The sequence below is a fragment of the Pseudenterobacter timonensis genome (assembly GCF_900021175.1).
Classification (GTDB): domain Bacteria; phylum Pseudomonadota; class Gammaproteobacteria; order Enterobacterales; family Enterobacteriaceae; genus Enterobacter; species Enterobacter timonensis.
Map to the genome: position 1 here is coordinate 1 of NZ_FCOP01000010.1, position 57,671 is coordinate 57,671.

Here is a 57,671-nt window from a genome sequence, read left to right on the forward strand (position 1 = left end):
AAGACGATGACGTTGATAGGCCGGGTGTGTAAGCGCAGCGATGCGTTGAGCTAACCGGTACTAATGAACCGTGAGGCTTAACCTTACAACGCCGAAGATGTTTTGGCGTGAGAGACCGATTTTCAGCCTGATACAGATAACAGAATTTGCCTGGCGGCTTTAGCACGGTGGTCCCACCTGACCCCATGCCGAACTCAGAAGTGAAACGCCGCAGCGCCGATGGTAGTGTGGGGCCTCCCCATGCGAGAGTAGGGAACTGCCAGGCATCAATTAAAAGAACCCCGTACCGTAAGGTGCGGGGTTTTTGCTTTGTGTACACAGGCCCGTTAAGCGCACCGGGCACGCCAGTTCCCATCCCCCGCCTTGAAACTTTCTCACCTTTCACATGCAGACTCGACATTCTTCCTGTTTCTGGGTAATCTCAGCTGTCTGGATGTCTAAACGTTTATACGTATGTTGTGAGGAAATTAGGTTATGCCGATTCGGGTGCAGGACGAGCTACCAGCCGTCAACTTCTTGCGTGATGAAAATGTCTTTGTGATGACCGCCTCGCGCGCAACAGGCCAGGAGATCCGTCCGCTGAAGGTGCTTATCCTTAACCTGATGCCCAAAAAGATCGAAACGGAAAATCAGTTTCTGCGTTTGCTCTCTAACTCGCCGCTGCAGGTAGATATTCAACTGCTGCGTATCGATGCCAGGGAGTCACGTAATACGCCGGCAGAACACCTGAATAACTTTTACTGTAACTTCGATGATATACGCCATGAGAATTTCGATGGTTTGATTGTCACAGGAGCGCCGCTTGGCCTGGTGGAATTTAATGATGTTGCCTACTGGCCGCAGATTAAGCAGGTTCTGGAGTGGGCAAAAGATCACGTGACCTCCACGCTCTTTGTTTGCTGGGCAGTTCAGGCGGCGCTCAATATCCTCTACGGCATCCCCAAGCAAACCCGTACCGAAAAACTTTCTGGTGTTTATGAGCACCATATACTGCATCCACATGCATTATTGACACGCGGTTTTGACGATACCTTCCTCGCCCCGCATTCACGCTATGCCGATTTTCCGGCACCGCTGATCCGTGATTATACCGATCTGGAGATTCTGGCAGAGACGGAAGAGGGAGATGCCTATCTCTTTGCCAGCAAAGACAAACGTATCGCCTTTGTCACTGGCCACCCGGAGTATGATGCCCATACCCTGGCGGGCGAGTATTTTCGCGATGTCGAAGCCGGACTTAACCCTGAAGTTCCCTGGAACTATTTCCCTAAGAACGACCCACGGAACAAACCTCGTGCCACCTGGCGCAGCCATGGCAATCTGCTGTTTACCAACTGGCTCAACTATTACGTCTACCAGATCACTCCATACGATCTGCGACACATGAATCCTACTCTGGATTAATCTTCTGCTAAAAACGATCCTTAAGCGTTTCAGCATTCCACTACAGGCACCTTCGGGTGCCTTTTTTGTTTCCGAAAAATAATCCAACTGCTCGAAAATTTTTATTATGAATACTTTCAATGAGTTAAATGACATATTTAATTAAAATGGAAATTGTTTTTGATTTTGATAAAAATAGAGATAGTCTTAAATCTGCTGAACGAAAACCGTACAACGATCTTTCGTTCAACCGGGGGAGCATGTGTGATCTTTAACGAGGAGCAGCGTAATGACTCAACAGGTAACAACGGCTGAAGAGCTGGCCTTCAATGAGCCGTACGGCGAGCAGGAGCAGCAGATTCTGACGGCGGAGGCGGTAGAATTTCTTAGCGAACTGGTATCCCGTTTTACACCTGCGCGCAATAAATTACTGGCGGCGCGTATCCAGCAGCAGCAGGAGATTGATAACGGCAAACTGCCAGATTTTATTTCGGAAACAGCTTCCATTCGTGAAGGTGAATGGAAGATCCGCGGTATTCCGCAGGATTTACAGGATCGTCGCGTAGAAATTACCGGGCCTGTTGAGCGCAAGATGGTGATTAACGCCATGAATGCGAATGTGAAAGTCTTTATGGCCGACTTCGAAGATTCCCTTGCTCCCGACTGGCGCAAAGTGATCGACGGACAAATCAACCTGCGTGATGCGGTAAACGGCACGATTAGCTTTACCAACGAAGCGGGGAAAATCTATCAGCTTAAACCCAACCCCGCAGTTCTGATCTGCCGCGTCCGCGGTCTGCATCTGCCGGAAAAACATGTCACCTGGCGCAACGAAGCGATCCCGGGCAGCCTGTTTGATTTTGCACTCTACTTTTTCCACAACCACAAAGCGCTACTCGAAAAGGGGAGCGGCCCCTATTTTTACCTGCCAAAAACGCAGTCGTGGCAGGAAGCGGCCTGGTGGAGCGAGGTGTTCAGCTATGCGGAGGACCGCTTCGCACTGCCGCGCGGCACCATCAAGGCTACGCTGCTCATCGAGACGCTGCCAGCCGTCTTTCAGATGGATGAAATCCTGCACGCCCTGCGTGATCATATTGTTGGCCTCAACTGTGGACGCTGGGACTACATCTTCAGCTATATCAAAACGTTAAAAAACTATCCCGATCGCGTGCTGCCGGACCGCCAGGTCGTGACTATGGATAAACCGTTTTTAAGCGCCTATTCACGTCTGCTAATTAAAACCTGCCACAAACGCGGCGCCTTCGCGATGGGCGGTATGGCGGCCTTTATTCCGAGCAAAGATGCAGAACGCAACAACCAGGTGCTGAATAAGGTGAAAGCCGATAAGGAGCTGGAGGCGCGCAACGGTCACGATGGCACCTGGATTGCCCACCCGGGGCTGGCCGATACCGCCATGGCCGTTTTCAATAATGTGCTGGGCGATAACCCCAACCAGCTTTTTGTAACCCGCGAAGAAGATGCGCCCGTCACGGCGGCCGAGCTGCTTGAGCCCTGCGAGGGCGAACGCACCGAAGAGGGAATGCGCGCCAATATTCGCGTCGCTGTGCAGTACATCGAAGCGTGGATCTCCGGCAACGGCTGTGTGCCGATCTATGGCCTGATGGAAGATGCCGCTACCGCCGAGATCTCGCGTACCTCTATCTGGCAGTGGATCCATCACCAGAAAACGCTCACTAACGGCCAGACGGTGACGCCTGCGCTGTTCCGCCAGATGCTGGCAGAGGAGATGCGGGTGATCCAGGACGAGCTGGGAGAGCATCGCTTCAGCAGTGGCCGCTTTGACGATGCCGCGCGCCTGATGGAGCAGATCACCACCTCCGACGATCTTATCGATTTCCTTACGCTGCCGGGCTACCGCCTGCTTGCCTGATTTCACCTCATAACAATATGGAGCATCTGCAATGAAAACCCGTACCCAACAAATCGAAGAATTAAAAAAAGAGTGGACGCAGCCGCGCTGGGAAGGCATCCGCCGCCCTTACAGCGCCGAGGAAGTGGTGAAACTGCGTGGTTCGGTCAACCCGGAATGCACGCTGGCGCAGCTTGGTGCCGCGAAAATGTGGCGTCTGCTGCAGGGCGAAGCGAAAAAGGGATATATCAACAGCCTCGGCGCGCTGACCGGCGGACAGGCGTTGCAGCAGGCAAAGGCGGGCATCGAGGCGGTTTATCTCTCCGGCTGGCAGGTTGCCGCCGACGCGAACCTGGCGTCCAGCATGTATCCGGATCAGTCGCTCTATCCCGCTAACTCGGTGCCTGCGGTGGTGGATCGGATCAACAATACTTTCCGCCGCGCGGATCAGATCCAGTGGGCCTCCGGCATTGAGCCAGGCGATCCGCGTTTTGTGGATTACTTTCTGCCGATCGTTGCCGATGCAGAAGCGGGTTTTGGCGGCGTGCTGAACGCCTTTGAACTGATGAAGTCGATGATCGAAGCGGGTGCCGCCGCGGTACACTTTGAAGATCAGCTGGCATCGGTGAAAAAATGTGGCCATATGGGCGGCAAAGTGCTGGTGCCAACTCAGGAAGCGGTGCAGAAGCTGGTGGCCGCGCGCCTGGCCGCCGACGTGATGGGCGTGCCGACGCTGCTGATTGCCCGTACTGACGCGGATGCCGCCGATCTGATCACTTCCGACTGCGATCCGTATGATAGCGAGTTTATTACCGGGGAGCGCACCAGCGAAGGGTTCTACCGCACCCATGCGGGCATTGAGCAGGCGATTAGCCGCGGCCTGGCCTATGCGCCTTATGCTGACCTGGTGTGGTGTGAAACCTCCACCCCGGATCTGGCGCTGGCAAAGCGCTTTGCCGATGCCATTCATGCGAAATTCCCGGGCAAGCTGCTGGCCTATAACTGCTCGCCCTCCTTTAACTGGCAGAAAAATCTGGATGATAAGACCATCGCCAGTTTCCAGCAGCAGCTCTCGGAGATGGGCTACAAATACCAGTTCATCACCCTGGCGGGCATCCACAGCATGTGGTTCAACATGTTTGACCTGGCGCACGCTTACGCCCAGGGCGAAGGGATGAAGCACTACGTGGAGAAAGTTCAGCAGCCGGAATTTGCGGCGGGCAAAGAGGGTTATACCTTTGTTTCGCACCAGCAGGAGGTGGGTACCGGCTACTTCGACAAGGTCACGACCATCATTCAGGGCGGCGCCTCCTCGGTTACCGCGCTGACGGGCTCGACGGAAGAGGCCCAGTTCTGATCACGGAAACGCCCGGTGGCGCTGCGCTTACCGGGCCTACGGCTCATCACAGGCCGGATGAGCAAACGCGCCATCCGGCATGAATATGTGCAGGGTGGAGAGAAGCGATGACGCGTGGCCTGGAATTACTGATTGCCCAGACGATTTTGCAGGGATTTGATGCCCAGTATGGCCGTTTTCTGGAGGTGACGTCAGGTGCCCAGCAGCGGTTTGAACAGGCGGACTGGCATGCCGTTCAGCAGGCCATGAAGCAGCGTATTCACCTTTACGATCACCACGTGGGCCTGGTGGTGGAACAGCTGGGCTGTATCACCGAAGGCAAAAGCACTGATGCGGCGTTTTTACTGCGGGTAAAGGCACACTACACCCGCCTGCTGCCCGATTACCCGCGCTTCGAGATTGCGGAGAGCTTTTTCAACTCCGTCTACTGCCGGTTATTTGACCACCGCTCGTTATCTCCCGAGCGGCTATTTATCTTTAGCTCCCAGCCGGAACGGCACTTCCGTTCCCTCTCCCGTCCGCTGGCGAAAAATTTCTTTCCCGACAGCGGCTGGGAAGCGCTGCTCTCTACCGTATTAGCCGATCTCCCCCTGCGTCTCCCCTGGCAGGATCGCGCGCGCGACGTGGATTATATTCTGGCGCATCTCAGGGAGGCTGTTGGTGCCGAAACCCTTCGCCAGAGCCATCTTCAGGTGGCAAATGAGCTCTTCTACCGCAACAAGGCGGCCTGGCTGGTGGGCAAATTAATCACCCCCGCCGCGACGCTGCCATTTCTGCTGCCCGTCCATCGCACCGAGGAGGGAGAACTCTTCGTCGATACCTGCCTGACGACGCACGCCGAAGCGAGCATCGTTTTTGGCTTCGCCCGCTCCTATTTTATGGTCTATGCCCCGCTGCCTGCGGCCACGGTGGAGTGGCTGCGCGAAATTTTGCCCGGGAAAACCACCGCCGAGCTCTACATGGCGATAGGCTGTCAAAAGCACGCGAAAACGGAAAGCTATCGCGAATATCTGCACTATATTGCCAGCGCGGATGAGCAGTTCATCGAAGCGCCGGGTATTCGCGGTATGGTGATGCTGGTCTTTACCCTGCCGGGCTTTGATCGCGTATTTAAGGTCATCAAGGACAACTTCGCCCCGCAAAAAGAGATGACTGCCGCGCACGTTCGCGCCTGTTACCAGCTGGTAAAGGAGCACGATCGCGTGGGACGTATGGCGGATACCCAGGAGTTCGAAAATTTTGTGCTCGATAAATGCCAGATCTCGCCCGCCCTGATGGCGCTGCTTATGCAGGAAGCGCCTGAGAAGATCACCGATCTCGGCGACAGGATCTCCATTAGCCACCTCTACATTGAACGGCGCATGGTGCCGCTCAATATCTGGCTGGAGCAGGTGGAAGGGCAGGCGCTACGCGACGCCGTGGAGGAGTATGGTAACGCCATCCGTCAGCTTGCCGCCGCCAATATCTTCCCCGGCGACATGCTCTTTAAGAACTTCGGCGTCACCCGCCACGGGCGCGTGGTGTTCTATGACTATGATGAAATTTGCTACATGACCGAGGTGAATTTCCGCGATATTCCACCGCCGCGCTATCCGGAGGATGAACTTTCTGGCGAGCCATGGTACAGCGTCTCGCCAGGCGACGTCTTCCCGGAGGAGTTTCGCCACTGGCTCTGCGCCGACCCCCGAATCGGGCCACTATTTGAAGAGATGCACGCCGACCTGTTTCGCGCCGACTACTGGCGCGGGCTGCAAACGCGCATTATGAACGGACATGTGGAGGATGTGTACGCGTACCGCCGTAAGCAGCGGTTTTGCATCAGGTTTTCAGAGGGCATCATGTAGGCCGGGTAAGGCGAAGCCGCCACCCGGCAATGAACGTTTAACGAATCCCGCCATAGGCCAGGGTTACCTCTTTTGCCGCCTTAATTACCAGCGCGCCCAGCTCCGTCACGCGATCGTCGGTCATGCGGGAGATGGGGCCAGAAATGGAGATGGCGGCAAATGGCTCGAGATGCTCGTCAAAAATGCAGGCCGCCAGGCAGCGCAGCCCCAGGGCATGTTCCTCATCGTCAAACGAATAGCCGCGCTTGCGGGTCTGGGCTAAATCTTCTTTCAGATGCAGCGGCGAAACCAGCGTCGCATGGGTGTAGGCGTGTAGCCCCTTACGGTGGAGAAGGCTGGTCACCTGTTCTTCGCTAAGCTGCGAAAGAAACGCTTTTCCCGCGCCGGAGGCGTGCATCGGTAGCTTGCCACCAATGGGAGCCGACATACGCATCAGCTGGGTACACTGTACCTGGTCGATGATAATCGCCTGGTGATCGCTCTGATCGAGCACCGCCAGGTTTACCGTCTCGCCGGAATCTTCCATCAGCTTGCGCAAAATCGGATGCACGATGGCCAGCAGGTTGCGGGTTTGCAGGAAGCTGCTGCCGACGATAAAAGCATGTGCGCCAATCGCCCAGTGTCCCAGCTCGCCGACCTGACGAACAAAACCCAGCTGTTGCATGGTGGTGAGCAGGCGATGGGTGGTGGAATTAGGCAGTCCGGCCTGCTGCGCCAGCTCGGTCAGCGCCACGCTGCTGTGGGATTCCGCAATCCACTCCAGCAGCTTCAGCCCGCGGGTGAGGGACTGGACTTGCCCGGTAGCCTGCTGTGCGGTGGCAGGGGCGGGTTTTCTGCCGCGTTTGGCAGGAACGGGGGCAACCATAGCAGACTCCTTTTTCTGTATCGTGGAAATTATTTTCGTTTTATTTGATTATAATGCAAACACAACCTGACTGATCGGAGGAGTGCAAAGAAACGGCAAGCTGAACATGTCTCATGTTACTGCCGTGTCGCTTTTCCGTCCTGCGAGATTGTGCCAGTATGGACTGCTGGCCTGTTGGCCTGGATGAGCGTTGTCGGGAGCAAGTGTGAGCAGCAAAATAGAACAACTGCGTGCGCAGTTAAATGAACGCATTCTGGTGCTGGATGGCGGCATGGGGACGATGATCCAGAGCTACCGTCTGAGTGAAGCTGATTTCCGCGGCGAGCGTTTCGCCGACTGGCCGTGCGATCTGAAGGGCAACAACGACCTGCTGGTGTTGAGTAAGCCCGAGGTTATCGCCGCCATTCACTACGCCTATTTTGAGGCGGGCGCGGATATCATCGAAACCAACACCTTCAACTCGACAACGATCGCCATGGCGGATTACCAGATGGAATCCCTGTCAGCGGAGATCAACTACGAGGCGGCGAAGCTGGCGCGTGCCTGCGCCGACGAATGGACCGCCCGCACGCCGGAAAAACCGCGCTATGTAGCGGGGGTGCTGGGTCCGACCAACCGTACCGCCTCTATTTCGCCCGACGTGAACGACCCGGCATTTCGTAATATTACTTTCGATCAACTGGTCACCGCCTATCGCGAATCGACCAAAGCGCTGGTGGAGGGGGGCGCCGACCTGATTTTGATCGAGACGGTTTTCGATACCCTCAACGCCAAAGCCGCGATTTTCGCGGTGAAAGAGGAGTTCGAGGCGCTGGGCGTCGAGCTGCCGATCATGATCTCCGGCACCATTACCGACGCGTCTGGCCGCACTCTCTCCGGGCAGACCACGGAAGCCTTTTATAACTCCCTGCGTCACGCCGACGCGCTGACTTTCGGCCTGAACTGCGCCCTGGGGCCGGATGAATTGCGCCAGTATGTGCAGGAGCTCTCCCGCATCGCGGCGTGTTACGTCACCGCTCACCCGAACGCCGGTCTGCCGAATGCGTTTGGTGAATACGATCTGGATGCCGACACCATGGCGGCGCAAATCCGCGAGTGGGCCGAGGCGGGCTTTCTCAATATTGTCGGCGGCTGCTGCGGCACCACGCCGGAACATATCGTTGCCATGAGCAATGCCGTGGCGGGTCTGCCGCCGCGCAAGCTGCCTGAGCTTCCGGTAGCCTGCCGCCTCTCCGGCCTGGAGCCGCTCAACATCGGCGACGACAGCCTGTTCGTGAACGTGGGGGAACGTACCAACGTTACCGGTTCAGCAAAGTTCAAGCGGCTGATTAAAGAAGAGAAGTACAGCGAAGCGCTCGACGTTGCCCGCCAGCAGGTGGAGAACGGCGCGCAGATTATCGATATCAACATGGATGAGGGGATGCTCGACGCCGAAGCGGCGATGGTGCGCTTCCTCAACCTGATTGCCGGCGAGCCGGATATCGCCCGCGTGCCGATCATGATCGACTCCTCTAAGTGGGAGGTGATCGAAAAAGGGCTGAAATGTATTCAGGGCAAAGGCATCGTCAACTCCATCTCCATGAAAGAGGGAGTGGAAACCTTTATTCACCACGCGAAGCTGGTGCGCCGCTATGGCGCCGCCATGGTGGTGATGGCCTTCGACGAAGTGGGCCAGGCCGATACCCGCGAACGAAAAATTGAGATCTGCCGCCGCGCGTACAAGATTTTGACCGAAGAGGTGGGTTTCCCGCCGGAAGATATCATCTTCGACCCTAATATCTTTGCCGTGGCGACCGGCATCGAAGAGCACAATAACTACGCGCAGGATTTTATCGGCGCGTGTGAGGACATTAAACGCGAGCTGCCGCATGCCCTTATTTCCGGCGGCGTCTCAAACGTCTCCTTCTCATTTCGCGGCAACGATCCGGTACGTGAGGCCATCCACGCCGTGTTCCTCTACTACGCCATCCGTAACGGGATGGACATGGGGATCGTCAACGCCGGTCAGCTGGCGATTTATGACGATCTGCCCGCCGAGCTGCGCGATGCGGTAGAGGATGTCATTCTTAACCGCCGCGACGATGCCACCGAACGCCTGCTGGATCTGGCGGAAAAATATCGCGGCAGCAAGGCTGACGACAGCGCCAGCGTCCAGCAGGCCGAATGGCGCTCATGGGATGTGAAAAAACGCCTCGAATATTCGCTGGTCAAAGGTATCACCGAATTTATCGAGCAGGACACCGAGGAGGCGCGTCAGCAGGCAGCCCGTCCGATTGAAGTGATCGAAGGGCCGCTGATGGATGGTATGAACGTGGTCGGCGATCTTTTTGGCGAGGGCAAGATGTTCCTGCCGCAGGTGGTGAAATCCGCCCGCGTCATGAAGCAGGCGGTGGCTTATCTGGAACCCTTCATCGAAGCCAGCAAAGAGAAAGGCTCCAGCAACGGTAAAATGGTTATCGCCACCGTGAAGGGCGACGTCCACGACATCGGCAAAAACATCGTCGGCGTGGTGTTGCAGTGTAATAACTACGAGATTATTGACCTCGGCGTGATGGTCCCGGCGGATAAAATCCTCAAGACCGCGCGCGAAGTGAATGCGGACCTGATTGGTCTCTCCGGGCTTATCACGCCGTCGCTGGACGAAATGGTTAACGTGGCGAAAGAGATGGAGCGCCAGGGCTTTACCATTCCGCTGCTGATTGGCGGGGCGACGACCTCCAAAGCGCATACGGCGGTGAAAATCGAACAGAACTACAGCGGGCCAACGGTCTATGTCCAAAACGCCTCGCGCACCGTGGGCGTGGTTTCCGCGCTGCTTTCCGCTACCCAGCGCGATGAGTTTGTCGCCCGCACTCGCAAAGAGTATGAGACCGTCCGCGTGCAGCACGCGCGCAAAAAACCGCGCACGCCGCCGGTGACGCTCGCCGCCGCGCGCGATAACGACCTGGCCTTTGACTGGGCAAGCTATACCCCGCCGGTGGCGCACCGTCTGGGCGTGCAGGATGTCTCCGCCAGCATTGAGACGCTGCGTAATTATATCGACTGGACGCCGTTCTTTATGACCTGGTCGCTGGCCGGTAAATATCCGCGCATTCTGGAAGATGAGGTGGTAGGCGAAGAGGCGAAGCGCCTCTTTAAGGACGCCAACGACATGCTCGACCAGCTCAGCGCCAGTAAAACGCTTAATCCACGCGGCGTGGTGGGGCTCTTCCCGGCCAATCGCGTGGGTGACGATATTGAAATCTACCGGGATGAAACCCGCACGCATGTGCTGGCGGTTAGCCACCATTTACGCCAGCAGACGGAGAAAGTGGGCTTCGCCAACTACTGCCTGGCCGATTTTGTGGCGCCGAAGCTTTCCGGCAAGGCGGACTATATTGGCGCGTTTGCGGTGACCGGCGGGCTGGAAGAAGATGCGCTGGCGGACGCTTATGAAGCGCAGCATGATGATTACAACAAAATCATGGTCAAAGCGATCGCCGACCGTCTGGCGGAGGCTTTCGCCGAATACCTGCACGAGCGGGTGCGCAAGGTGCACTGGGGCTATGCGGCCAACGAGAATCTCAGTAATGAGGATCTGATCCGCGAAAACTACCAGGGCATTCGTCCGGCGCCCGGCTATCCGGCCTGCCCGGAACATACTGAGAAGGGGACGATCTGGAAACTGCTCGATGTGGAAAAACATACCGGCATGAAGCTGACCGACTCCTTCGCCATGTGGCCAGGCGCGTCCGTCTCCGGCTGGTATTTCAGCCATCCTGACAGCAAATATTTTGCCGTAGCGCAGATCCAGCGCGACCAGGTGGAGGATTACGCCTTCCGCAAAGGCATGAGCGTGGCGGAGGTGGAGCGCTGGTTAGCCCCTAATCTCGGCTACGACGCAGACTGACGGCTAAACAGTACTAACGTCACTTTTCCTTACAACTCACAGGGCACCGTTAAGGTGCCCTGTCTCTTTCTTACGTTTATCCCCTTATACTGGAAGAAGGTTCTTGCCATATTGCCCGGTGCGCGCCGCTATCCGGCAAGACAACGCGCAACGAACCCCAGGAAAATGAATAACGATAAGGAGGAATAGTTTCTGTGCTGACTTTGTTACACCTGCTCTCCGCCGTCGCCCTGCTGGTATGGGGCACCCATATTGTGCGTACCGGTGTGATGCGCGTTTTTGGCGCGCGTCTGCGTACCGTTCTCAGCCGCAGCGTTGAGAAAAAGCCGCTCGCCTTTTGCGCGGGTATCGGTGTAACGGCGCTGGTGCAAAGCAGCAATGCCACCACGCTGCTCGTCACCTCCTTTGTGGCGCAGGATCTGGTGGCGCTCGCCCCCGCGCTGGTGATCGTACTGGGCGCTGACGTAGGCACCGCACTAATGGCGCGCGTGCTGACCTTCGACCTCTCCTGGCTCTCGCCATTGCTGATTTTTATCGGCGTCATCTTTTTCCTCAGCCGAAAGCAAAGCCGGGCGGGGCAGCTTGGCCGCGTGGGGATCGGGCTGGGGCTTATCCTGCTGGCGCTGGAGCTGATTGTGCAGGCCGTAACGCCCATCACCCAGGCGAACGGCGTACAGGTGATCTTCGCCTCCCTGACGGGGGATATCATGCTGGACGCGCTGATTGGCGCGGTATTTGCCATCGTCAGTTATTCCAGCCTCGCCGCCGTGCTGCTTACCGCCACGCTGACCGCCGCGGGCATTATCGCTTTTCCGGTGGCCCTCTGTCTGGTGATTGGCGCCAACCTGGGCTCAGGCCTGCTGGCGATGCTGAATAACAGCGCCGCGCCCGCCGCCGCGCGTCGCGTGGCGCTTGGCAGCCTGCTGTTTAAGCTGGTGGGTAGCCTGATCATTCTGCCGTTCGTCCATCCGCTGGCGAACCTGATGGATGAAATGCCGCTGCCGAAGGCGGAGCTGGTCATCTACTTCCACGTCTTTTACAACCTGGCGCGCTGTCTGGCGATGGTGCCCTTTGCCGGGCCGATGGCCCGCTTCTGCGAGCGTATTATCCGTGACGAGCCGGAGGTCGACGCGCGCCTCAAGCCCCGCCATCTGGATACCTCTGCGCTTGATACGCCAGCGCTGGCGCTGGCCAATGCCGCCCGCGAAACGCTGCGAATGGGCGATGCGATGGAAACCATGCTGGAAGGCCTGCAGAAGGTGATGCATGGCGAGCCGCGCGAGGAGAAAGCGCTGCGCAAGCTGGCGGATGACATTAACGTGCTCTACACCGCCATCAAACTCTATCTGGCACGTATTCCGCAGGATGAATTAGCGGAGGAGGAGTCCCGGCGCTGGGCGGAGATCATCGAGATGTCGCTCAACCTTGAGCAGGCCTCCGATATCGTCGAGCGCATGGGCAGCGAAATTGCCGATAAGTCACTCGCCGCGCGCCGCGCCTTCTCAGTTGAAGGGCTAAAAGAGCTGGAAGCGTTGCATGAACAGCTGGGGAACAACCTGAAGCTGGCGATGTCGGTCTTTTTCTCCGGCGACGTGCCCAGCGCCCGCCGCCTGCGCCGCAGCAAGCATCGTTTCCGTATTCTTAACCGTCGCTACGCGCACGCGCACGTGGAGCGGCTGCACCAGCAGAACGTACAAAGCATCGAGACCAGCTCCCTGCATCTGGCCCTGCTGGGGGATATGAAGCGCCTCAACTCCCTGTTCTGCGCAGTGGCGTATAGCGTGCTGGAACAGCCGGACGAGGATGACGAAAGGGATGAATATTAATCCTGAAAGCGCCTCGCATATTCTTTCTGTCTGACGTGACGTAATCCCTCTCGTTCCATACTGTAATTGCGCGGGTGAAATCACCCGCGCGGCGAACCTTTTTTACTGTGTGTGTATAAAATTTTATACAAGGATGTGTTATGCTTTCAGTCAGACCACCTTTGCGGCCTATCGTCTGGGTAGGAAGCGCTTTTGATGATTTGCTTAGCTTTCCGGAAGCGATCCGCAAGGATGCTGGTTTCCAGCTGCATCGCCTGCAGGCTGGGCTGGAAGCAGCCGACTGGAAGCCGATGGCGGAGATAGGCAAGGGCGTGGCGGAAGTCCGGCTTCAGAATGGCTCCGGCGCCTTCAGAATCATCTATCTGGCCCGTTTTGAAGAGGCGGTGTATGTGCTGCACTGCTTTGTGAAAAAAACGCAGCAAACGTCAAAGCATGATAAGCGTATTGCGCAAGCGCGTTTCCGCATCGTACAGGATGAACAGAGGAGCCGAAAATGAGTAAGGTAACTAACAAGAAGATTGGCCACGTTACGGCCGCGGATGCGAATATCTTTCTTGAGCTCGGATTTGGTGAAGAAGAGGCGAAACGTCTGCAGCAGGATGCAGAAAAAGAAGTTGAGCAGCTGCTGGCTATTAAGCGCCAGCTGATGCGGGAAATTTCGAGCTGGATTACTGAGCATAACCTGCGCCAGGCAGATGCGGCGATAAAACTCAACGTCTCCCGTCCAAGGGTATCTGACGTCGTGAATCTTAAAACCAGCAAATTTACGCTCGATACGCTGGTGATGATGTTGAGCAAGTTGGGAAAACCAGTCTCCGTGACGGTGGGCTGATCTTTTTGCCAGCCCAAACCTAAGGTATATTTCGCCTTTACAGGAGAAACTATGCTGCCCACTCAATCCACCCGACTGAACAAATACATTAGCGAGAGCGGTATCTGCTCGCGCCGTGAAGCTGACCGTTACATCGAACAAGGTAACGTGTTTATTAACGGTAAACGCGCCACGATTGGCGATCAGGTTGCTCCCGGCGACGTGGTAAAAGTGAATGGGCGGCTGATCGAGCCACGCGAGGCGGACGATCTGGTGTTAATTGCCCTCAACAAGCCGGTGGGCATTGTCAGTACCACCGAAGAGGGCGAGCGCGACAATATTGTCGATTTCGTTAACCACAGCAGCCGTATCTTCCCGATTGGCCGTCTGGATAAAGATTCCCAGGGGCTGATTTTTCTCACCAACCATGGCGATTTGGTGAATAAAATTCTGCGCGCCGGCAATGACCACGAGAAAGAGTACCTCGTTACCGTGAATAAGCCGGTGACCGACGAATTTATCCGTGGTATGGGCGCGGGCGTGCCGATTCTCGGCACCGTCACCAAAAAGTGCAAAGTGCGGAAAGTGGCGCCGTTTGTGTTCCGCATTACGCTGGTACAGGGGCTCAACCGCCAGATCCGCCGCATGTGCGAGCACTTTGGCTATGAAGTGACGAAGCTGGAACGCACGCGCATTATGAACGTCAGCCTCTCCGGGATCCCGCTGGGCGAATGGCGTGATTTAACCGATGATGAACTGATCGCCCTTTTTAAGCTTATCGAAAATTCATCGTCCGAAGCGAAGCCGAAGGCGAAAGCCAAACCGAAAACCCCGGCGAAACGCCCGGTGGTAAAAGCGCCGCCAGCGGAAGAGAAGGGGCGCGGCAAGCCAGCCGGAAAGCGCTTCACCCAGCCGGGCCGCAAAAAGAAAGGGCGCTGATTAGCGCCTTCCACGAGTAGAGGTATTGGCTGACCAGGAAAAGGTCGCCTCTGCATCCGGTTTATAAGCCTGCTGCTTTTTCAGCTTGCGGGCTTGCTTCGCCTGAGCCTCACGCAGAGCCATCAGTTTGTCGATGTACTCTTTTTTAACCTGATTGGTTTCGGCGTTAGTCAGCGTGCGGCCGTGGGCGATTCTGGCGCGGTCGAGAAGCGTTTTGAGTTCGCGCTGCTCGGCTTCCGTCATATCTTTCTGGGTTAATCGTGGTGTTGCCATTGCTGAAGCCTCCTGACAGAGAGGCTTCAGTGTAAAGCAAGCGGCGCAAATTAACCCTGTTTCACCACATCTTTTTTCGTTTGTGCTTCGATCGGCTTACCTGACCAGTAACCCGCCAGCAGCGAGCCGGAAAGATTATGCCAGACCGAGAAGAGCGCCCCGGGCAGCGCGGCGAGCGGTCCAAAGTAGATCTTGCCCAGCGCCGCCGCCAGGCCGGAGTTCTGCATTCCCACCTCTATCGCCAGGGTGCGGCAGGTGGATTCATCAAAACCAAACAGCTTCCCGCCCCAGTAGCCGCCGAGCAGCCCGATGGTGTTGTGCAGCATCACCGCAATAATCACCACAAAACCAACAGAGGCGATATGGGCGGCGGAGCCGGCTACCACGGCGCTGATGATGGCCAGAATACAGATCATGGAAAAGGCGGGAAGCCAGGGTTCTACCGCCTTCACCACACGCGGGAAGAGATGGTGGATAACCAGCCCCAGTGCAATCGGGATCACGACGATTTGCAGGATAGAGAGGAGCATGCCCATTACATCCACCTGGATATGCGCGTCCACATAGAGGCGTGTCAGTAGCGGCGTGGCGATGACCCCTACCAGCGTTGAGACGGATGAGATGGTGACGGAGAGGGCTACGTCACCCTTCGCCAGATAGATCATCACGTTAGAGGCGGTACCGCTGGCGACGCTACCGACCAGCACCATGCCTGCGGAAAGCTCTGGCGGCATGTGGAACGCCATCGCCAGTAGCCAGGCGGCGAGCGGCATCACCAGATAGTGCAGGAAGATCCCCGCCGCCACCGGCGCCGGGCGCGACAGCACGCGCTTAAAATCGTCGAGTTTCAGATGCACCCCCATGCCAAACATAATGAGCATCAGCAGCGTGGTGACCCAGGGACCAATGCCGGTAAAGCGGGAGGGCGTGTAATAGGCGAGCAGAGAGAGCAGCAGCGCCCATAAAGGGAACAGCCGCGTGATCACGGATAACATAGTTAATTCCTTGCAGTAATGTCGTGTTGTGTAGTTATAAAAAAGCCGGGTTCGAGCCCGGCTGTAGGTATTGTTTATCGTGCTAAGGAATATTATTCAAATAAATTATGATGAAGTTTCTGCACGACTCGCTCGGCTTCGTCGGCAGGCACCAGGAAGCAGAGGTTATAGCTGGAGGCACCGGAGCAGATCATGCGGATATTAAACGGATCCAGCACGCCAAACACCTCTTTGCCTACGCCGCAGGCGCGGGAGAGTTTGTTGCCGATAATCGCGATCAGCGCCAGGTTCTCTTCCACTTCGACGCGGCACAGGGCGGAGAGATCCATCAGCAGCGACTGGGTCAGCAGGGTATCGCCGGTGGAGGTGGAGCCGGTGGCGTCCAGCGTCAGGGCAATATTCACCTCGGAGGTGGTCACCAGATCCACGGAAATATTGTGGCGCGCCAGAATGCTGAACACTTCGGCCAGGAAGCCGCGGGAATGCAGCATGTTCAGGCTGTGCAGGGTCAGCAGCGTCTGCTTGCGGCGCAGCGCCAGCGCGCGGAACAGCGGCGGGTTCTCGGTTTTTTTACAGACCAGGGTGCCGCCCGCCTGCGGATCTTTGCTGGAGCCGACAAAGACCGGAATGTCGCTGCGTACCGCAGGCAGTAATGTTGCCGGGTGCAGCACTTTCGCGCCGAAGGTCGCCATTTCCGCCGCCTCTTCGAAGGCAATCACGTCGATACGCTTCGCGGTAGGCACCACGCGCGGGTCGGTGGTGTAGATGCCCGGTACGTCGGTCCAGATATCCACGCGGGTGGCGTGCAGCGCTTCGCCCAGCAGCGCGGCGGTATAGTCGCTCCCGCCGCGGCCGAGCGTCGTGGTACGGCCTTTGGATTCACTACCGATAAAGCCCTGCGTGATCACCAGGCTTTCGGCCAGACGCGGCGCCAGCAGCTGGGTAGTCAGTTCGGCGATAGCGTCGACTTCAGGCTCGGCGCGGCCAAAGCGGTCGCTGGTGCGCAGCACCTTACGGGCGTCGAACCACTGGGCCTGCACGTTGCGCTCGCGCAGGATTTCCACGAACAGCAGGGTGGACATCAGTTCGCCGTGGCTCACCAGCTCATCAGTCAGCGCCGTAGAGGTGGCCAGCGACGCGGCTTCCGCCAGGGTGGTGATATTTTCCAGCAGACGTTCCACCTCTTCGCGGATCACCTGCGGGTTGCGCAAACGCTCAAGAATATCGAACTGAATTTTGCGCAGCGCATCGAGTTTTACGAAGCGTTCTGTCGCCTCCAGCCCTTCAGAAAGCGCCACCAGCAGATTCGTCACGCCAGCGGAGGCGGAGAGCACCACCAGGCGGGTAGAAGGATCGGCCAGCACTACATCGGCGCTGCGGTTCATGGCATCGTAGTCAGCCACGCTGGTGCCGCCAAATTTGGCGACCACAAAACTCGTCATAACAACCTCGTGTCAGGGGGAAAAATAAAGCGACCTTGGCACAAGAATGGAATGAATACAGGTGCAGCCGCAAATACGGCCCTATAAATAAAATGTAGGAGGAATCCTGTCAACGCCGGGATTATGCGGATTTTTCATGGGGGGTACCCCCTCAGTAACAGGACTTATAACAGCTATACTTTTTGTGCTTTCCACGCGGCTTTGATGCAGACCAGGGCAATGGCATAAAAACCATCACAATTTTTGTCCGCAGGCGCTACAATCGACCGAAGTCACAATTCTCAAATCACAAGAGTATTGCTAATGAAAAACATTAACCCAACGCAGACCTCTGCCTGGCAGGCATTACAGAAACATTTTGATGCAATGAAAGAGGTCACTATCGCAGAATTGTTTGCGAAAGATGGCGATCGTTTCAGTAAATTCTCCGCCACCTTCGACGATCTGATGCTGGTGGACTTCTCGAAAAACCGCATCACCGAAGAGACGCTGGCCAAGCTACAGGATCTGGCGAAAGAGACCGATCTGGCGGGCGCTATCAAATCCATGTTCTCCGGTGAGAAGATCAACCGCACCGAAGATCGCGCCGTGCTGCACGTCGCGCTGCGTAACCGTAGCAATACCCCGATTATGGTTGACGGCAAAGATGTGATGCCGGAAGTCAACGCGGTGCTGGAGAAGATGAAAACCTTCTCTGAAGCTATTATCTCCGGCAGCTGGAAAGGCTATACCGGAAAAGCGATTACCGACGTGGTGAACATCGGTATCGGCGGCTCTGACCTTGGCCCGTTCATGGTGACCGAGGCGCTGCGTCCGTATAAAAACCACCTCAATATGCACTTCGTCTCTAACGTCGACGGTACTCACATCGCTGAAGTGCTGAAAAAAGTGAATCCGGAAACCACTCTGTTCCTCGTGGCTTCCAAAACTTTCACCACCCAGGAGACCATGACCAACGCCCACAGCGCGCGCGACTGGTTCCTGAAAACCGCCGGTGATGAAAAGCATGTGGCGAAGCACTTCGCGGCGCTCTCCACCAACGCGAAAGCGGTGGGCGAGTTCGGCATTGATACCGCCAACATGTTTGAGTTCTGGGACTGGGTCGGTGGCCGTTACTCCCTGTGGTCGGCGATCGGTCTCTCCATTATCCTCTCCGTGGGCTACGACAACTTTGTGGAGCTGCTCTCCGGCGCGCACGCCATGGACAAGCACTTCGCGACGACACAGCCGGAGAAAAACCTGCCGGTGCTGCTGGCGCTGATCGGGATCTGGTACAACAACTTCTTCGGTGCCGAGACCGAAGCGATTCTGCCGTACGACCAGTACATGCACCGCTTTGCCGCCTATTTCCAGCAGGGCAACATGGAGTCTAACGGTAAGTACGTTGATCGTAACGGCAACCCGGTGGATTACCAGACTGGCCCGATCATCTGGGGCGAGCCGGGTACCAACGGCCAGCACGCCTTCTACCAGCTGATCCACCAGGGGACCAAGATGGTGCCGTGCGACTTTATCGCCCCGGCTATCACCCATAACCCGCTCTCCGATCACCATCCGAAGCTGCTCTCTAACTTCTTCGCGCAGACCGAGGCGCTGGCGTTCGGTAAATCCCGCGAGGTGGTTGAGCAGGAGTACCGCGACCAGGGTAAAGATCCGGCTCAGCTTGAGCACGTGGTGCCCTTCAAGGTGTTCGAAGGCAACCGCCCGACCAACTCCATCCTGCTGCGCGAAATCACCCCGTTCAGCCTGGGCGCGCTGATTGCGCTCTATGAGCACAAAATCTTTACCCAGGGCGTGATCCTCAACATCTTCACCTTTGACCAGTGGGGCGTAGAGCTGGGTAAACAGCTGGCTAACCGTATCCTGCCGGAGCTAAATGATGATAAAGAGATCAGCAGCCACGACAGTTCAACGAACGGGCTAATTAACCGTTATAAAGCCTGGCGCGCCTGATAAGGCGCTTCGCCGTCATCCGGCAAAACCGGAATAAAGTAATAAAACAAGCCGATATTTATATCGGCTTTTTTATAAGATAATTCTGTTTGTCAGTGCTGATGCGCAAATAACGAGATTGAGCTTAATCCTAAAATAACGAATACCCTTAAAATAACCCGGCGTTATTTTAGGAAAATACGGAGGGTCAAATCTTATCGTTAAATTATTAAATCATTGATTTTAAATAATTATTATATTTAACCGGCAATCAATTGCTCATCAAAAGTCCAATTATCCTAAAACCGCCCCGCTATTTATCCCTGCCGTAATCCACATGCTTTAGTTGTGTATACTCGATTTCGCCCGAAACCCTTTTGGGCACATCTCCATTCATTCATTGAAGGGAAATTGTTATGAAGAAAGCTCTGTATGGCATTTTTGCCATAACTGCGCTTGCGGCAACGTCAGCCTTTGCGGCTCCGGTTCAGGTCGGGGAAGCAGCAGGCTCGGCTGCGACGTCTGCGTCTGCGGGGAGTTCTACCGCAACCGCGACCAGCACCGTAGGTTCAGCCGTGGGTGTCGCGCTGGCGGCAACCGGTGGCGGTGATGGCTCCAATACCGGAACCACGACCACAACCACCACCAGCACCCAGTAATAAGGGGTGCCTTAACCATAACCACACTTCGGTGTGGTTATTTTAGATAGCCTCAGCCTGTGGGACTGACGGGCCGGGTTAGAGAGACGCTGCCCGGCAACACTGCGGAGAAGAGTCGTGAAGCGACCTGGAATAATCATGATTTGCCTGCTTTTACAGGCCTGCTCAGCCACTACAAAGGGGCTTGGCAACTCATTGTGGGAGAGCATATTCGGCACGCCTGGCGTCCATCTGACCGATGACGATATCCAGAATATGCCCTATGCCAGCCAGTACATGCAGCTTAATAACGGTCCTCAGCTGTTTGTGGTGCTCGCTTTCTCTGAAAACGGGCAGCAGAAATGGGTGACGCAGGATCAGGCCACGCTCGTGACGCAGCATGGCCGCCTCGTCAAAACGTTGCTTGGCGGCGATAACCTGCTGGAAGTGAATAACCTTGCCGCCGATCCGCTTATCAAGCCAGGCCAGATTATTGATGGCGCCAGCTGGACCCGCACGATGGGCTGGACCGAGCATCGCCAGGTGCGTTACGCCACCGCGCGCTCCGTTTTCCGCTGGGATGGCACTGACACCGTGGAGGTGGGGAGCGATAAAACACCGGTGCGCGTGCTGGATGAAGAGGTCACCACTGACCAGGCCCGCTGGCATAACCGTTACTGGGTGGACGATGAAGGGCAGATCCGCCAGTCGCTCCAGTATCTGGGTGCCGGTTTCTTCCCGGTGAAAACCACGCTGATCAAGGCGGCAAAATCATGAATATAAAAGTGACTGCCCTCCTGACCGGCTGCCTTATCGCGCCGCTGGCGTGGTCCGCGGGCACCGTGAAAGTCTACTTTCCCGGCAGCGATGCACCAAAAACGCTAACCCAGGTTGAACACCTGATCGACCTGGTGGGCCAGCCCCGGCTAGCGACAAGCTGGTGGCCGGGCGCGATTATCAGCGAGCAGGGAGCGACCAACGACGCGCAGCAGCGTCATCAGGCGTTGCTGGCAAGGCTGGCTGTGCTCGCGGCCCAGGAAGAGGGTGACGAGGGGGCGGCGATAAACGCCCTGCGCCAGCAGCTGGCGGCGCAAAAAATAGTCGGACGTCTGCCGGTCAATCTTGATCCCGATAAGGTGCGGACTACAGAGCGCGGCAACCCGACGCTGGAAGGGGAGTATTCCCTGTGGATCGTCCCGCAGCCGGGAACGGTGAGCCTGTTCGGGCTTATCAGCAGCCCCGGGAAAAAGCCATTTACGCCGGGCCGTGACGTGGCGAGCTATCTGGATGAGCAAAGCCTGCTCAGCGGAGCGGATAACAGCTACGCCTGGGTGATCTACCCCGACGGGCGCACGCAGAAGGTACCGGTGGCGTACTGGAACAAAAGACACGTGGAGCCGATGCCCGGCAGCGTGATCTTTGTCGGCTTTGCCGATCATTTCTGGACGCAGGCTTACGACGGCCTCAACGCTGACATTCTCCACTCCCTGACGCATCGGATACCGGATTAATGAAACGAACCTGGCTTTTTAGCACGCTGGCGCTGTGCGTAAGCGCCGCCTGCCATGCAGAAACCTGGCCGGCGCCTGTCGGTCCGTCTCAGTCGGACTTCGGCGGCGTCGGGCTATTACAGACTCCCACCGCGCGAATGGCGCGGGAAGGGGAGATGAGTCTTAACTACCGCGACAACGATCAGTACCGCTACTACTCCGCCTCGGTGCAGCTCTTTCCCTGGCTGGAAACCACGCTGCGTTACACCGATGTACGTACACGGCAGTACAGCACCGTGGAGTCATTCTCGGGCGATCAGACCTACAAGGACAAGGCGTTCGACCTGAAGCTGCGGCTCTGGGAAGAGAGTTACTGGCTGCCGCAGGTGGCCGTGGGCGCGCGCGACATTGGCGGGACCGGTCTGTTCGACGCCGAATATATCGTGGCGAACAAAGCCTGGGGGCCGTTCGACTTCTCCCTCGGGCTGGGCTGGGGCTATCTCGGCACCAGCGGTAACGTCAAAAACCCGCTCTGCTCCTATGACGATAAGTTCTGCTATCGCGATAACAGCTACCAGCAGGCCGGCTCTATCGACGGCAGCCAGATGTTCCACGGCCCGGCTTCGCTCTTCGGCGGGGTGGAGTATCAGACCCCGTGGCAGCCGCTGCGCCTGAAGCTGGAGTATGAAGGGAACAACTATTCGCAGGATTTCGCGGGCAAAATTGAGCAAAAGAGCAAGTTTAACGTGGGGGCGATCTATCGCGTAACCGACTGGGCCGACGTCAACGTCAGCTACGAGCGCGGCAACACCTTCATGTTCGGCGTCACGCTGCGCACCAACTTTAACGATTTGCGCCCCTCCTATAACGACAACGCCCGCCCGGCTTATCAACCGGAGCCGCAGGATGCCATCCTGCAACATTCGGTGGTAGCTAATCAGCTGACGCTGCTGAAATATAACGCCGGCTTCGCGGATCCGAAGATCCAGGTGAAAGGCGACACCCTCTACGTCACCGGGGAGCAGGTGAAATACCGCGACTCGCGGGAAGGGATCGAACGTGCCAACCGGATCATCATGAACGATCTGCCGGACGGGATCCGGACGATCCGCGTGACGGAAAACCGGCTTAACCTGCCGCAGGTGACCACCGAAACGGATGTCGCCAGCCTGAAGCGTCATCTGGAAGGCGAACCGCTGGGACATGAAACTCCGCTGGCGCAGCAGCGGGTAGAGCCGATCGTGCCGCAGAGCACCGAGCAGGGCTGGTATATCGATAAATCGCGTTTCGATTTCCATATCGATCCGGTGCTGAACCAGTCCGTCGGCGGGCCGGAAAACTTCTACATGTATCAGTTGGGCGTCATGGCAACGGCGGACTGGTGGGTCACCGATCACCTGCTGACCACCGGTAGCCTGTTTGGTAACCTGGCGAATAACTACGATAAGTTTAACTACACCAACCCGCCAAATGACTCTAAGCTGCCGCGCGTGCGTACCCGCGTGCGTGAGTATGTGCAGAATGATGCCTATGTGAATAACCTGCAGGCCAACTACTTCCAGTACTTTGGCAACGGCTTCTATGGCCAGGTCTATGGCGGTTATCTGGAAACAATGTTCGGCGGCGCGGGCGCGGAGGTGCTCTGGCGTCCGGTAGACAGCAACTGGGCCTTCGGGCTTGACGCGAACTACGTGAAGCAGCGTGACTGGCGCAGCGCGCAGGACATGATGAAGTTCACCGACTATAGCGTGAAAACCGGCCATCTTACCGCCTACTGGACGCCATCCTTCGCGCAGGATGTGCTGGTGAAAGCGAGCGTCGGGCAATATCTGGCGGGCGATAAGGGCGGGACGCTCGATATCTCCAAACGCTTCGACAGCGGCGTCGTGGTCGGCGGCTATGCGACCATTACCAACGTCTCGCCAGATGAGTATGGGGAAGGGGATTTCACCAAAGGGGTCTACGTGTCGATTCCGCTGGATCTCTTCTCGTCAGGCCCGACCCGCAGCCGTGCGGCAATCGGCTGGACGCCGCTGACGCGTGACGGGGGCCAGCAGCTTGGACGTAAGTTCCAGCTGTATGATATGACCAGCGACAGAAGCATTAACTTCCGCTAAAAAAATACCCTCACCCTTCGGCAGAAGGGTGAGGGTAGAGACATACCTTTCTACGTGCAGCGCCTTAGCGCGGTACGGCAATCGCCTCAATTTCTACGCCAGCATCTTTCGGCAGACGGGCTACCTCAACGCAAGAGCGGGCAGGGAATGCGGCGTTGTGTTCCTTGAAGAACGCTTCATACTCGGCGTTGATCGCCGCGAAGTTGTTCAAATCTTTCACGAAAACGGTCGTTTTAACGATGTTGTTCACACCCAGGCCTGCGGCCTCTACGATCGCTTTGACGTTTGCCAGAGACTGACGCGCCTGTTCTGCGATATCAGCTGGCATCTCACCGGTTGCCGGGTTAACAGGCAGCTGGCCGGAGGTAATGACCATGGAACCGAGGTTGACCGCCTGGACATACGGGCCGATAGCCGCCGGGGCGTCAGGAGTATTAATAATCATTTTAATTCCTTCTTTTCAGGAGTGACTTACATAAAATTATTCAATAAAAACAGGGTGCCGACGCCGCTTACCACCACCCAGACCAGGCCGAGGCGGAAGCTGGCAAGCGTACAGACAATGGCGGCCACAACCTTCGGATTCTTCAGGTCAAATTCCATGTTGGAGTTGACGCTTAAAATCTGAATCGCAATGATGGCCGGCAGCACGGTGACCGGTACGAAACGCAGCGTTTTGATCACCCGCTCCGACATCTGTACCCTACCGGCCAGGCCGATAAAGGAGAAGCGAATCAAAAAGGTTACCGCGGCCATGCCCAGCGTCAGGGCGATAAAGAGATGGTTACTCATTTTCCAGCGCTCCTTCCAGCGGCATTGCATGGCTGTCCTGCGTTTTTGCCTGACGGCGCTCCTCCGCCAGATCAACGCTCAGACCCGCCAGCACGCCCAGCACAGAGGCGACAACGATACCGAGCGAGTAGGGCAGCACGACCAGCAGCACGCCGGAAATGGTCGCGACGATGGCGGCAATGGTACAGGCCTGGCTTTTGATCTGCGGTACTACGATGGCGATAAACGCGGCAACCATCGCGAAATCCAGCCCATATTTCTCAATATGCGGGAACGAAGCGCCCACCAGCGCGCCGAGGAAATCGGCCAGTACCCAGGCGAACCAGAAGGTAAACATGGCAGAAAAATAAAAGACATATTTGTCCTTTTTATTCTGCTCCATCTCTTTCACCGTAGTGGCATACACTTCATCGGTCAGCGCCCAGGACATAAAGCATTTTCTAAAAAACGAAGCTTCACGTACCTGGCTGGAAAGCGAGGCGCTATATAACACGTGGCGTAAATTAATAATCAGCGTCGTGAAAATAATTACCCCAAGGCTGGCGCCCGTTTTCAGCATATTCAGCGCCAGCATCTGCGCGGAGCCGGCGATAACGATGGTAGACCAGGCGGTGCTTTGCCAGACGCTCATACCGGCGCTCACGCTGAGCGCCCCTACGATGAATGAGAATGGAAAGTCACCGATGCAAAGAGGCATAATAGCGCTCATGCCCCGCAGGATTGCTTTTTTACTCATAAATCACACCCGCTGATGTTTATCAGCTCAATAAAAAGTTACATAACAGGCAGAAATTATTTGGCGACCATAATGCTAATAATTTCTTTATCGGTATAGGTCATCGGCTTAATAACCAGACGGCACAGGTTATTAATGGTTTGCTCTACGTCGCCGCAGACAATCCCGTCGTTCGCGCTGGCGCAGCGGTTCTGCATCGCCATCAGCACGGACTTAAAGGCGCTGGAGACCACGGAAGAGACCTTCATGGCGCAGCTGTTAGACGCCCCATCGCAAATCATGCCGGTCACATCGCTCACCATATTGATAATGGCGGTGTTGATGGTGTCGATATTACGGGTGAACAGCCAGGCCATACCGGCCGCTGCGCCCATCGCCGCGGTAGAGGCGGCACACAGCGCCGAGAGACGGGTGTAACGCGAGTGGATGGAGATCGCGGTCAGGTGAGAAAGGGCGAGCGCGCGAGCCAGCGTCTCCTCATCGACGTTGAGATGTTTTGCCACGGTCACAACCGGCATGGTGGCGGCAATGCCCTGGTTACCAGAACCAAAGTTAGACATCGCAACCACTGGTGCACCGCCCATGCGGGCATCGGAAGCGGCAACGGTGTCGATAATCACATTGCTTAACAGGTCATTGCTCATCAGCCCGTTCTGGACTGCATCAGTGAAAGTGCCGCTGATGTTCAGACCATATTTTTTGGCTTTGCCCTCTTCAGAAAGCGCGGAGTTCAGACGCGCCGCTTCCAGAATAAAGGCAATCTCTTCGACCGGAACGGTATTAACAAAATCATACGCTTCCTGCAGGCTGAAGGTCGGCAGCGCTTCGGTTTTTTCCGCACTGTTTTGCGTCTGCGCCAGCGCCTGTTTTTCACCGTTCAGATAGCATTCAACAACGTTAGTGTGCGTACCCTTCACGACGACGCGGCAGGTGTCGTTGCCTGCAGAGAGGGTCAGATCCAGGTGGATAAAGTCCGGCGTGTCCTGAACGTCAATGTTCACCTTACCGGCAGCGGTTAATGCTTCTGCCAGTTCCACGTGGTGCGGGGTGATCCCTTCCAGCGTCTGCAATCCTTTGTCCGGGTTACCGCCAAACGCGCCGATGGCCGCCGCGAGATTCACGCCGGAAACCGTCGTGCCCGGGATGGTTACGCCCATCGCGTTTTTATAGAGGTTAGCGGAGATAAAGCCTTCGATTTTTTCACAAGGCGTTTGCAGATTACGGGCGGCATAGGCAGCCGTAAAAGCGATCGCAACGGGTTCGGTGCAACCCAGTGCCGGAGCGACCTCTTTTTTTAACCACTGAATGAAAATCGGGGTATTTTGTTGACTCATGATTCACGCTTCCAGATTAAAGATGTCCTGAAGCGGTAATTTACGGCAAGTAATCAGAAAAATCTTACTCTATTAGCATGCTAATTATGCGTCTTTTTAGAAAAAAGTTCTCTTTTTAATAAATTGTTTATTCGGTGGGAATTATTAGTTAATCCATTGATTTTCAAATAAATATTTAATAAAATTTTGAACATAAAAAGGGATTTAGTTATCGCGATCACACGCTTTTATAAAGAATAATTTTCTCCTGAGTGAAAATAGCTGTCTCTGTCATACAAATAAAGTAGATCTCCGTCACATTTTTGCGTTATACAGAATCATCGCTCGCGAACCCGGAGGTGCTGCTATGCTGTCATTGTCTCGCCCACGCGCTGAATTTATCGCTATCCTTCTCCAGACGGTGCTTAACCTTGGCTTGTTAAGCCTGGGTCTGATCCTGGTGGTTTTCCTCGGCAAAGAGACGCTGCATCTGGCAGATGTTCTCTTCTCCCCTGAGCAAACCAGCAAATATGAGCTGGTGGAAGGGCTGGTGGTTTACTTTCTCTACTTTGAATTTATCGCCCTGATTGTGAAATATTTTCAGTCAGGTTTTCACTTCCCGCTGCGCTATTTTGTCTATATCGGCATCACCGCCATTGTGCGTTTGATTATTGTCGATCATAAATCACCCATCGACGTGTTGATCTACTCCGCCGCGATCCTGCTGCTGGTGATTACTCTCTGGCTGTGCAACTCCAAAAGACTGAAGCGCGAATAAAAAAATGGCGCTCCGGAGAGCGCCAAACAACAGTCACAGTAAAGGATCAATACAAGTGAGGATAGTAGTGGCATATAACGATAAAACTTAACCTTTCACACCGCCCGCCGTCAGGCCGTTGACCAGCCAGCGCTGGGCCAGCAGGAACACCACGGTAATCGGAATGGCGGAGAGCACCGCCGCGGCGGCAAAGTCCCCCCACAGGTAGTTCTGCGGGTTAAGGTACTGCTGCATCCCGACCGCCAGCGTATAGCTATTCACATCACGCAGCAGCAGCGAGGCAACCGGCACTTCGGTAATGGCCGCGATAAACGACAGGATAAAGACCACCGCCAGAATCGGGACCGACAGGGGCAGCAGCACCAGACGGAAGGCCTGCCATGGGGTGGCGCCATCCAGCGCGGCAGCCTCTTCCAGCGAGCCGTCGATGGTTTCAAAGTAGCCTTTAATCGTCCAGACGTGCAGCGCAATCCCGCCCAGGTAGGCGAAGATTACCCCGCCGTGGGTATTCAGACCGATAAACGGAAGGTACTGGCCGAGGCGATCGAACAGGGCATATAACGCTACCAGTGAGAGTACCGCCGGGAACATCTGGAAAATCAACATCCCTTTCAGCAGCGTCGCTTTGCCGGGGAAACGCATACGGGCAAAGGCGTAGGCGCAGGTGGTGGAGAGCGCCACGATGCCAATCGCGGTGATGCCCGCAATCTTAATAGAGTTCCACAGCCAGAGCAGAACCGGGAAGGGGGGCGGCGTGACGCGGCCATCAGCGTGTTCCACGCTAAAGCCCAGCGCCAGCCGCCAGTGCTCCCAGGAGATTTTTTCCGGGATCAGGCTCCCGGTAGCAAAGTTACCTTCACGCAGGGAGATGGCGATCACCATCAGCAGCGGGAACATAATGGCCGCGATAAAAATCAGCAGACCTAAGTGCGTCGCCAGCAGGCGCAGCTTTTGAGATTTCGGTTGGACCATAGCCATTGTCGTTTTCTCCCTTAATCAAACTTCATGCGCGTGGCTTTAAGGTTCACAATCGCCAGCGCCCCTACCAGCAGGAAGATCAGCGTGGCAATTGCCGCCGCCAGACCGAAGTCCTGGCCGCCGCCGCCCTCAAAGGCGATGCGGTAGGTGTAGCTCACCAGCAGGTCGGTATAGCCCGCCGGCGTGGTCGTGCCGAGACGGTCCGGTCCACCGTTGGTCAACAGCTGAATCAGCACGAAGTTATTAAAGTTAAAGGCGAAGCTGGCGATCATCAGCGGCGTCAGCGGCTTAATGAGCAGCGGCAGCGTGATTTTAAAGAAGTTCTGGAACGGGCCGGCGCCGTCCATCGCTGAGGCTTCATAGAGATCGTCCGGGATCGCCTTCAGCAGCCCCATGCAGAGAATCATCATGTAGGGGTAACCGAGCCAGGTGTTGACGATGATAATCATCGAACGGGCAGTGGTCGGGTCGCTGAACCAGGCTGGTTTGACGCCGAACAGCGTGCTCAGCATCATGTTGATCTCACCGAAGCTCTGGTTGAAGAGCCCTTTGAAAATCAGAATCGAAATAAACGACGGCACCGCGTAGGGCAGAATCAGCAGCACGCGATAGATTGCCTTGCCTTTAAGGGATTCCCACTGCACCAGACAGGCCAGCACCATGCCCACCGCCACGGTCAGCAGCACGGTCAGCACCGAGAAGACCACCGTCCAGACGAAGATGGCGAAGAACGGTTTCTGAATGCCTTCGTCGGTAAAGACGCGGGTAAAGTTATCCCAGCCGATAGTGACGGTATAGCCCGGGCTTAATTTCTCATCGCCCCAGTTGCCGTTGGCGTCGATAGCCTGATAGAAGCCGATATCGTTATTCGGGCGATATTTTACGCCGCTCTGGTTGTTGGTGAGCGTGCCGTCATCGGCAAGCGTATAGAGCGGGCGCGTGCCGGAGAACTGGCGCAGGGAACTCATGATCACCTTGCTCTCATCCGGCAGGATGGCGCTAAGCTGGGTCAGCGCCTGGCGGTTCTGCGTAATCACGCGCAGGCTGGCGCGCTCGCCTTCCGGTAAGGCGTCGGCCTCTTTCAGCGTCAGCTTTTGTTCGCCGCCAAACTTAAAGGGCTCGGAAAGATAGTTTTTACCGCTCTCGCTGTCGGTAAGTGCTAACTTCCATTGATCGCCTGAGGGATAGAGACCAAAGTTAAAGATTTTGCCAGCCTGATAGGTACGATCCATCAGTACTTCCCGGGCGCGCTCCTGAGCGAGCTGGTTGGTACTGCTGTAGTTAGTAAAGGCGATAGCGATGGTACAAATCAGCGGGAAGAGAACGAACAGCCCCATCCCGGCGAGACCGGGGTAAACGTAGCGCCAGGCGTAAGCTTTACGATTGGCAAAAATATAGAGGCCAACAGAGCTTAAAATCAGCGTCATGATGGCAAACAGGTACTCCCCTTGTACGTACATTAAAACAACAAGGTAACCCACCAGCAGACTGAGCAGACCAATCGCTGACCATTTCAGCACGTCGCTTTGCCACCAGTGTTTCTTTTTAATGACATCCATGGGGTTCTTCCTCAACAACTTTAAAAACGTGTTGGTAAGCGTGCCTGATGGCGCTGCGCTTATCCGGCCTACATCCTCTGTAGGGCGGATAAGGCATTTATGCCGCCATCCGGCACGTTCAAAACTACATTACTTGGTAATACGACCCTGAGCATCTTTCAGCGCAGCATCGACGGTCTGACGGCCGCTGGCCGCGTTAATAACGGCGGTGCGGGTGGCGTACCAGAATGCTGACATCTGCGGGATGTTTGGCATGATTTCACCCTTCTGGGCGTTATCCATGGTGGCGGCAATGCGCGGGTCTTTCGCTAACTGATCCTGATAGGATTTCAGCGCGACAGCGCCCAGCGGTTTGTCCTTGTTCACTTCTGCCAGACCCTGATCGGTCAGCAGGTAGTTTTCCAGGAACTCTTTCGCCAGCTCTTTGTTCGGGCTGGCGGCGTTGATGCCTGCGCTCAGCACGCCAACAAACGGTTTAGACGGCTTGCCTTTGAAGGTAGGCAGCAGCGTGACGCCGTAGTTGATTTTGCTCTTGTCGATGTTGGACCACGCCCACGGACCGTTGATGGTCATGGCGGTTTCGCCCTTGTTAAACGCCGCTTCCGCGATGGAGTAATCGGTATCGGCATTCATCTGTTTGTTCTTGATGAGGTCAACCAGGAAGGTCAGGCCCGCTTTCGCGCCCGCGTTGTCCACGCCCACATCCTTCACGTCATATTTGCCGTTTTCAAATTTGAACGCGTAACCGCCGTCGGCGGCAATCAGCGGCCAGGTGAAGTACGGTTCCTGAAGGTTGAACATCAGCGCACTCTTACCTTTCGCCTTCAGCTCTTTATCCAGAGCCGGGATCTCTTCCCAGGTTTTCGGCGGGTTCGGTACCAGATCTTTGTTATAAATCAGGGAGAGCGCTTCGACCGCGATCGGATAGGCGATCAGCTTGCCGTTGTAGCGCACGGCATCCCAGGTGAACGGGTAGAGCTTGTCCTGGAACGCTTTATCCGGGGAGACTTCGGCCAGCAGGCCAGACTGAGCGTAACCGCCAAAACGGTCGTGCGCCCAGAAGATGATGTCCGGGCCATCACCGGTTGCCGCAACCTGCGGGAATTTCTCTTCCAGCTTGTCCGGGTGTTCAACGGTCACTTTGATGCCGGTATCTTTCTCGAATTTTTTACCCACTTCGGCCAGGCCGTTATAGCCTTTGTCGCCGTTAATCCAGATAACCAGCTTACCTTCTTCAATTTTGGCCAGAGCCGGTGCGGAAATCATCATTGCTGCAAGGGCGGACAATGCGAAAACGCGTGCGCCAGTCTTGATCTTCATATCTGCCATCCTTTTGGTGATGTGCTCGTAGTATGACTTCAGTGGTTCAACGTGACTCAGTCTCCTTATTTGACATCCTCTTTCCATCCTCCCCGGGCCTACGCCCCACCGCTTCGTTATGTGATCTTCGTTACATAAATTTGAGTTATGCGTCCTGGCGCACATAAAAACGAGCTGAATTTTGCAGGCGGCTTCACGAATTTCACCAAAGCCCCGCCCTGCGGGTGGCAGAGCCAGCCCTCTCATCCTCCCGCCTCCTCCCCCATAAAAAAGCTGGGGGGTGGAGGATTCACATAAGTAATGAATAACGCATAGTCAGGCCCATCATGAATGTGTCTGTCGATGACAGGTTGTAACGAAGGGAGTGGGGCATGGCGAGCGTACAGCTGCGGAATGTAACGAAAGCCTGGGGCGACGTGGTGGTGTCGAAAGATATCAACCTGAACATCCACGAAGGGGAGTTTGTGGTGTTTGTCGGTCCGTCTGGCTGCGGGAAGTCAACGCTGCTGCGTATGATTGCCGGACTTGAAACTATCACCAGCGGAGACCTCTTTATCGGAGAGAACCGCATGAACGACATTCCGCCCGCCGAGCGCGGCGTCGGGATGGTATTCCAGTCCTATGCACTCTATCCCCATCTCTCTGTTGCCGAAAACATGTCCTTTGGTCTGAAGCTGGCCGGGGCGAAAAAAGAGACGATCAACCAGCGTGTGACGCAGGTGGCGGAAGTGCTACAGCTCGCGCACCTGCTGGATCGCAAGCCGAAGGCGCTCTCCGGCGGTCAGCGTCAGCGCGTGGCGATTGGTCGTACGCTGGTCGCCGAGCCGACCGTTTTTCTGCTCGATGAGCCGCTCTCAAACCTGGACGCCGCCCTGCGCGTGCAGATGCGTATCGAAATTTCCCGTCTGCACAAGCGTCTGGGCCGCACGATGATTTACGTCACCCACGATCAGGTGGAAGCGATGACGCTGGCCGACAAGATTGTGGTGCTGGATGCGGGCCGTGTGGCGCAGGTGGGCAAGCCGCTGGAGCTTTACCACTATCCGGCGGACCGTTTTGTGGCGGGCTTTATCGGCTCGCCGAAGATGAACTTCCTGCCGGTGAAGGTCACGGCCACGGCAATCGAACAGGTACAGGTGGAGCTGCCTAACCGTCAGCAGATCTGGCTGCCGGTGGACAGCGCCAACGTACAGGTCGGGGCAAATATGTCCCTGGGTATTCGTCCTGAGCATCTTCTGCCGAGCCACATCGCCGATGTGACCCTGGAAGGCGAGGTTCAGGTCGTCGAACAACTTGGTCACGAAACACAGATCCATATCCAGATCCCCGCCATCCGTCAGAACCTGGTCTACCGCCAGAATGACGTGGTGTTGGTAGAAGAGGGTGCCACATTCGCTATTGGCCTGCCGCCGGAGCGTTGCCATCTGTTCCGTGAAGATGGTACCGCCTGCCGTCGACTGCATGTAGAGCCGGGCGTTTAAGCATTCCCAATAAAAAGCACCAAACCCAACGGGTGACGTGTTTAAAGAAAAGCAATGATCTCAGGAGATAGAATAATGATAACTCTGCGCAAACTTCCTCTGGCAGTTGCCGTCGCAGCAGGCGTAATGTCTGCTCAGGCGCTGGCCGTGGATTTTCATGGGTATGCTCGTTCGGGGATTGGCTGGACGGGTAGTGGCGGCGAACAACAGTGTTTCCAGGCGACCGGTGCTCAAAGTAAGTACCGTCTTGGTAACGAATGTGAAACCTATGCTGAGCTGAAGCTGGGTCAGGAAGTGTGGAAAGAAGGTGATAAGAGCTTCTACTTCGACACCAACGTAGCGTACTCCGTGGCGCAGCAGAATGACTGGGAAGGTACCGACCCGGCATTCCGTGAAGCAAACGTGCAGGGTAAAAACCTGATTGAATGGCTGCCGGGTTCCACCATCTGGGCCGGTAAGCGCTTCTATCAGCGTCATGACGTCCACATGATCGACTTCTACTACTGGGATATTTCAGGTCCTGGTGCAGGTATCGAAAACATCGATCTGGGCTTCGGTAAACTCTCTCTGGCAGCGACTCGCTCTCAGGAAGCGGGTGGTTCTTATGCCTTCAGCAGCCAGAACATCTATGACCGTACCAAAGATACCGCGAACGACGTATTTGACGTGCGTTTAGCTGGCCTGGAAACTAACCCGGACGGCGTGCTGGAACTGGGTGTGGATTATGGCCGCGCGAACACGACCGACGGCTACGATCTTGCCGACGGTGCGTCGAAAGATGGCTGGATGTTCACCGCTGAACATACCCAGAGCATGCTGAAAGGCTACAACAAGTTTGTGCTGCAGTATGCGATGGACTCTATGACCACGCAGGGTAAAGGTCTGAGCCAGGGTTCCTATGGTTCTTCCAGCTTCACCATCACGAATCCTGATGGCACGACCACTAACTACGCCAACGATGTAATTAACAACAACGGCAGCCTCTGGCGCATTCTGGACCACGGTGCAATCACCCTGACCGACAAGTGGGACCTGATGTATGTCGGTATGTACCAGAAACTCGACATGGATGATAACCAGGGAACTGACTGGTGGACCGTGGGTGTGCGCCCGATGTACAAATGGACGCCAATCATGAGCACCCTGCTGGAAGTGGGCTACGACAACGTTAAATCCCAGGAAACTGGCGATCACAACAGCCAGTACAAAATCACCCTGGCGCAACAGTGGCAGGCTGGCGACAGTATCTGGTCTCGTCCGGCAATCCGTATCTTCGCAACCTACGCGAAGTGGGATGAGAAATGGGGCTACGCGAAAAACGGTAATGGCGATGCCACCCGTTACGCGATCTCTGACTCCACCGGTAACGGTCGATTCTCTACCAGCCGCGGCGATGACGATGAGTTCTCCTTCGGCGCCCAGATGGAAATCTGGTGGTAATCGCATCCTGATCTGACGATGTAATCTTGAGGGGCGAAAGCCCCTCAATTCCTGAGGTACTGCGCGCTATTGCCTGGCCACCGCAGTGCTCACGCTTTCTGAGGTGATAACAATGAAAATGAAAAAAAGTCTCGTCGCGCTGTACCTGTCAGCGGGTCTGCTGGCCTGTGCGCCTGCTGTTACGCTCGCTGATGTCAACTATGTGCCGCAGAACACCAGTGCGGCGCCGGCTATCCCGACCGCAGCCCTGCAGCAGTTGACCTGGACGCCGGTGGATCAGTCCAAAACTCAGAGCACCCAGCTTTCGACCGGCGGCCAGCAGCTTAATGTTGCAGGCATTACCGGGCCGGTGGCTGCCTACAGCGTACCGGCAAACATCGGTGAGCTGACCCTGACCTTATCCAGCGAAGTGAACAAACAGACCAGCGTCTTTGCGCCGAACGTGCTGATTCTTGATCAGAATATGACGCCGTCCGCCTATTTCCCCAGCAGCTACTTTACCTACCAGGAGCCGGGCGTGATGAGTGCTGATCGCCTGGAAGGGGTGATGCGTCTGACGCCAGCGCTCGGGCAGCAGAAACTCTATGTCCTGGTTTTCACCACCGATAAAGATCTGCAGCAGACGACAACCCTGCTCGATCCGGCAAAAGCCTATGCAAAAGGGGTAGGTAACGCCATTCCCGATATTCCCGACCCAATCGCGCGTCACACCACCGACGGTCTGCTGAAGCTGAAGGTGAAAACCAACAGCAGCTCCAGCGTGCTGGTAGGACCGCTGTTCGGCTCATCCGGCCCGGGCCCGGTCACCGTGGGTAACACCGCTGCGCCGGCAACCACCTATACCGCCGCGCCGGTTGCTGCCGCCCCTGCCGCTACCGCTGCGCCAGCCAAAAAAGCCGAGCCGGTACTGAACGACACGGAAACCTATTTCAACAACGCCATCAGGCAAGCGGTTAAGAGCGGTGACGTGGACAAAGCGCTAAAACTGCTCGACGAAGCCGAGCGTTTAGGTTCGACCACTGCCCGTTCCACCTTTATCAGCAGTGTAAAAGGCAAGGGGTGACGGTTTCCCCACAGTGCTGATTTTGTCAGTAGCTTAGTGCGCCTTAACGGGCGCACTTTTTTTCGTGCCTGACGATCTGTTGCATACCTGTTGCGATACTGATCGCTAAATAACGTTTACACCCCCTGAATTGTCTTTTCTGCGATACAATAGCGCTACGTTATGTACTGGAGATGCTGGCATGTCACACCCTGCGCTCACGCGATTGCGTGCGCTGCGCTATCTGGATGAAGTTCCCGCGCTTGACCCTGGGCAGCTCGACTGGCTACTGCTCGAAGATTCCATGACGAAACGTTTTGAACAGCAGGGCAAAACGGTAACAGTGACGCTGATTCGTGAAGGTTTTGTCGGCCCGGATGAGGTGGCGGACGAGCGCATGCTCCTGCCGCACGACGAACGTTACTGGCTGCGGGAGATCCTGCTTTGCGCTGACGGCGAGCCGTGGCTGGCCGGACGAACCGTGGTGCCAGACTCCACCCTCAACGGCCCTGAACTGGCGCTGCAAAATCTGGGCAAAACCCCGCTGGGGCGCTATCTTTTTACATCGTCGGAACTGACAAGGGATTTTATTGAGATTGGTTACGAGGCAGAGCTGTGGGGGCGTCGTTCCCGCCTCCGGCTAAGCGGTAAGCCGTTGATACTGACGGAGCTGTTTTTGCCTGCGTCGCCGTTGTACCAGGAGGAAGGATAATGGAGTGGAGTCTGACGCAGAACAAGCTGCTGGCTTTTCATCGTCTGATGAGAACCGACAAACCGATTGGCGCGCTGCTGCTGCTGTGGCCTACGCTGTGGGCGCTATGGGTGGCGACGCCAGGCGTGCCGCCGCTGTGGATCCTTGCGGTCTTTATCGCAGGCGTCTGGCTGATGCGCGCCGCGGGTTGCGTGATCAACGATTACGCCGATCGTAAATTTGACGGACACGTCAAGCGTACGGCTAACCGTCCGCTGCCGAGCGGCCAGGTCTCCGGGAAGGAGGCGCGCACGCTGTTTATCGTGCTGGTTCTGCTCTCTTTTTTACTGGTCTTAACCCTGAACACCATGACCATCCTGCTCTCCGTGGCGGCGCTGGCGCTGGCGTGGGTCTACCCGTTTATGAAGCGCTATACCCACCTGCCGCAGGTGGTGCTGGGGGCGGCGTTCGGCTGGTCGATCCCGATGGCGTTCGCGGCGGTGAGCGAGTCGGTCCCCCTGAGCTGCTGGCTGATGTTTCTCGCCAATATTCTCTGGGCTGTGGCTTACGATACACAGTACGCGATGGTCGATCGTGACGATGACCTGAAAATCGGCATTAAGTCGACGGCGATTCTCTTTGGCCGTCAGGACAAGCTGATTATCGGCCTCTGTCAGGTGGCGGTACTGGCGCTGATGGTGGCGATCGGTCGCCTGAACGGGCTGAACTGGGAGTTTTACTGGTCAGTGTTAATCGCCGGGCTGCTGTTTGCCTACCAGCAGAAGCTGATTGCGAAGCGCGAGCGTGACGCCTGCTTTAAAGCGTTTATGAACAATAACTACGTTGGGCTGGTGCTCTTTTTAGGGCTGGCAATGAGTTATTTTTCATGAAAAAAGCCCGGTGGCGCTAACGCTTACCGGGCCTACAGGTAGTGTCGTTGCAGGCCGGGTAAGGCGAAGCCGCCACCCGGCTTTTTGCTGCGTTGGGCCACAGTGCCTGAAAAAAGCCCGGTGGCGCTGCGCTTACCGGGCCTACAGGTAGTGTCGTTTCAGGCCGGGTAAGGCGAAGCCGCCACCCGGCTTTTTGCTGTTTTGGACCACAGTGCCTGAAAAAAGCCCGGTGGCGCTGCGCTTACCGGGCCTACAGATAGTGTTGTTGCAGGCCGGGTAAGGCGAAGCCGCCACCCGGCTTTTTACTGCGTTGGGCCGCAGTGCCTGCAAAAAAGCCCGGTGGCGCTAACGCTTACCGGGCCTACAGGTAGTGCCGTTTCAGGCCGGGTAAGGCGAAGCCGCCACCCGGCTTTATACGGTTACTCCCCCTGAGTCGCGCTCTCTATTGTTAAGCGCACATCCGGGGTGATCAGCTCCGCCAGCATCTGATAGATCTTCATCGTCTCTTCAGGCTCCGCATCGCCCGTATCGCTGATAAATCCTTCGTCACGCAGCGTCAGCACCAGCGAGCTGAATACCGCCTTGTCGAAAAATTCCGGGGCGTTAATGCCGTGCAGCACCGAGAGACGTTGCGCCAGCGTGCGGCTCTCTTTCTCCAGCGTACCGCGGTTGATGGAGGGATTCGCGCTCAGCAGCCAGAAGGTAATGGCGTAGCGCTGCAGCGTTTCACGCGCGCCGGCTGCCAGCAGCTGCAGCGTGCGGGAACGAGCCGGGTTAATCCGCAGCTCCGTCTCTTTCACGCTAATCAGCCCCTGACGCGCCATCTCTTCCGTCAGCTTATCCAGCTCCAGCGCCAGCTCCTCCGTGCTCCAGCGCAGGAACAGCTCCGCCTTGAGCATGGGGTAAATCGCTTCGACGTGCTGCAACAGCGCCTCACGGGTGATCGCGCGATGCTGCGTCACGATCGCCGCCATCAGCGACGGCAACATCAGCATATGGGTGATGTTGTTGCGGTAGTAGGTCATCAGCACCGCCTGCTCGCGCGGCAGAATGATGATATCGCCGATGGTATCCTTCTCGACTTCGAACTTGTTCATCTGCAGCGCATGGTCAATCAGCTCGCTGGCAGAGGCGTTCGGCACCGTGGCGTCGCTGGCGTAAGGCACGTTGCGCATGATGGCCAGATAACACTCCAGCTGCTCGGTCAGCTGCTCCCGGGTCAGCGAACGTTGACGTGAGGCGAGCAGTGCCGTACAGCAAAGGTTCATGGCGTTGGCCGCGCCCGCATTGTTGATACGCACCATCAGTTCAGCGGCGATGCCATTCACCGTCGGCGTCAGCCAGGCCGGACGCACCGCTTCGATAGGATCGATAGATTCGCGCCAGTCCGGCACATGCTGGTTCAGCCAGCCCATCAGCGGCATCGGCTCACCGAAGTTCACGTACCCCTGGCCGAGGTTACGCAGCTTGCTCAGGCCGCGTAACATTTGCGGCAGGCTCTCTTTCTCTTTGGTCGCGCCGCGCAGCTCTTTGGCGTACGTGCCCACTTCCATCACATGCTCATAGCCGATGTAGATCGGCACCAGGGTGATAGGACGCGTGCCGCCGCGCAGCATCGCCTGAATGGTCATCGACAGGGTGCCTGTTTTAGGATCGAGCAGGCGGCCGGTACGGGAGCGCCCCCCCTCAACGAAGTACTCCACCGAATAGCCGCGGCTGAACAGCTCGCCCAGATATTCACGGAATACCGTTGAGTAGAGCTTGTTACCCTTAAAGGTACGGCGGATAAAAAACGCCCCCAGACGGCGGAAAATCGGGCCGGCTGGCCAGAAGTTCAGGTTGATGCCTGCGGCGATATGCGGCGGCACCAGCCCCTGGTGATAAAGCACATACGAAAGCAGCAGATAGTCCATGTGGCTGCGATGGCAGGGCACATAGACAATCTCGTGGCCATCATGCGCCAGCTGACGCACGCGCTCGGCGTTATGAACGTTAATCCCCTGATAGAGACGGTTCCAGGTAAAGCCCAGAATACGGTCGGTCAGGCGGATCATCTCGTAGGAGAAGTTGGCCGCAATCTCTTCCATCAGAGCGATGGCGTTCTGCTGCGCTTTCTCGTGAGAGATCTTCTTGCTGCGCGCCTCATCTTCTACGGCGCGGGCGATCGCTTTTGACGCCAGCAGCTTATTAAAGAGATCCTGACGCGCCGGCAGACGCGGCCCAACGGCGGCCAGCCGCTGGCGGGCGAAATGCATCCGCGCGACGCGTGCCAGCTTCTGGGCGATAATTTTATCAGTGCCGTGCTCATCCGCCATGCGGCGCAGAGAGACGGAGGGCGAGAAGCGGACAAAGCTGTCGCGTCCCAGCCATGAAACGGCAAAGAATTTTTGAATGCCGTTCAGCATGCGCAGCGGCGGATTCTCTTCGCCTTTTTCGCGGCCCGGACGACGGCCAAACATCACGGAGACCGGCACCATCTGCACATCCAGCGCCGGATTGCTGCGGTGCAAATCCAGGTAGTCGTGGAACAGCTTGATGGACTCTTCTTTCGGCGTGTAATAGGTGAACACGCGCGGACCGCCATGAATAAAGACGTAGCGCGGCAGCTCCGTGCCGTCGATAATCAGCGGTTCAAGCGGATCGGGCAGGTCGTGCGCCAGACACTGGGCGCGAAGCGTCAGCAGGTCTGCCTTTGAGTTATAAGGCAAAACGTACATAATCGGGCGCGAGGTATCGAGCCCTAATTCCAGCGCAGGTTCCGCCGGGATAGACTTACTTTTTACCAGGACGCTTAATGGTAAATTAAGTAACTTGTAGTAAATTCGTGGCCAGCCGGACATAAACGATGTAAAGCCTCTGGTTAATAATGCAAATGCGGCGCAAGGATAACAGAAAGCGCACTAAATTTCCGTTGTTACCCATCATACTTGAGGCAGATCTTAACCCTCTGATAGCAATAGTTATTGACGATTATTTCATAAAAAGGTTCTTTTAATGGCCAACAATACCACTGGTTTAACCCGTATTATCAAAGCCGCTGGCTATTCCTGGAAAGGATTTCGCGCCGCCTGGATCAATGAAGCGGCTTTTCGTCAGGAAGGGGTTGCCGCTATCGTGGCGGTGATTATCGCCTGTTTTCTGGATGTCGATGCGATTACCCGCATTCTGCTCATCGGTTCGGTGCTGTTGGTGATGATAGTGGAAATTATCAATAGCGCTATCGAAGCGGTGGTGGACCGCATCGGCCCCGAATTTCACGAGCTGTCGGGCCGCGCCAAGGATATGGGCTCCGCTGCCGTTCTGCTGGCGATTATTATCGCTCTCATCACCTGGGTCACGCTGCTTTGGTCACATTTCCGATGAGCCTCGAGAAATCAGTAAGCCCCTGGTTTTTTGTGCACTTTGTGGTTCCAAATTCGCCTTTAGCTGTATATACTCACAGCATAACTGTATATACACCCAGGGGGCGGAATGAAAGCGTTAACGACCAGGCAGCAAGAGGTGTTTGATCTCATTCGGGATCATATCGGCCAGACGGGTATGCCGCCAACGCGTGCGGAAATCGCGCAGCGTCTGGGTTTCCGTTCGCCCAATGCCGCTGAAGAACACCTCAAAGCGCTGGCGCGTAAGGGCGTGATTGAGATCGTTTCGGGCGCTTCCCGCGGTATTCGTCTGCTGGTTGAAGAAGAGGACGGGTTGCCGCTGATTGGCCGCGTTGCCGCCGGTGAACCGCTGCTGGCGCAGCAGCATATCGAAGGCCACTATCAGGTCGATCCGGCGATGTTCAAGCCGAGCGCGGATTTCCTGCTGCGCGTCAGCGGAATGTCTATGAAGGATATCGGTATTCTGGATGGCGATCTGCTGGCTGTTCATAAAACCCAGGATGTGCACAACGGCCAGGTGGTGGTGGCGCGCATCGATGATGAAGTGACGGTCAAACGCCTGAAAAAACAGGGCAATACCGTGCAGCTTCTGCCTGAAAATAGCGAATTTTCTCCGATTGTGGTCGACCTGCGCGCCCAGAGTTTCTCTATTGAAGGGCTGGCGGTTGGCGTTATCCGCAACGGTGACTGGCAATAACTTTTCCTGACGGGCTGCGGCGCTGTCGCAGCCTGACGGCTTCTCCTCCGGTAGCTTCCCGTGGCTTTGTTAACTTCCTCAGACAAGGCGTTGTGGCGTCTTGCGCTTCCGATGATCGTCTCCAATATCACCGTTCCGCTGCTGGGGCTGGTGGATACCGCAGTGATTGGTCATCTTGACTCCCCGGTCTATCTCGGCGGCGTGGCGATTGGCGCCACCGCTACCAGCTTTCTCTTTATGCTGCTGCTCTTTTTACGCATGAGCACCACCGGCCTCACGGCGCAGGCGTTTGGCGCAAAAGATCCGCAGCGTCTGGCGCGGGCGCTGGTGCAGCCGCTCATTCTGGCGCTAGGGGCAGGCCTGCTGATCGTGCTGCTGCGTACACCGTTGATTGAACTGGCGCTGCACATCGTGGGCGGCAGCGACGCGGTGCTGGAGCAGGCGCGGCGCTTTTTAGAGATCCGCTGGCTCAGTGCTCCGGCCTCGCTGGCCAACCTTGTTCTGCTGGGGTGGCTGCTGGGCGTACAGTATGCCCGCGCGCCGGTGATCCTGCTGGTGGTGGGCAACCTCATGAATATCGTGCTCGATCTGTGGCTGGTGATCGGCCTGCGAATGAACGTGCAGGGCGCGGCTCTTGCGACCGCCGTGGCGGAATATGGCACGTTTTTTATTGGTCTGTGGATGGTTAAACGCGTACTGGCGATGCGCGGCATCACGCTTGTGATGCTAAAGGGCGCCTGGCGCGGCAGCGTGCGCAGGCTGCTGGCGCTTAACCGCGACATTATGCTGCGCTCCCTGCTGCTACAGCTCTGCTTCGGCGCGCTGACCGTCTTTGGCGCCCGGCTGGGGCCGGAGATTGTGGCGGTGAACGCGGTGCTGATGACGCTTCTCACTTTTACCGCCTACGCGCTGGACGGTTTTGCCTACGCGGTAGAGGCGCACTCCGGGCAGGCCTACGGCGCCCGGCGGCCGGGTCAACTGGAGGAGGTGTGGCGCGCCGCCTGTCGTCAGGCGGGGCTGGTCGCGCTGGCCTTTGCCATGGTCTACGCTCTGTTTGGTAACCAGATTGTGGCGCTTCTCACCTCGCTGCCGTCGCTTCGTGAACTGGCGCGCCACTACGTCGTCTGGCAGATGGTGCTGCCGGTAGTGGGAGTGTGGTGCTATCTGCTGGATGGTATGTTTATCGGCGCGACGCGTGGAGCGGAGATGCGTAACAGCATGGCGGTGGCGGCGGCCGGTTTTGGCCTGACGTTGCTGACGCTTCCCTGGTTGGGTAACCATGGCCTCTGGCTGGCGCTTACCGTTTTTCTGGCCCTGCGGGGAGTCTCATTGGCGTTTATCTGGCGCCGACACTGGCGTAACGGCACCTGGTTTTCGTAGCGGCTTCGCTATCCGAAACGGTAAAAGATTCTGAATAAAACTTCGTACCCAGAACCCCCTACTATAATCATTATCAAGTCCAGAGGAAATGAACGTAACGGACGATATGAACTTTACGCTTAACGACGAGGACATGATGATGAATAAAGACGAAATGGGCGGTAACTGGAAACAGTTTAAAGGTAAAGCGAAAGAGCAGTGGGGTAAGCTGACCGACGATGATATGACCATCATCGAAGGGAAACGCGACCAGCTAGTCGGTAAAATCCAGGAACGTTACGGCTACCAGAAAGATCAGGCTGAAAAAGAAGTGACTGACTGGGAAACCCGCAACGATTACCGCTGGTAATGGGATCTGACTTGCAGGAACAGGGATGTACTTGTAGCAGGGCGGCGCTAAGCCGCCCGAGCTGTTTTTAGCGCGGCTTTTTCTTCATCTGGATGCTATGGTCGTGCTGGCACTCACCCTGATGACGGCAGGCTTCGATCTCCGCACAGGCCGCACAGAGACCATGCGCTTCAATAACGTTATGACGCACCGCAAAGCCCATTCTGGCCGCCAGCGCGTGCATAATATCTTCCACCCCTTCCGCACCTTCCTCTTTCACCGCCCCGCAGCGATCGCAAATAAACATGGCAGAGGTATGCGTCGGCTGGTCAAAGAGATGGCACAGCACGTAGCTGTTGGTTGACTCCACCTTATGCACAAATCCCTGCTCAAGCAGAAAGTCTAAAGCACGGTATACGGTGGGGGGTTTTGCCTGCGGTTCGCTTTCCCGCAGCAGGTCGAGCAGATCGTACGCGCTGATGGCACCCTGCTGAAGGCTCATCAGGCGCAATACCTCCAGGCGCTGCGGAGTCAGGCGCACATTGCGTTGCGCACAGAGCTGTTCAGCTTGCGACAGCAGCTCCTGCGTTGTGGTCTTATCCATAATAGCCCCCGGATGGTCGTAATAATATCCGCTCACTTTACCATATTTCCGGTAAAACGCCGAGATCCGCCGCGGTGTGCTATACCTGAGCCATCTCCCTCAGGAAAAAATCGAATGAAAAGACCCGATTGCATTCAGCACTGGCGCGACGTCGAGGGCGCCGATACCCCTGGCTATCCCGGTAGCGAAGAGCATTTCTCGATTGGCGCGCCGCTGGCCCGCACGCTGGGCCTCAGGCGTATAGGTATCCATCACGAGCGTTTGCCGCCGGGCCGCCGTACCTCTTTCCCCCATGCGGAGAGTGATGAGGAGGAGTTTATCTATGTCCTGGAGGGCTACCCCGAAGTGTGGATCAACGGCTATCTCTGGAAGCTGGAGCCAGGCGATAGCGTCGGTTTTCCGGCCGGCACCGGCGTCTGCCATACCTTTATCAACAATACGCAGGAAGAGGTAAGGTTGCTGGTGGCAGGCGAATCAAACAAGAAACATAACCGCATCTACTACCCGCTCAATCCCGACTATGCCGCCACGCGTCAGGACCGCTGGGTCGACCACCCGCCGCAATTTTTCGGACCGCATAACGGAAAACCTGGGCGAAAATAATAACCTCTTCTATAAATAGTGAGGGCCGTAAAAGATAACAACAGGCCTGCAGGAGATTTTACCTAAGGAAATAACGGGTCTTTTAACTCTTATTCACAGCAATAGTTCACCCCCGTTCAGGCGATAACAATCGGGGGATTTATTAACTGATAATAAGACGAGCATCCTGTGAAAAAACAATTCCAATTTTCGGTGGTAAGCATTGCTGTCTCTTTTTTTGTGGCAAGTCAGGCGGGGGCAGCCAATACCTGGTCAGAAGCGCGTAATGACGCTATGGGTGGGACGGGCGTGGCATCGGCTAACTACGGCAGCGGGGTATTAATTAACCCGGCGCTGTTAGCGAAATCCACACCCGACGATGATGTGACGGTTATTTTACCTGCCGTCGGCGCGCAAATTTCCGATAAAGATAATCTTCAGGACGAGATCGATCATATTAACGATCGCATCGATCATTACGATGATGTCATTGATAATCTCACCCTGACCGATATTCTGCTTGATCCGCGCGGAACCCTGACCCAGTTTCAGGGGGCGGCGGGCGAGCTTGCTGACGAGCTGGAGTATCTGCGCGGAAAAACCGCGCGCGCCAGCGCCGGAGCGGGCTTGGCTGTCGCTATTCCTAACCAGATCCTCTCCGTCGCGTTTGTCGCTAAAGGGTACGCGCATGGCCGCGTCAGCACCTCTATCGATCCGCATGATATCGACTACCTGCGCGGTATTCAGCGCAGTAGCCTGAACAATCCCACCAGTCCGGTTTATGTGGAGGCGCTCAAGGCGGCGGTGGGTGGCTCCGGGGAGATCACCCAGAACCTGAACTCTGTCGCCTCGGGCAAAGCGGCCATTGTCTCTGACTACGGTATCGCCGTGGCCCGTCAGTTCCAGATTGGCGAAGTGCCGGTCTCGATCGGCGTTACGCCGAAGCTGCAAAAAACCTGGCTCTACAACTACACCACCTCCATTTACGATTACGACAGCAGCGACTGGAACAGTAGCCGCTATCGTAACGACGACACCGGCTTTAACGTGGATGCCGGTATCGCCGCCGACTTTGGCGAAAACTGGACGGTGGGCCTCAGCGGTCAGAACCTGATGTCGCGCGATATCGATACCAAAGATATCCGTATCTACAACGGCTACACCAAAGAAGAGGTGAGTTACAAAGATACCTATCAGATCCGCCCGCTGGTGACCGCAGGCGTAGCCTGGCATAACGATCTGATGACCCTGAGCGCTGACGGCGATCTGACCGAAACCAAAGGCTTCAAGAGCGAAGATGATTCCCAGTACGCAGGTATCGGGGCGGAGGTCACGCCGCTGAGCTGGCTGGCGGTGCGCGCCGGTTATCGCGCCGATATGAAAGGTAACGACAGCAACGTCTTTACCGGCGGTCTCGGTTTTGCACCGTTTAACACGGTTCATGTGGATCTGATGGGGCTCTACGGCGAGGATGAAACCTGGGGTGCGGGCGCGCAGCTTAGCGTGGCTTTTTAAATATTGCGCAAATAATATGCCTGCCAGAAGCCTACGGGTGACCCGCCCGAGGCTATATCTGCCTGAAAGGGGTGTGCTATAGTAGCGCCCCTTTTCACCGGATGCTTAAAAGTTCGCCATGTCGTCAGAATCTCAGACCGTATATCCCGCACACCGTTTCTCCATCGCGCCGATGCTCGACTGGACGGACAGACACTGCCGCTACTTCCTGCGCCTGCTCTCCCGCCATACGCTGCTCTATACCGAGATGGTGACCACCGGGGCGATTATTCACGGCAAAGGCGACTATCTGGCCTACAGCGACGAGGAGCATCCGGTTGCACTCCAGCTCGGCGGCAGCGATCCGGCGGCGCTGGCGCAGTGCGCGAAGCTTGCCGAGGCGCGCGGCTATGACGAAATCAACCTTAACGTGGGTTGCCCCTCTGACCGCGTACAAAACGGCATGTTTGGCGCCTGCCTGATGGGTAACGCGGCGCTGGTGGCGGACTGCATCAAAGCGATGCGCGATGTGGTTTCTATTCCGGTCACGGTGAAAACCCGCATCGGTATCGACGATCAGGACAGCTACGCCTTCCTCTGCGACTTTATCGAGACCGTCTCCGGCAAAGGCGAGTGCGAGATGTTTATTATCCACGCTCGCAAGGCCTGGCTCTCCGGCCTTAGCCCTAAGGAGAATCGCGAGATCCCGCCGCTGGATTATCCGCGCGTTTATCAGCTCAAGCGTGACTTCCCCCATCTGACAATGGCGATTAACGGCGGCATTAAATCGCTGGAGGAGGCCAAAGCGCATCTGGAGCATATGGATGGGGTGATGGTGGGACGCGAGGCGTATCAAAATCCGGGGATTCTGACGACGGTCGATCGTGAAATCTTCGGAACACAAGGCCCGGACAGCGATCCGGTGGCCGTGGTCCGCGCCATGTACCCTTATATTGAACGGGAACTGACTAACGGCACTTATCTGGGCCACATTACCCGGCATATGCTCGGGCTGTTCCAGGGCATTCCCGGCGCGCGGCAGTGGCGTCGTTACCTGAGTGAAAACGCGCACAAGGCGGGCGCGGACATTGAGGTGCTGGAGCAGGCCCTGCGTCTGGTCGCCGACAAGCGCTGATTTTCGCTAAAAGTTCGTCAAATTCGCCACGCCCCGCCTGTTTATGCGGGGCGTTTTGCTTTGCAATCAATAAGTTAAAACTGGCACGTTTCTTGTAATATCTCGTTAGTACCATTTTGCGGGAGAGAGCCATGCTGGAACTACTGTTTATTATCGGATTTTTTATGATGCTGCTGGTCACCGGCGTCTCGCTGTTCGGGATCTTGGCAGCGCTGGTTGTGGCGACCGTGGTGATGTTTATCGGCGGGCTGTTTGCGCTAACCCTTAAGTTGCTTCCCTGGCTGCTGCTGGCGGTTGCCGTTGTGTGGGCGATTCGGGCGATTAAATCGCCAAAAATCCCGCAGTATCAGCGTGATAAACGTTTTCGCTATTAAGGTATTGAGGGGTTCGTCACATACCTGCAACTTTTCCGGGCGCTTTGCTTAGAACGGAATAGGATTTACTTATCTGATCTGTCACTATTACCGACAACAAAGCATTCATCGTGCTGTACCCTACATACAGCCGAACTAAAAAAAGAAAGGGCTTCCTGTGGGAAGCCCAATTTCTTTTTTGGAGTCAGGGAATCAGCAGGCTCGATCCCTGCGTCGCCCGGCTCTCCAGCACCTCATGCGCGCGTTGCGCCTCATGCAGGGGATATTTCTGCTCCTGCGCCACCTCGACTTTGATAACCCCGCTGGCGATAAGCGAGAACAGTTCGTTGCTGGCCTCCTCCAGCTCCTCGCGGGTAGTGATATAACCCTGCAGGGAAGGGCGCGTCACATATAACGATCCCTTCTGGTTGAGAATGCCCAGATTGACACCCGTCACCGCGCCGGAGGAGTTGCCAAAGCTGACCATCAGCCCGCGGCGCTGCAGGCAGTCCAGCGAGGACTCCCAGGTATCTTTCCCCACCGAGTCATAGACCACACGCAGCTTTTTGCCGTTAGTGATCTCTTTCACGCGCTCCACCAGGCTCTCTTCGCGGTAGTTAATCACCTGCCAGGCACCCGCCTGCAGCGCCCGCTGCGCTTTTTGCGCGCTCCCCACGGTACCGATAAGCTTGGCTCCCAGTGCTTTAGCCCACTGGCAGGCGATCAGCCCCACGCCGCCCGCGGCTGCATGAAAGAGGAACTGCTCATCGGGTTTAACCTCATAGGTTTTACGCAGCAGATAAAAGACGGTTAACCCCTTCAGAAAGGAGGCAGCCGCCTGCTCAAAAGAGATGGCGTTCGGCAGGATGGCCGCTTTGTCGGCGGGAACATTGTGAACCGTGCTGTAGGCGCCCAGCGGCGACTGAGCGTAAACCACGCGGTCGCCCTCTTTAATATGCGTCACATCGCGTCCGACCTTCACCACCACGCCCGCCGCCTCCGTTCCCAGGCCGCTTGGCATCGACGGCGGGGGATAAAGCCCGCTGCGAATATAGGTATCGATATAGTTGATGCCAATCGCTTTGTTCTCGACCTGGATCTCGTTATCGGCAGGGGCAGAGGGGGTAAATTCCACCGCCTGTAACACCTCGGGGCCGCCATGCTTGTTAAATTCGATGCGTGAAGCCATGCTTCCTCCATAAAGAGTTAATCAGCGAGTGTCGTCATTCAAAATATGATAAAATTTCGACCCATTCTTTACCTCGGTAACTCCATTCACTATGGCAGGAAATAAACCCTTCAACAAACAGACTGAAACTCGCGATCGCGATCCGCAGGTCGCCGGGTTAAAGGTCCCGCCGCACTCGATTGAAGCGGAACAGTCGGTGTTGGGCGGTTTAATGCTGGACAACGAGCGCTGGGACGATGTCGCCGAGCGCGTCGTTGCCGACGATTTCTACACCCGTCCACACCGCCATATCTTTACCGAAATGGCACGCCTGCAGGAGTCGGGCAGCCCGATTGACCTGATCACGCTGGCGGAGTCGCTGGAGCGGCAGGGACAGCTGGACAGCGTCGGCGGGTTCGCCTATCTGGCGGAGCTGTCAAAAAACACGCCAAGTGCGGCGAACATAAGCGCCTATGCGGATATCGTGCGCGAACGCGCCGTTGTCCGCGAGATGATCTCGGTCGCGAACGAGATTGCCGAAGCGGGCTTCGATCCTCAGGGTCGCACCAGCGAAGATCTGCTCGATCTGGCGGAGTCCCGCGTCTTTAAAATCGCTGAAAGCCGCGCTAATAAAGACGAAGGTCCGAAAAATATCGCTGACGTGCTCGACGCAACCGTGGCGCGTATTGAGCAGCTGTTCCAGCAGCCGCACGACGGGGTCACAGGCGTAAATACCGGCTATGACGATCTCAACAAAAAGACCGCAGGGCTGCAGCCGTCGGATCTGATTATCGTCGCCGCGCGTCCGTCGATGGGTAAGACAACTTTTGCGATGAACCTCGTCGAAAACGCGGCGATGTTGCAGGATAAACCGGTGCTGATTTTCAGTCTGGAGATGCCCTCGGAGCAGATCATGATGCGTTCTCTGGCGTCGCTGTCGCGCGTCGACCAGACCCGCATCCGTACCGGCCAGCTCGACGATGAAGACTGGGCGCGTATCTCCGGCACCATGGGCATTCTGCTGGAAAAACGTAACATCTATATCGATGACTCTTCCGGCCTGACGCCGACGGAGGTGCGCTCCCGCGCGCGCCGTATCGCCCGGGAACATGGCGGCATCGGTCTTATCATGATCGACTACCTCCAGCTGATGCGCGTGCCGTCGCTGTCGGACAACCGTACGCTGGAGATTGCGGAGATCTCCCGCTCCCTGAAGGCGCTGGCGAAAGAGCTGCACGTGCCGGTGGTAGCGCTGTCGCAGCTAAACCGCTCCCTGGAGCAGCGCGCCGACAAGCGCCCGGTCAACTCGGACCTGCGTGAATCCGGCTCCATCGAACAGGACGCCGACCTTATCATGTTCATCTACCGTGACGAGGTTTATCACGAAAACAGCGACCTGAAAGGCATCGCGGAAATCATTATCGGTAAGCAGCGTAACGGCCCCATCGGCACGGTACGTCTTACCTTTAACGGCCAGTGGTCGCGCTTCGATAACTACGCCGGCCCTCAGTATGATGATGAATAAATCAGCGTTATTCGTTTAACAAGGAATACCCATGCAAGCGGCAACTGTCGTCATTAACCGCCGCGCTCTGCGACACAACCTGCAACGTCTGCGTCAGCTGGCTCCCGCCAGCAAGCTCGTTGCAGTCGTGAAAGCGAACGCTTACGGACACGGTCTGATTGAGACCGCGCGAACGCTTCCCGACGCCGACGCCTTTGGCGTTGCCCGTCTCGAAGAGGCCCTGCGCCTGCGTGCAGGCGGTATCACCCAGCCTATTCTGCTGCTGGAAGGCTTTTTTGAAGCGACGGATCTGCCCACCATCGCGGCGGAACATCTTCACACTGCCGTGCATAGCGAAGAGCAGCTGGCGGCGCTGGAAGCGGCCGATCTTAGCGAGCCGGTCACCGTCTGGATGAAGCTCGATACCGGCATGCACCGTCTGGGCGTGCGCCCGGAGCAGGCGGAGGCCTTTTATCAGCGCCTGAGCCGCTGCAAAAACGTGCGTCAGCCGGTCAATATCGTCAGCCACTTCGCCCGCGCCGACGAGCCGGAGTGTGGCGCGACGGAACAGCAGCTCGATATCTTCAACACCTTCTGTGAAGGCAAGCCGGGTATGCGCTCCATCGCCGCCTCGGGCGGGATCCTGCTCTGGCCGCAGTCGCATTTCGACTGGGCGCGTCCGGGCATTATTCTCTACGGCGTCTCGCCGCTGGAAAACCGCCCCTGGGGGCCTGATTTTGGCTTTCAGCCGGTGATGTCGCTCATCTCCAGCCTGATTGCCGTGCGCGAGCACAAGGCGGGCGAGCCGGTGGGTTATGGCGGCACCTGGGTGAGCGAGCGCGACACCTGCCTGGGCGTAGTGGCGATGGGCTATGGCGACGGCTATCCGCGCGCGGCGCCCTCCGGCACGCCGGTGCTGGTCAACGGTCGTGAAGTGGCCATCGTAGGCCGCGTGGCGATGGATATGATTTGCGTCGATCTCGGACCGCAGGCACAGGACAAGGTGGGCGATAGGGTGGTGATGTGGGGCGACGGCCTGCCCGTCGAACGCATCGCGGAGATCACCAAAGTTAGCGCTTACGAACTTATTACCCGCCTGACCTCGCGGGTGGCGATGCGCTACATCGACTAGCCATGCTGGGGGAGCGGCGAGCGCGCCGCCACCCCCTGCCTGGAATCCGCTCGATCTTCTGCCACTTCCGGTTTATTGTTGAATTTCCTGCCTCATAATAACCCGGAGAACCATCGCGTGTTTCAGAACGTTGACGCCTACGCTGGCGACCCCATCCTCTCTTTAATGGAACGTTTTAAAGAGGATCCGCGCAGCGATAAAGTGAATCTCAGCATCGGTCTTTACTATAACGAAGAGGGCATTATCCCTCAGCTCCAGGCGGTTGCCGAAGCCGAAGCCCGTCTTAATGCCATGCCGCACGGCGCCTCGCTCTACCTGCCGATGGAAGGGTTGCACAGCTACCGCAGCACCATCGCGCCGCTGCTCTTTGGCGCCGACCATCCGGTACTGACCGCCGGGCGTGTCGCCACCATCCAGACGCTGGGCGGCTCCGGCGCGCTCAAGGTGGGCGCTGATTTCCTGAAAAAATATTTTCCCGACTCCGGCGTGTGGGTGAGCGACCCGACCTGGGAAAACCACGTCGCCATCTTTGAAGGCGCCGGGTTTAACGTAGAAACCTATCCGTGGTTTGACAGCGAAACCAACGGCGTACGCGTCGAGGCCCTGCTGGAAAAACTCAACACGTTACCGGAACGCAGTATCGTGCTGCTGCATCCCTGCTGCCACAACCCCACCGGCGCGGATCTCACTAACCCGCAGTGGGATGCGGTCATCGAGGTGCTTAAGGCGCGCAACCTCATTCCGTTCCTGGATATCGCCTACCAGGGCTTTGGCGCGGGTATGGAAGAGGATGCTTACGCCATTCGCGCCATTGCCAGCGCCGGGCTGCCTGCCCTGGTCAGCAACTCCTTCTCGAAAATCTTCTCGCTGTATGGCGAGCGCGTCGGCGGACTCTCTGTAATCTGTGACGACCGGGAATCCGCTGCCCGCGTGCTGGGACAGCTGAAGGCGACCGTACGTCGCATCTACTCCAGCCCGCCGAACTTCGGCGCGCAGGTGGTGGCGACGGTGCTGGGCGATGAGGCGCTCAGGGCAATCTGGCTGGCGGAGGTTGACGCGATGCGCCAGCGGATTTTAGCGATGCGCCAGGCGCTGGTGGATGTGCTGAAAGAGGCGGTGCCGGGGCATAACTTTGACTATCTGCTGAAGCAGCGCGGCATGTTCAGTTATACCGGGCTGAGCGCTTCCCAGGTGGATCGCCTGCGCGACGAATTTGGCGTCTACCTCATCGCCAGCGGACGCATGTGCGTGGCGGGGCTTAACAGCCGCAACGTGCAGCGCGTGGCGCAGGCTTTTGCCGCTGTAATGTAAGTATTCACTTACCGACTACCCTCTCCGTCAGGAGGGGGTTAATCCACGTCTGGTCTGATTTTCACGCCGTTTGAGCTTTTTTTGAGCGAAAGTGAGCCTTCGGGTTTTACCTTTTGGCGTCTTGCTGCACACTTAATAAGGATCTTTTTCATACGGAGCAGCAGATGTGGTATCAGCAAACCCTGACCTTAAGCGCTAAACCGCGCGGTTTTCACCTGGTAACGGAAGAGGTAATCGACCAGCTGCCTGCGCTGTCCCGCCTCAAAACTGGCCTGCTCCACCTGCTGCTTCAGCACACCTCAGCCTCCCTGACGCTAAACGAGAACTGCGATCCTACAGTGCGTGGCGATATGGAGCGCTATTTTTTGCGCACCGTTCCCGATAACGGGCAATGGGAGCACGACTACGAAGGCCCGGACGATATGCCTTCGCACGTGAAATCCTCCCTGCTTGGGGTGTCGCTTATGCTGCCCGTCCATAACGGCCGGCTGCAACTTGGCACATGGCAGGGGATCTGGCTGGGAGAGCACCGTATTCACGGTGGTTCGCGTCGAATCATCGCAACGCTTCAAGGGGAATAACGATGACAATTTCGGAGATACTGCAGTACTGCATGAACAAAGCGGGTGCTGAACAGAGCGTACATAGCGACTGGAAAGCGACGCAGATAAAGGTCGCGGACGTGCTGTATGCGATGGTGAATGAAGAGGAGGGGCGACCGGCGGTATCGCTAAAAACCAGCCCGGAGCTGGCGGAACTGTTGCGTCAGCAGCACTCCGACGTACACCCCAGCAGGCATCTGAATAAGGCGCACTGGAGTACGGTCTATCTTGATGGTTCGCTACCCGACTCGCAGCTCTACTATCTGGTGGATGCCTCTTATCAGCAGGCCGTGGAACTGCTGCCTGAACAGGTCAGGCAGCAGCTTTCGGTATAACTACTTCAGAAGCGGCTTGAGGAAGCGCGCCGTGTGCGATGCTTCGCATTCGGCGACCGTTTCCGGCGTGCCGGAAACGAGGATCTCGCCGCCGCCGCTGCCGCCTTCCGGGCCGAGATCGACAATCCAGTCCGCAGTCTTGATGACATCCAGGTTATGCTCAATCACCACGATGGTGTTGCCCTGGTCGCGAAGCTGATGCAGCACGTCCAGCAGCTGCTGGATATCCGCAAAGTGCAGGCCGGTGGTTGGCTCATCAAGGATGTAGAGCGTCTGGCCGGTACCGCGTTTTGACAGCTCGCGCGCCAGCTTCACGCGCTGCGCCTCCCCGCCGGAGAGCGTTGTCGCGGACTGCCCCAGACGGATATAGGTCAGCCCGACATCCATCAGGGTCTGCAGCTTACGCGCCAGCGCAGGCACCGCGTCGAAGAACTCGCGCGCCTCTTCGATGGTCATATCCAGCACTTCGTGAATGGTCTTGCCCTTGTACTTGATCTCCAGCGTTTCGCGGTTATAACGCTTGCCCTTGCACTGGTCGCACGGCACGTAGATATCCGGCAGGAAGTGCATCTCCACCTTGATCACACCGTCGCCCTGGCACGCTTCACAGCGGCCGCCGCGCACGTTAAAGCTGAAACGTCCTGGCGTATACCCGCGCGAGCGCGATTCCGGCACCCCGGCAAAGAGTTCACGCACCGGCGTAAAGACGCCGGTATAGGTCGCCGGGTTAGAGCGCGGCGTACGGCCTATCGGGCTCTGGTCAATGTCGATCACCTTGTCGAAATGCTCCAGCCCCTGAATGTCGCGGTAGGGTGCTGGCTCGGCAAGCGTCGCGCCGTTCAGCGCCGTCTGGGCAATCGGGAACAGGGTATCGTTAATTAGCGTCGATTTACCGGAACCTGAAACCCCGGTGATACAGGTGAACAGGCCGACCGGCAGAGTGAGCGTGACATCCTTCAGGTTGTTGCCGCGCGCCCCGGTCAGCTTCAGTACTTTTTCCGGGTTAGCGGGCACGCGCTGCTTCGGCACCTCAATTTTGCGCTTGCCGCTCATGTACTGGCCGGTCAACGACTCCGGCACCGCCATGATCGCCTCCAGCGGACCTTCGGCGACCACCTGGCCACCGTGCACGCCCGCACCGGGGCCGATGTCGATCACGTGGTCGGCGGCGCGAATCGCATCTTCGTCATGTTCCACCACAATCACCGTATTGCCGAGGTCGCGCAGATGCACAAGCGTCCCAAGCAGGCGCTCATTGTCGCGCTGGTGCAGGCCGATGGAAGGCTCATCCAGCACATACATCACGCCCACCAGTCCCGCGCCGATCTGGCTCGCCAGGCGGATGCGCTGCGCCTCGCCACCGGAGAGCGTCTCTGCTGAGCGGGAAAGCGTCAGGTAGTTCAGGCCAACGTTCACCAGGAATTTCAGACGATCGCCAATCTCTTTCAGCACTTTTTCGGCAATTTTCGCCCGCTGCCCGGAGAGCTTCAGGTTAGTGAAGAAATCCATCGCGTGGCCGATGCTCATGTCTGAGATGGTCGGCAGCGCGGTGTTTTCCACAAAGACGTGGCGCGCTTCGCGACGCAGGCGCGTGCCGTCGCAGGTGGCGCAGGGACGATTGCTGATAAATTTCGCCAGCTCCTCGCGCACCGCGCTCGATTCGGTCTCTTTATAGCGGCGCTCCATATTGTGCAGCACCCCTTCGAACGGGTGACGACGCACGGAGGTATCACCGCGATCGTTCATGTATTTGAACTCGATGTTCTCTTTGCCGGAACCAAACAGCACCACTTTGTGCACCGTGGCGCTCAGGCTCGCCCAGGGCGCTTCCACGTCGAACTTATAGTGCTCCGCCAGCGATTTCAGCATCTGGAAGTAGTAGAAATTACGGCGATCCCAGCCGCGGATCGCGCCGCCAGCCAGCGACAGCTCCGGATTCTGGATCACACGGTCGGGATCGAAATATTGCTGCACGCCCAGACCGTCACAGGTCGGGCAGGCGCCCGCCGGGTTGTTAAACGAGAACAGGCGCGGCTCAAGCTCGCGCATGCTGTAGCCGCAGATGGGGCAGGCGAAGTTGGCGGAGAAGAGCAACTCTTCCGCTTTGGCATCGTCCATATCGGCCACTACCGCTGTGCCGCCGGAGAGGTCCAGCGCTGTCTCAAACGACTCCGCCAGGCGCTGGGTCATGTCGTCACGCACCTTGAAGCGATCGATCACCACCTCGATGGTGTGTTTCTTTTGCAGCTCCAGCTTCGGCGGATCGGAGAGATCGCACACTTCCCCGTCGATTCGGGCGCGGATGTAGCCCTGGCTTGCCAGGTTCTCCAGCGTTTTAGTGTGCTCGCCTTTGCGCTCTTTGATAATCGGCGCCAGCAGCATCAGGCGTCTGCCTTCCGGCTGCGCCAGCACGTTATCCACCATCTGGCTGACGGTTTGCGCCGCCAGCGGGACGTCATGATCCGGACAGCGCGGCTCGCCCACGCGGGCAAAAAGCAGGCGCAGGTAGTCATGGATCTCGGTGATCGTCCCGACCGTAGAGCGCGGGTTGTGCGAGGTCGATTTCTGCTCAATGGAGATAGCGGGCGACAGACCTTCAATATGGTCAACGTCCGGTTTTTCCATCAGTGATAAAAACTGACGCGCATAGGCGGAAAGCGATTCCACGTAGCGACGCTGTCCTTCGGCATAGAGGGTGTCGAAAGCCAGTGAGGATTTGCCAGATCCCGACAGCCCCGTCACGACAATCAGCTTATCGCGAGGGATTATCAGGTTGATATTCTTGAGATTATGGGTGCGGGCGCCCCGAACTTCGATCTTATCCATTCACCTTTCCCGGTAGAGACTCGAATGCCTGGTTTGTTTGAAGGACAAACGGCATAAACGGCTAATTATGACACAATTTAACCTGTCTGGATATACAGTATTGGAATGCATTTCGTACAAAAGTATGCAACAATAGCGGGTTCGCGTAAGTTACCGGAATCCGTGTCGCAGCTATCAAAATGCAGCATGGAAATGGTACACTCACGCGTTTACACTATTTAGAAACGTATTCGGGAGAGACGAACATGGCCAGCAGAGGCGTAAATAAGGTGATTCTCGTCGGTAATCTGGGCCAGGACCCGGAAGTACGCTATTTGCCGAGTGGTGGCGCAGTTGCCAACATGACGCTGGCTACCTCTGAATCCTGGCGTGATAAAGCGACCGGCGAAATGAAAGAGCAGACCGAATGGCACCGCGTGGTGATGTTCGGCAAGCTGGCGGAAGTGGCTGGCGAATATCTGCGTAAAGGTTCCCAGGTCTATATCGAAGGCCAGCTGCGTACCCGCAAATGGACTGATCAGAGCGGCCAGGAGCGTTACACCACCGAGATTAACGTTCCGCAAATCGGCGGCGTGATGCAGATGCTCGGCGGTCGCCAGGGCGGCGGCGCACCGGCAGGCGGCGGCCAGCAGCAGGGCGGTTGGGGTCAGCCTCAGCAGCCGCAGCAGCAGGGTGGCAACCAGTTCAGCGGCGGCGCACAGTCGCGTCCGCAGCAGTCCGCGCCGGCGCCGTCTAACGAACCGCCGATGGACTTCGACGACGATATTCCGTTCTGATTTTCTGACGCGAATCGCGTATCAAGCCCTGCTCCTGCAGGGCTTTTTGTTTTCCGAAAGCATAAAGTTCATCGCACCACGCACATCGGCCTGCCCGACACCGGCTCCGGGTGGATCTCCGCCTCCACCTGAAACACCTTTTGCAGCAAGGCGGGCTGCATCACCGCTTCCGGCGTGCCCTGCGCCATCACCTGCCCGTTTGCCAGTACCACCAGTCGATCGCAGTAGCGGCTGGCCTGATTAAGATCGTGCAGTACCGCCACCACGGTTTTCCCCTGCGCTTTCAGCGTCTCCATCAGCCGCATCAGCTCCACCTGATGATTAATATCGAGCCAGGTGGTGGGTTCATCGAGCAACACGATCTCCGTATCCTGCGCCAGCACCATTGCCAGAAACGCCCGCTGGCGCTGACCGCCGGAGAGCGCCGTTAAGCGCTTTTCAGCCAGGCTTTCTGTCCGGGTCTCTCTCATCGCCGCGTCAATTCGCGTATGGTCCGCGCCGCTGAGCCGCCCCCAGCGCGACAGCCACGGGCTGCGGCCATAGGAGACCAGCTCCCGCACGGTGATCCCCTCCGGCGTGGCATGGTGTTGCGGCAGCAGCGTCAGGCGGCGGGCCAGCTGGCGGGCGCGGTAACGCTCTATCGGCGTATCCTCCAGCCATACCGTTCCCGACCGGGGGATGAGCAGACGGGCGAAACAGTTGAGCAGCGTCGATTTTCCGCAGCCGTTGGGCCCCAGCAGCGCGGTAATTTGTCCGGCGGGCAGCGTGAGCGAAAGGCGGTCCAGCACCGTTTGCGTGCCGTAGCGGACGGTCAGATTTTCAGTTCTCAGGATCATTTATCGCATTCTCACAAGCAGCCAGACAAACCATGGTGTGCCGATAATGGCGGTCAGTACCCCCGCCGGCAGCTCCAGCGGGGGATGAAGCGTTCGCGCCAGCAGATCGGCCACCACCAGCAGCAGTGCCCCCGTGAGGGCGGAGAGGGGCATCAGCCAGCGGTGACGTCCGCCGGCGAGGCTGCGCACCATATGCGGCACCACCAGGCCGATAAAGCTAATCGGGCCGCAGGCGGCCACGGCGGTCGCGGTCATCGCCACCGCCAGCAGCAGTCCGCAGAAGCGGGTGCGCTGAACGTTAACGCCGAGCGTGGCGGCGCGCGCATCCCCCAGCGCCAGCAGATCGAGATCGCGGCAATAGCGCAGGCTCAGCGGCAACAGCACCAGCAGCAGTGGAACGGCAACGCTGACAAACCGCCAGTCGCGCCCCCACAGGCTGCCGGTGAGCCACAGCAGGGCGCTGTTAAGATCCTGCGGGCGGGTGAGCAGCAGATAATCGGTCAGGCTGCCCCAGCAGGCGGAGAGGGCGATGCC

At 57.0% G+C, this 57,671-nt stretch carries 51 protein-coding genes and 2 rRNA genes (1 of these 53 running past the window's edge); 36 read left to right on the top strand and 17 right to left on the bottom strand.

All coding sequences use genetic code 11. The features are described 5' to 3' along the window. From BN3796_RS02345 to aceK, 6 genes are all read left to right on the top strand, one after another. Positions 1-85, top strand: a 23S ribosomal RNA gene (locus BN3796_RS02345); the annotation flags it as partial. A 64-nt stretch (positions 86-149) separates the two neighbouring features. Beyond that, positions 150-265, top strand: a 5S ribosomal RNA gene (gene rrf, locus BN3796_RS02350). A 209-nt stretch (positions 266-474) separates the two neighbouring features. Continuing rightward, positions 475-1,404, top strand: a complete 930-nt coding sequence (gene metA, locus BN3796_RS02355; RefSeq protein ID WP_061706827.1) for a homoserine O-acetyltransferase MetA — start codon at positions 475-477, stop codon at positions 1,402-1,404. Positions 1,405-1,672: 268 nt separating this feature from the next. Continuing rightward, on the top strand, positions 1,673-3,274 hold the full coding sequence (aceB, locus tag BN3796_RS02360; protein ID WP_061706828.1) for a malate synthase A: 1,602 nt from the start codon (positions 1,673-1,675) through the stop codon (positions 3,272-3,274). Positions 3,275-3,305: 31 nt separating this feature from the next. After that, a complete protein-coding gene (gene aceA, locus BN3796_RS02365; protein ID WP_061706829.1) occupies positions 3,306-4,610 on the top strand; it encodes an isocitrate lyase in 1,305 nt (434 codons plus the stop codon). Between the two features lie 107 nt (positions 4,611-4,717). Further along, a complete protein-coding gene (aceK, locus tag BN3796_RS02370; RefSeq protein ID WP_061706830.1) occupies positions 4,718-6,454 on the top strand; it encodes a bifunctional isocitrate dehydrogenase kinase/phosphatase in 1,737 nt (578 codons plus the stop codon). A gap of 37 nt (positions 6,455-6,491) precedes the next feature. Here the strand turns inward: aceK and iclR are convergent, their stop codons facing one another. Continuing rightward, positions 6,492-7,319, bottom strand: a complete 828-nt coding sequence (gene iclR / locus BN3796_RS02375; protein WP_061706831.1) for a glyoxylate bypass operon transcriptional repressor IclR — start codon at positions 7,317-7,319, stop codon at positions 6,492-6,494. A gap of 205 nt (positions 7,320-7,524) precedes the next feature. On the opposite strand from iclR, the gene metH reads away from it, so the two are divergent. The 5 genes from metH to rluF all read left to right on the top strand — a co-directional run bounded on the left by metH (position 7,525) and on the right by rluF (position 14,784). Beyond that, positions 7,525-11,208: a methionine synthase gene (gene metH, locus BN3796_RS02380; RefSeq protein ID WP_061706832.1), complete on the top strand. Its 3,684-nt coding sequence runs from the start codon at positions 7,525-7,527 to the stop codon at positions 11,206-11,208. A 194-nt stretch (positions 11,209-11,402) separates the two neighbouring features. Beyond that, positions 11,403-13,034 (top strand): Na/Pi cotransporter family protein, encoded by a 1,632-nt coding sequence (locus BN3796_RS02385; RefSeq protein WP_061706833.1) that lies wholly within the window; start codon positions 11,403-11,405, stop codon positions 13,032-13,034. Positions 13,035-13,174: 140 nt separating this feature from the next. Next, positions 13,175-13,531: a type II toxin-antitoxin system RelE/ParE family toxin gene (locus BN3796_RS02390; protein ID WP_061706834.1), complete on the top strand. Its 357-nt coding sequence runs from the start codon at positions 13,175-13,177 to the stop codon at positions 13,529-13,531. Beyond that, positions 13,528-13,866: a helix-turn-helix domain-containing protein gene (locus BN3796_RS02395; protein WP_061706835.1), complete on the top strand. Its 339-nt coding sequence runs from the start codon at positions 13,528-13,530 to the stop codon at positions 13,864-13,866. Before BN3796_RS02390 ends, BN3796_RS02395 begins: the two co-directional genes overlap by 4 nt. Positions 13,867-13,917: 51 nt before the next feature. Further along, positions 13,918-14,784, top strand: coding sequence for a 23S rRNA pseudouridine(2604) synthase RluF (gene rluF / locus BN3796_RS02400; protein ID WP_061706836.1), 867 nt, complete (start codon positions 13,918-13,920; stop codon positions 14,782-14,784). On the opposite strand, the gene BN3796_RS02405 is transcribed toward rluF, so the two are convergent. From BN3796_RS02405 to lysC, 3 genes are all read right to left on the bottom strand, one after another. Continuing rightward, positions 14,785-15,057 carry a DUF3811 domain-containing protein gene (locus BN3796_RS02405; RefSeq protein ID WP_061706837.1) on the bottom strand — a complete coding sequence of 91 codons (273 nt, stop codon included), beginning with the start codon at positions 15,055-15,057 and terminating at the stop codon, positions 14,785-14,787. A 50-nt stretch (positions 15,058-15,107) separates the two neighbouring features. Continuing rightward, positions 15,108-16,052: a ketopantoate/pantoate/pantothenate transporter PanS gene (panS, locus tag BN3796_RS02410; protein ID WP_061706838.1), complete on the bottom strand. Its 945-nt coding sequence runs from the start codon at positions 16,050-16,052 to the stop codon at positions 15,108-15,110. Between the two features lie 92 nt (positions 16,053-16,144). Continuing rightward, on the bottom strand, positions 16,145-17,494 hold the full coding sequence (gene lysC, locus BN3796_RS02415; RefSeq protein ID WP_061706839.1) for a lysine-sensitive aspartokinase 3: 1,350 nt from the start codon (positions 17,492-17,494) through the stop codon (positions 16,145-16,147). 303 nt (positions 17,495-17,797) lie between these two features. Between lysC and pgi the strand changes: the two genes are divergently transcribed. The 5 genes from pgi (at position 17,798) to BN3796_RS02440 (ending at position 23,671) form a co-directional block, all read left to right on the top strand. After that, positions 17,798-19,447 (top strand): glucose-6-phosphate isomerase, encoded by a 1,650-nt coding sequence (gene pgi, locus BN3796_RS02420; protein WP_061706840.1) that lies wholly within the window; start codon positions 17,798-17,800, stop codon positions 19,445-19,447. A gap of 395 nt (positions 19,448-19,842) precedes the next feature. Then, positions 19,843-20,085 (top strand): exopolysaccharide production protein YjbE, encoded by a 243-nt coding sequence (gene yjbE, locus BN3796_RS02425; RefSeq protein ID WP_061706841.1) that lies wholly within the window; start codon positions 19,843-19,845, stop codon positions 20,083-20,085. 117 nt (positions 20,086-20,202) lie between these two features. Continuing rightward, positions 20,203-20,841, top strand: a complete 639-nt coding sequence (locus tag BN3796_RS02430; protein ID WP_061706842.1) for a YjbF family lipoprotein — start codon at positions 20,203-20,205, stop codon at positions 20,839-20,841. Continuing rightward, complete coding sequence (locus BN3796_RS02435; RefSeq protein WP_061706843.1) at positions 20,838-21,575, top strand: capsule biosynthesis GfcC family protein; 738 nt, start codon at positions 20,838-20,840, stop codon at positions 21,573-21,575. Before BN3796_RS02430 ends, BN3796_RS02435 begins: the two co-directional genes overlap by 4 nt. Further along, on the top strand, positions 21,575-23,671 hold the full coding sequence (locus tag BN3796_RS02440; protein ID WP_061706844.1) for a YjbH domain-containing protein: 2,097 nt from the start codon (positions 21,575-21,577) through the stop codon (positions 23,669-23,671). The genes BN3796_RS02435 and BN3796_RS02440 overlap by 1 nt, the downstream gene beginning before the upstream one ends. Positions 23,672-23,735: 64 nt before the next feature. On the opposite strand, the gene BN3796_RS02445 is transcribed toward BN3796_RS02440, so the two are convergent. The 4 genes from BN3796_RS02445 to BN3796_RS02460 are packed head-to-tail and all read right to left on the bottom strand — an operon-like array spanning position 23,736 to position 26,533. Then, positions 23,736-24,116: a RidA family protein gene (locus BN3796_RS02445; RefSeq protein ID WP_061706845.1), complete on the bottom strand. Its 381-nt coding sequence runs from the start codon at positions 24,114-24,116 to the stop codon at positions 23,736-23,738. Between the two features lie 26 nt (positions 24,117-24,142). After that, on the bottom strand, positions 24,143-24,463 hold the full coding sequence (locus tag BN3796_RS02450) for an AzlD domain-containing protein (protein ID WP_061706846.1): 321 nt from the start codon (positions 24,461-24,463) through the stop codon (positions 24,143-24,145). Next, on the bottom strand, positions 24,456-25,199 hold the full coding sequence (locus tag BN3796_RS02455; RefSeq protein WP_061706847.1) for an AzlC family ABC transporter permease: 744 nt from the start codon (positions 25,197-25,199) through the stop codon (positions 24,456-24,458). The genes BN3796_RS02450 and BN3796_RS02455 overlap by 8 nt, the downstream gene beginning before the upstream one ends. 56 nt (positions 25,200-25,255) lie before the next feature. Beyond that, entirely contained in the window at positions 25,256-26,533 is a 1,278-nt protein-coding gene (locus BN3796_RS02460) for an L-cysteine desulfidase family protein (protein ID WP_061706848.1), read from the bottom strand. 346 nt (positions 26,534-26,879) lie between these two features. Here BN3796_RS02460 and psiE point away from each other — a divergent pair, with 346 nt between their 5' ends. Beyond that, positions 26,880-27,290, top strand: a complete 411-nt coding sequence (gene psiE, locus BN3796_RS02465; RefSeq protein ID WP_061706849.1) for a phosphate-starvation-inducible protein PsiE — start codon at positions 26,880-26,882, stop codon at positions 27,288-27,290. 87 nt (positions 27,291-27,377) lie between these two features. Here psiE and malG read toward each other — a convergent pair whose 3' ends face one another. The 3 genes from malG to malE all read right to left on the bottom strand — a co-directional run bounded on the left by malG (position 27,378) and on the right by malE (position 31,147). Continuing rightward, the gene (gene malG, locus BN3796_RS02470) at positions 27,378-28,268 is read right to left on the bottom strand and encodes a maltose ABC transporter permease MalG (RefSeq protein WP_061706850.1); all 891 of its coding nucleotides are present in this window, start codon (positions 28,266-28,268) and stop codon (positions 27,378-27,380) included. A 14-nt stretch (positions 28,269-28,282) separates the two neighbouring features. Beyond that, a complete protein-coding gene (gene malF / locus BN3796_RS02475) occupies positions 28,283-29,827 on the bottom strand; it encodes a maltose ABC transporter permease MalF (protein ID WP_061706851.1) in 1,545 nt (514 codons plus the stop codon). A 129-nt stretch (positions 29,828-29,956) separates the two neighbouring features. After that, positions 29,957-31,147: a maltose/maltodextrin ABC transporter substrate-binding protein MalE gene (gene malE / locus BN3796_RS02480; RefSeq protein ID WP_061706852.1), complete on the bottom strand. Its 1,191-nt coding sequence runs from the start codon at positions 31,145-31,147 to the stop codon at positions 29,957-29,959. Positions 31,148-31,518: 371 nt separating this feature from the next. On the opposite strand from malE, the gene malK reads away from it, so the two are divergent. The 5 genes from malK (at position 31,519) to ubiA (ending at position 36,691) form a co-directional block, all read left to right on the top strand. Next, on the top strand, positions 31,519-32,628 hold the full coding sequence (gene malK / locus BN3796_RS02485; RefSeq protein WP_061706853.1) for a maltose/maltodextrin ABC transporter ATP-binding protein MalK: 1,110 nt from the start codon (positions 31,519-31,521) through the stop codon (positions 32,626-32,628). Between the two features lie 72 nt (positions 32,629-32,700). Further along, a complete protein-coding gene (locus BN3796_RS02490; protein ID WP_061707536.1) occupies positions 32,701-34,068 on the top strand; it encodes a maltoporin in 1,368 nt (455 codons plus the stop codon). A 112-nt stretch (positions 34,069-34,180) separates the two neighbouring features. Continuing rightward, positions 34,181-35,131: a maltose operon protein MalM gene (gene malM, locus BN3796_RS02495; RefSeq protein WP_061706854.1), complete on the top strand. Its 951-nt coding sequence runs from the start codon at positions 34,181-34,183 to the stop codon at positions 35,129-35,131. A gap of 181 nt (positions 35,132-35,312) precedes the next feature. Further along, a complete protein-coding gene (ubiC, locus tag BN3796_RS02500; RefSeq protein WP_061706855.1) occupies positions 35,313-35,822 on the top strand; it encodes a chorismate lyase in 510 nt (169 codons plus the stop codon). Further along, positions 35,822-36,691: a 4-hydroxybenzoate octaprenyltransferase gene (gene ubiA, locus BN3796_RS02505; RefSeq protein ID WP_061706856.1), complete on the top strand. Its 870-nt coding sequence runs from the start codon at positions 35,822-35,824 to the stop codon at positions 36,689-36,691. Before ubiC ends, ubiA begins: the two co-directional genes overlap by 1 nt. Positions 36,692-37,110: 419 nt before the next feature. Here ubiA and plsB read toward each other — a convergent pair whose 3' ends face one another. Beyond that, positions 37,111-39,531 (bottom strand): glycerol-3-phosphate 1-O-acyltransferase PlsB, encoded by a 2,421-nt coding sequence (gene plsB, locus BN3796_RS02510; protein ID WP_061706857.1) that lies wholly within the window; start codon positions 39,529-39,531, stop codon positions 37,111-37,113. Between the two features lie 154 nt (positions 39,532-39,685). Between plsB and BN3796_RS02515 the strand changes: the two genes are divergently transcribed. The 4 genes from BN3796_RS02515 (at position 39,686) to BN3796_RS02530 (ending at position 42,500) form a co-directional block, all read left to right on the top strand. Then, on the top strand, positions 39,686-40,054 hold the full coding sequence (locus BN3796_RS02515; RefSeq protein ID WP_061706858.1) for a diacylglycerol kinase: 369 nt from the start codon (positions 39,686-39,688) through the stop codon (positions 40,052-40,054). 108 nt (positions 40,055-40,162) lie between these two features. Continuing rightward, on the top strand, positions 40,163-40,771 hold the full coding sequence (gene lexA / locus BN3796_RS02520) for a transcriptional repressor LexA (protein ID WP_061706859.1): 609 nt from the start codon (positions 40,163-40,165) through the stop codon (positions 40,769-40,771). Between the two features lie 60 nt (positions 40,772-40,831). Then, complete coding sequence (gene dinF, locus BN3796_RS02525) at positions 40,832-42,151, top strand: MATE family efflux transporter DinF (RefSeq protein WP_073885053.1); 1,320 nt, start codon at positions 40,832-40,834, stop codon at positions 42,149-42,151. Between the two features lie 139 nt (positions 42,152-42,290). Beyond that, positions 42,291-42,500: a CsbD family protein gene (locus tag BN3796_RS02530; RefSeq protein ID WP_061707537.1), complete on the top strand. Its 210-nt coding sequence runs from the start codon at positions 42,291-42,293 to the stop codon at positions 42,498-42,500. 67 nt (positions 42,501-42,567) lie between these two features. On the opposite strand, the gene zur is transcribed toward BN3796_RS02530, so the two are convergent. Continuing rightward, positions 42,568-43,083, bottom strand: a complete 516-nt coding sequence (gene zur, locus BN3796_RS02535; RefSeq protein ID WP_061706861.1) for a zinc uptake transcriptional repressor Zur — start codon at positions 43,081-43,083, stop codon at positions 42,568-42,570. Positions 43,084-43,197: 114 nt separating this feature from the next. On the opposite strand from zur, the gene BN3796_RS02540 reads away from it, so the two are divergent. The 4 genes from BN3796_RS02540 (at position 43,198) to pspG (ending at position 46,668) form a co-directional block, all read left to right on the top strand. Next, positions 43,198-43,686 carry a cupin domain-containing protein gene (locus BN3796_RS02540; RefSeq protein ID WP_061706862.1) on the top strand — a complete coding sequence of 163 codons (489 nt, stop codon included), beginning with the start codon at positions 43,198-43,200 and terminating at the stop codon, positions 43,684-43,686. A gap of 168 nt (positions 43,687-43,854) precedes the next feature. Beyond that, on the top strand, positions 43,855-45,180 hold the full coding sequence (gene traF / locus BN3796_RS02545) for a conjugal transfer protein TraF (RefSeq protein WP_061706863.1): 1,326 nt from the start codon (positions 43,855-43,857) through the stop codon (positions 45,178-45,180). A gap of 118 nt (positions 45,181-45,298) precedes the next feature. Further along, entirely contained in the window at positions 45,299-46,294 is a 996-nt protein-coding gene (dusA, locus tag BN3796_RS02550; RefSeq protein ID WP_061706864.1) for a tRNA dihydrouridine(20/20a) synthase DusA, read from the top strand. A 131-nt stretch (positions 46,295-46,425) separates the two neighbouring features. Then, positions 46,426-46,668, top strand: coding sequence for an envelope stress response protein PspG (gene pspG / locus BN3796_RS02555; protein WP_061706865.1), 243 nt, complete (start codon positions 46,426-46,428; stop codon positions 46,666-46,668). A gap of 184 nt (positions 46,669-46,852) precedes the next feature. Here the strand turns inward: pspG and BN3796_RS02560 are convergent, their stop codons facing one another. After that, the gene (locus BN3796_RS02560) at positions 46,853-47,836 is read right to left on the bottom strand and encodes a quinone oxidoreductase (RefSeq protein WP_061706866.1); all 984 of its coding nucleotides are present in this window, start codon (positions 47,834-47,836) and stop codon (positions 46,853-46,855) included. 91 nt (positions 47,837-47,927) lie between these two features. Here BN3796_RS02560 and dnaB point away from each other — a divergent pair, with 91 nt between their 5' ends. From dnaB to BN3796_RS02585, 5 genes are all read left to right on the top strand, one after another. Beyond that, positions 47,928-49,340, top strand: a complete 1,413-nt coding sequence (gene dnaB / locus BN3796_RS02565) for a replicative DNA helicase (protein WP_061706867.1) — start codon at positions 47,928-47,930, stop codon at positions 49,338-49,340. 31 nt (positions 49,341-49,371) lie between these two features. Further along, entirely contained in the window at positions 49,372-50,451 is a 1,080-nt protein-coding gene (gene alr / locus BN3796_RS02570; protein WP_061706868.1) for an alanine racemase, read from the top strand. A 117-nt stretch (positions 50,452-50,568) separates the two neighbouring features. Beyond that, positions 50,569-51,762 carry an aromatic amino acid transaminase gene (gene tyrB / locus BN3796_RS02575; protein WP_061707538.1) on the top strand — a complete coding sequence of 398 codons (1,194 nt, stop codon included), beginning with the start codon at positions 50,569-50,571 and terminating at the stop codon, positions 51,760-51,762. A 164-nt stretch (positions 51,763-51,926) separates the two neighbouring features. Beyond that, positions 51,927-52,343, top strand: a complete 417-nt coding sequence (locus tag BN3796_RS02580; protein WP_061706869.1) for a secondary thiamine-phosphate synthase enzyme YjbQ — start codon at positions 51,927-51,929, stop codon at positions 52,341-52,343. 2 nt (positions 52,344-52,345) lie between these two features. Then, positions 52,346-52,699 carry an MmcQ/YjbR family DNA-binding protein gene (locus BN3796_RS02585; RefSeq protein ID WP_061706870.1) on the top strand — a complete coding sequence of 118 codons (354 nt, stop codon included), beginning with the start codon at positions 52,346-52,348 and terminating at the stop codon, positions 52,697-52,699. Here BN3796_RS02585 and uvrA read toward each other — a convergent pair whose 3' ends face one another. Then, positions 52,700-55,525: an excinuclease ABC subunit UvrA gene (uvrA, locus tag BN3796_RS02590; protein ID WP_061706871.1), complete on the bottom strand. Its 2,826-nt coding sequence runs from the start codon at positions 55,523-55,525 to the stop codon at positions 52,700-52,702. Positions 55,526-55,770: 245 nt separating this feature from the next. Here uvrA and ssb1 point away from each other — a divergent pair, with 245 nt between their 5' ends. Further along, positions 55,771-56,301: a single-stranded DNA-binding protein SSB1 gene (gene ssb1 / locus BN3796_RS02595; protein WP_061706872.1), complete on the top strand. Its 531-nt coding sequence runs from the start codon at positions 55,771-55,773 to the stop codon at positions 56,299-56,301. Between the two features lie 68 nt (positions 56,302-56,369). Here the strand turns inward: ssb1 and fecE are convergent, their stop codons facing one another. After that, the gene (gene fecE, locus BN3796_RS20515) at positions 56,370-57,137 is read right to left on the bottom strand and encodes a Fe(3+) dicitrate ABC transporter ATP-binding protein FecE (RefSeq protein WP_061706873.1); all 768 of its coding nucleotides are present in this window, start codon (positions 57,135-57,137) and stop codon (positions 56,370-56,372) included. Beyond that, positions 57,138-57,671, bottom strand: the 3' portion of a protein-coding gene (gene fecD / locus BN3796_RS20520) for a Fe(3+) dicitrate ABC transporter permease subunit FecD (RefSeq protein WP_061706874.1). It continues 423 nt past the right edge of the window; only the last 534 of its 957 coding nucleotides appear in the window; its start codon lies off the right edge, out of view; the stop codon is at positions 57,138-57,140.

Bases quoted from the DNA above. Each gene is read 5' to 3' on its own strand.
- metA (WP_061706827.1), top strand. From the start codon at position 475: ATGCCGATTCGGGTGCAGGACGAGCTACCAGCCGTCAACTTCTTGCGT.
- aceB (WP_061706828.1), top strand. From the start codon at position 1,673: ATGACTCAACAGGTAACAACGGCTGAAGAGCTGGCCTTCAATGAGCCG.
- aceA (WP_061706829.1), top strand. From the start codon at position 3,306: ATGAAAACCCGTACCCAACAAATCGAAGAATTAAAAAAAGAGTGGACG.
- aceK (WP_061706830.1), top strand. From the start codon at position 4,718: ATGACGCGTGGCCTGGAATTACTGATTGCCCAGACGATTTTGCAGGGA.
- iclR (WP_061706831.1), bottom strand. From the start codon at position 7,319: ATGGTTGCCCCCGTTCCTGCCAAACGCGGCAGAAAACCCGCCCCTGCC.
- BN3796_RS02390 (WP_061706834.1), top strand. From the start codon at position 13,175: ATGCTTTCAGTCAGACCACCTTTGCGGCCTATCGTCTGGGTAGGAAGC.
- BN3796_RS02395 (WP_061706835.1), top strand. From the start codon at position 13,528: ATGAGTAAGGTAACTAACAAGAAGATTGGCCACGTTACGGCCGCGGAT.
- rluF (WP_061706836.1), top strand. From the start codon at position 13,918: ATGCTGCCCACTCAATCCACCCGACTGAACAAATACATTAGCGAGAGC.
- BN3796_RS02405 (WP_061706837.1), bottom strand. From the start codon at position 15,057: ATGGCAACACCACGATTAACCCAGAAAGATATGACGGAAGCCGAGCAG.
- panS (WP_061706838.1), bottom strand. From the start codon at position 16,052: ATGTTATCCGTGATCACGCGGCTGTTCCCTTTATGGGCGCTGCTGCTC.
- lysC (WP_061706839.1), bottom strand. From the start codon at position 17,494: ATGACGAGTTTTGTGGTCGCCAAATTTGGCGGCACCAGCGTGGCTGAC.
- pgi (WP_061706840.1), top strand. From the start codon at position 17,798: ATGAAAAACATTAACCCAACGCAGACCTCTGCCTGGCAGGCATTACAG.
- yjbE (WP_061706841.1), top strand. From the start codon at position 19,843: ATGAAGAAAGCTCTGTATGGCATTTTTGCCATAACTGCGCTTGCGGCA.
- BN3796_RS02435 (WP_061706843.1), top strand. From the start codon at position 20,838: ATGAATATAAAAGTGACTGCCCTCCTGACCGGCTGCCTTATCGCGCCG.
- BN3796_RS02440 (WP_061706844.1), top strand. From the start codon at position 21,575: ATGAAACGAACCTGGCTTTTTAGCACGCTGGCGCTGTGCGTAAGCGCC.
- BN3796_RS02445 (WP_061706845.1), bottom strand. From the start codon at position 24,116: ATGATTATTAATACTCCTGACGCCCCGGCGGCTATCGGCCCGTATGTC.
- BN3796_RS02450 (WP_061706846.1), bottom strand. From the start codon at position 24,463: ATGAGTAACCATCTCTTTATCGCCCTGACGCTGGGCATGGCCGCGGTA.
- BN3796_RS02455 (WP_061706847.1), bottom strand. From the start codon at position 25,199: ATGAGTAAAAAAGCAATCCTGCGGGGCATGAGCGCTATTATGCCTCTT.
- BN3796_RS02460 (WP_061706848.1), bottom strand. From the start codon at position 26,533: ATGAGTCAACAAAATACCCCGATTTTCATTCAGTGGTTAAAAAAAGAG.
- psiE (WP_061706849.1), top strand. From the start codon at position 26,880: ATGCTGTCATTGTCTCGCCCACGCGCTGAATTTATCGCTATCCTTCTC.
- malG (WP_061706850.1), bottom strand. From the start codon at position 28,268: ATGGCTATGGTCCAACCGAAATCTCAAAAGCTGCGCCTGCTGGCGACG.
- malF (WP_061706851.1), bottom strand. From the start codon at position 29,827: ATGGATGTCATTAAAAAGAAACACTGGTGGCAAAGCGACGTGCTGAAA.
- malE (WP_061706852.1), bottom strand. From the start codon at position 31,147: ATGAAGATCAAGACTGGCGCACGCGTTTTCGCATTGTCCGCCCTTGCA.
- malK (WP_061706853.1), top strand. From the start codon at position 31,519: ATGGCGAGCGTACAGCTGCGGAATGTAACGAAAGCCTGGGGCGACGTG.
- malM (WP_061706854.1), top strand. From the start codon at position 34,181: ATGAAAATGAAAAAAAGTCTCGTCGCGCTGTACCTGTCAGCGGGTCTG.
- ubiC (WP_061706855.1), top strand. From the start codon at position 35,313: ATGTCACACCCTGCGCTCACGCGATTGCGTGCGCTGCGCTATCTGGAT.
- ubiA (WP_061706856.1), top strand. From the start codon at position 35,822: ATGGAGTGGAGTCTGACGCAGAACAAGCTGCTGGCTTTTCATCGTCTG.
- plsB (WP_061706857.1), bottom strand. From the start codon at position 39,531: ATGTCCGGCTGGCCACGAATTTACTACAAGTTACTTAATTTACCATTA.
- BN3796_RS02515 (WP_061706858.1), top strand. From the start codon at position 39,686: ATGGCCAACAATACCACTGGTTTAACCCGTATTATCAAAGCCGCTGGC.
- lexA (WP_061706859.1), top strand. From the start codon at position 40,163: ATGAAAGCGTTAACGACCAGGCAGCAAGAGGTGTTTGATCTCATTCGG.
- BN3796_RS02530 (WP_061707537.1), top strand. From the start codon at position 42,291: ATGAATAAAGACGAAATGGGCGGTAACTGGAAACAGTTTAAAGGTAAA.
- zur (WP_061706861.1), bottom strand. From the start codon at position 43,083: ATGGATAAGACCACAACGCAGGAGCTGCTGTCGCAAGCTGAACAGCTC.
- BN3796_RS02540 (WP_061706862.1), top strand. From the start codon at position 43,198: ATGAAAAGACCCGATTGCATTCAGCACTGGCGCGACGTCGAGGGCGCC.
- dusA (WP_061706864.1), top strand. From the start codon at position 45,299: ATGTCGTCAGAATCTCAGACCGTATATCCCGCACACCGTTTCTCCATC.
- pspG (WP_061706865.1), top strand. From the start codon at position 46,426: ATGCTGGAACTACTGTTTATTATCGGATTTTTTATGATGCTGCTGGTC.
- BN3796_RS02560 (WP_061706866.1), bottom strand. From the start codon at position 47,836: ATGGCTTCACGCATCGAATTTAACAAGCATGGCGGCCCCGAGGTGTTA.
- dnaB (WP_061706867.1), top strand. From the start codon at position 47,928: ATGGCAGGAAATAAACCCTTCAACAAACAGACTGAAACTCGCGATCGC.
- alr (WP_061706868.1), top strand. From the start codon at position 49,372: ATGCAAGCGGCAACTGTCGTCATTAACCGCCGCGCTCTGCGACACAAC.
- BN3796_RS02580 (WP_061706869.1), top strand. From the start codon at position 51,927: ATGTGGTATCAGCAAACCCTGACCTTAAGCGCTAAACCGCGCGGTTTT.
- BN3796_RS02585 (WP_061706870.1), top strand. From the start codon at position 52,346: ATGACAATTTCGGAGATACTGCAGTACTGCATGAACAAAGCGGGTGCT.
- uvrA (WP_061706871.1), bottom strand. From the start codon at position 55,525: ATGGATAAGATCGAAGTTCGGGGCGCCCGCACCCATAATCTCAAGAAT.
- ssb1 (WP_061706872.1), top strand. From the start codon at position 55,771: ATGGCCAGCAGAGGCGTAAATAAGGTGATTCTCGTCGGTAATCTGGGC.
- fecE (WP_061706873.1), bottom strand. From the start codon at position 57,137: ATGATCCTGAGAACTGAAAATCTGACCGTCCGCTACGGCACGCAAACG.